This window comes from Micromonospora sp. CA-111912, from assembly GCF_050948415.1.
Lineage (GTDB): Bacteria > Actinomycetota > Actinomycetes > Mycobacteriales > Micromonosporaceae > Micromonospora.
The window spans coordinates 4,297,391-4,353,572 of sequence record NZ_CP192007.1; the positions used below are offsets into that span (position 1 = coordinate 4,297,391).

The 56,182-nt window shown below is 73.6% G+C and carries 52 protein-coding genes and 1 pseudogene (2 of these 53 cut by a window edge); 21 read left to right on the plus strand and 32 right to left on the minus strand.

The features are described 5' to 3' along the window. Both ACQPZO_RS17915 and ACQPZO_RS17920 read left to right on the plus strand, forming a co-directional pair. Positions 1–354 carry the 3' portion of an SUKH-4 family immunity protein gene (locus tag ACQPZO_RS17915; protein WP_433342425.1) on the plus strand. The gene continues 252 nt to the left of window position 1, outside the view, so the window shows 354 of its 606 coding nt (coding positions 253–606); its start codon lies off the left edge, out of view; its stop codon occupies positions 352–354. A gap of 316 nt (positions 355–670) precedes the next feature. Then, positions 671–925, plus strand: a complete 255-nt coding sequence (locus ACQPZO_RS17920; protein WP_433342427.1) for a hypothetical protein — start codon at positions 671–673, stop codon at positions 923–925. Positions 926–937: 12 nt separating this feature from the next. Here the strand turns inward: ACQPZO_RS17920 and ACQPZO_RS17925 are convergent, their stop codons facing one another. The 8 genes from ACQPZO_RS17925 to ACQPZO_RS17960 all read right to left on the minus strand — a co-directional run bounded on the left by ACQPZO_RS17925 (position 938) and on the right by ACQPZO_RS17960 (position 6,038). Further along, positions 938–1,807 (minus strand): DUF72 domain-containing protein, encoded by an 870-nt coding sequence (locus ACQPZO_RS17925; protein WP_433342429.1) that lies wholly within the window; start codon positions 1,805–1,807, stop codon positions 938–940. A 51-nt stretch (positions 1,808–1,858) separates the two neighbouring features. Continuing rightward, entirely contained in the window at positions 1,859–2,257 is a 399-nt protein-coding gene (locus ACQPZO_RS17930; RefSeq protein ID WP_433342431.1) for a TraR/DksA family transcriptional regulator, read from the minus strand. Positions 2,258–2,461: 204 nt separating this feature from the next. Continuing rightward, entirely contained in the window at positions 2,462–3,100 is a 639-nt protein-coding gene (locus ACQPZO_RS17935) for a uridine kinase (protein WP_433342433.1), read from the minus strand. Positions 3,101–3,145: 45 nt separating this feature from the next. After that, a complete protein-coding gene (locus tag ACQPZO_RS17940) occupies positions 3,146–3,751 on the minus strand; it encodes a winged helix-turn-helix domain-containing protein (protein ID WP_433342435.1) in 606 nt (201 codons plus the stop codon). A gap of 358 nt (positions 3,752–4,109) precedes the next feature. Beyond that, entirely contained in the window at positions 4,110–4,796 is a 687-nt protein-coding gene (locus ACQPZO_RS17945; RefSeq protein ID WP_433342437.1) for a winged helix-turn-helix domain-containing protein, read from the minus strand. Between the two features lie 52 nt (positions 4,797–4,848). Further along, complete coding sequence (locus ACQPZO_RS17950) at positions 4,849–5,340, minus strand: rhodanese-like domain-containing protein (protein WP_433342439.1); 492 nt, start codon at positions 5,338–5,340, stop codon at positions 4,849–4,851. Positions 5,341–5,399: 59 nt separating this feature from the next. Further along, a complete protein-coding gene (locus ACQPZO_RS17955; RefSeq protein WP_433342441.1) occupies positions 5,400–5,861 on the minus strand; it encodes a cysteine dioxygenase in 462 nt (153 codons plus the stop codon). Between the two features lie 9 nt (positions 5,862–5,870). Beyond that, positions 5,871–6,038: a hypothetical protein gene (locus tag ACQPZO_RS17960; protein ID WP_433342443.1), complete on the minus strand. Its 168-nt coding sequence runs from the start codon at positions 6,036–6,038 to the stop codon at positions 5,871–5,873. Positions 6,039–6,106: 68 nt separating this feature from the next. On the opposite strand from ACQPZO_RS17960, the gene ACQPZO_RS17965 reads away from it, so the two are divergent. Together ACQPZO_RS17965 and ACQPZO_RS17970 are read left to right on the plus strand one after the other, a co-directional pair. Next, complete coding sequence (locus ACQPZO_RS17965; RefSeq protein ID WP_433342445.1) at positions 6,107–6,499, plus strand: ankyrin repeat domain-containing protein; 393 nt, start codon at positions 6,107–6,109, stop codon at positions 6,497–6,499. Positions 6,500–6,558: 59 nt separating this feature from the next. Then, positions 6,559–7,482: a DUF3500 domain-containing protein gene (locus tag ACQPZO_RS17970; RefSeq protein WP_433351056.1), complete on the plus strand. Its 924-nt coding sequence runs from the start codon at positions 6,559–6,561 to the stop codon at positions 7,480–7,482. A gap of 687 nt (positions 7,483–8,169) precedes the next feature. Here the strand turns inward: ACQPZO_RS17970 and ACQPZO_RS17975 are convergent. The 6 genes from ACQPZO_RS17975 to ACQPZO_RS18000 all read right to left on the minus strand — a co-directional run bounded on the left by ACQPZO_RS17975 (position 8,170) and on the right by ACQPZO_RS18000 (position 15,153). Then, positions 8,170–8,931 (minus strand): class I SAM-dependent methyltransferase, encoded by a 762-nt coding sequence (locus ACQPZO_RS17975; protein ID WP_433342447.1) that lies wholly within the window; start codon positions 8,929–8,931, stop codon positions 8,170–8,172. A gap of 102 nt (positions 8,932–9,033) precedes the next feature. Then, positions 9,034–9,534 (minus strand): DUF2231 domain-containing protein, encoded by a 501-nt coding sequence (locus ACQPZO_RS17980; RefSeq protein WP_433342449.1) that lies wholly within the window; start codon positions 9,532–9,534, stop codon positions 9,034–9,036. Between the two features lie 159 nt (positions 9,535–9,693). After that, positions 9,694–10,434 carry a GAF domain-containing protein gene (locus tag ACQPZO_RS17985; protein WP_433342451.1) on the minus strand — a complete coding sequence of 247 codons (741 nt, stop codon included), beginning with the start codon at positions 10,432–10,434 and terminating at the stop codon, positions 9,694–9,696. A gap of 228 nt (positions 10,435–10,662) precedes the next feature. Next, the gene (secA2, locus tag ACQPZO_RS17990) at positions 10,663–12,957 is read right to left on the minus strand and encodes an accessory Sec system translocase SecA2 (protein WP_433342453.1); all 2,295 of its coding nucleotides are present in this window, start codon (positions 12,955–12,957) and stop codon (positions 10,663–10,665) included. A gap of 86 nt (positions 12,958–13,043) precedes the next feature. Then, on the minus strand, positions 13,044–14,132 hold the full coding sequence (locus ACQPZO_RS17995; RefSeq protein WP_396673007.1) for a zinc-binding dehydrogenase: 1,089 nt from the start codon (positions 14,130–14,132) through the stop codon (positions 13,044–13,046). Next, a complete protein-coding gene (locus ACQPZO_RS18000) occupies positions 14,125–15,153 on the minus strand; it encodes a Gfo/Idh/MocA family protein (RefSeq protein WP_433342455.1) in 1,029 nt (342 codons plus the stop codon). Before ACQPZO_RS18000 ends, ACQPZO_RS17995 begins: the two co-directional genes overlap by 8 nt. A gap of 231 nt (positions 15,154–15,384) precedes the next feature. On the opposite strand from ACQPZO_RS18000, the gene ACQPZO_RS18005 reads away from it, so the two are divergent. The 5 genes from ACQPZO_RS18005 to ctaD all read left to right on the plus strand — a co-directional run bounded on the left by ACQPZO_RS18005 (position 15,385) and on the right by ctaD (position 21,169). Further along, the gene (locus ACQPZO_RS18005) at positions 15,385–16,365 is read left to right on the plus strand and encodes a glucosyl-3-phosphoglycerate synthase (protein WP_433351058.1); all 981 of its coding nucleotides are present in this window, start codon (positions 15,385–15,387) and stop codon (positions 16,363–16,365) included. 123 nt (positions 16,366–16,488) lie between these two features. Next, entirely contained in the window at positions 16,489–17,646 is a 1,158-nt protein-coding gene (locus tag ACQPZO_RS18010; protein ID WP_433342457.1) for a glycosyltransferase, read from the plus strand. A gap of 146 nt (positions 17,647–17,792) precedes the next feature. Next, positions 17,793–18,245, plus strand: a complete 453-nt coding sequence (locus ACQPZO_RS18015) for a DUF4383 domain-containing protein (RefSeq protein WP_433351060.1) — start codon at positions 17,793–17,795, stop codon at positions 18,243–18,245. A 79-nt stretch (positions 18,246–18,324) separates the two neighbouring features. After that, a complete protein-coding gene (locus ACQPZO_RS18020) occupies positions 18,325–19,056 on the plus strand; it encodes an ATP-binding protein (RefSeq protein ID WP_433342459.1) in 732 nt (243 codons plus the stop codon). A 109-nt stretch (positions 19,057–19,165) separates the two neighbouring features. Then, on the plus strand, positions 19,166–21,169 hold the full coding sequence (gene ctaD, locus ACQPZO_RS18025) for an aa3-type cytochrome oxidase subunit I (RefSeq protein WP_433342461.1): 2,004 nt from the start codon (positions 19,166–19,168) through the stop codon (positions 21,167–21,169). 86 nt (positions 21,170–21,255) lie between these two features. On the opposite strand, the pseudogene ACQPZO_RS18030 reads toward ctaD, so the two are convergent. After that, positions 21,256–22,131 (minus strand): annotated as a pseudogene (locus tag ACQPZO_RS18030) (SigB/SigF/SigG family RNA polymerase sigma factor); the annotation flags it as partial. Between the two features lie 298 nt (positions 22,132–22,429). Continuing rightward, a complete protein-coding gene (locus ACQPZO_RS18035) occupies positions 22,430–23,833 on the minus strand; it encodes a hypothetical protein (protein WP_433342463.1) in 1,404 nt (467 codons plus the stop codon). Positions 23,834–24,068: 235 nt separating this feature from the next. On the opposite strand from ACQPZO_RS18035, the gene ACQPZO_RS18040 reads away from it, so the two are divergent. Next, a complete protein-coding gene (locus ACQPZO_RS18040; protein ID WP_350883003.1) occupies positions 24,069–24,293 on the plus strand; it encodes a CDGSH iron-sulfur domain-containing protein in 225 nt (74 codons plus the stop codon). Between the two features lie 66 nt (positions 24,294–24,359). Here ACQPZO_RS18040 and ACQPZO_RS18045 read toward each other — a convergent pair whose 3' ends face one another. From ACQPZO_RS18045 to ACQPZO_RS18055, 3 genes are read right to left on the minus strand one after another with little or no spacing between them, the layout of a single operon-like run. Beyond that, positions 24,360–25,424 carry an iron-containing redox enzyme family protein gene (locus tag ACQPZO_RS18045; protein WP_433342465.1) on the minus strand — a complete coding sequence of 355 codons (1,065 nt, stop codon included), beginning with the start codon at positions 25,422–25,424 and terminating at the stop codon, positions 24,360–24,362. Between the two features lie 51 nt (positions 25,425–25,475). Further along, entirely contained in the window at positions 25,476–27,248 is a 1,773-nt protein-coding gene (locus ACQPZO_RS18050) for a thiamine pyrophosphate-binding protein (protein ID WP_433342467.1), read from the minus strand. Continuing rightward, positions 27,241–28,365 carry a Vms1/Ankzf1 family peptidyl-tRNA hydrolase gene (locus tag ACQPZO_RS18055; protein WP_433342469.1) on the minus strand — a complete coding sequence of 375 codons (1,125 nt, stop codon included), beginning with the start codon at positions 28,363–28,365 and terminating at the stop codon, positions 27,241–27,243. The genes ACQPZO_RS18050 and ACQPZO_RS18055 overlap by 8 nt, the downstream gene beginning before the upstream one ends. A 160-nt stretch (positions 28,366–28,525) precedes the next feature. Between ACQPZO_RS18055 and ACQPZO_RS18060 the strand changes: the two genes are divergently transcribed. After that, positions 28,526–29,068: a hypothetical protein gene (locus ACQPZO_RS18060; RefSeq protein ID WP_433351061.1), complete on the plus strand. Its 543-nt coding sequence runs from the start codon at positions 28,526–28,528 to the stop codon at positions 29,066–29,068. A 72-nt stretch (positions 29,069–29,140) separates the two neighbouring features. Here the strand turns inward: ACQPZO_RS18060 and ACQPZO_RS18065 are convergent, their stop codons facing one another. Next, the gene (locus ACQPZO_RS18065; RefSeq protein ID WP_433342471.1) at positions 29,141–30,007 is read right to left on the minus strand and encodes an alpha/beta fold hydrolase; all 867 of its coding nucleotides are present in this window, start codon (positions 30,005–30,007) and stop codon (positions 29,141–29,143) included. Positions 30,008–30,313: 306 nt separating this feature from the next. Between ACQPZO_RS18065 and ACQPZO_RS18070 the strand changes: the two genes are divergently transcribed. After that, entirely contained in the window at positions 30,314–31,174 is an 861-nt protein-coding gene (locus ACQPZO_RS18070) for an alpha/beta fold hydrolase (protein WP_433342472.1), read from the plus strand. Between the two features lie 133 nt (positions 31,175–31,307). Here ACQPZO_RS18070 and ACQPZO_RS18075 read toward each other — a convergent pair whose 3' ends face one another. Further along, a complete protein-coding gene (locus ACQPZO_RS18075) occupies positions 31,308–31,646 on the minus strand; it encodes a DUF3817 domain-containing protein (protein WP_433342474.1) in 339 nt (112 codons plus the stop codon). Between the two features lie 182 nt (positions 31,647–31,828). On the opposite strand from ACQPZO_RS18075, the gene ACQPZO_RS18080 reads away from it, so the two are divergent. The 4 genes from ACQPZO_RS18080 (at position 31,829) to ACQPZO_RS18095 (ending at position 34,348) form a co-directional block, all read left to right on the plus strand. Next, positions 31,829–33,307, plus strand: coding sequence for a glutamate--cysteine ligase (locus ACQPZO_RS18080; RefSeq protein ID WP_433342475.1), 1,479 nt, complete (start codon positions 31,829–31,831; stop codon positions 33,305–33,307). A gap of 212 nt (positions 33,308–33,519) precedes the next feature. Beyond that, positions 33,520–33,978: a DUF2975 domain-containing protein gene (locus ACQPZO_RS18085; protein ID WP_433342478.1), complete on the plus strand. Its 459-nt coding sequence runs from the start codon at positions 33,520–33,522 to the stop codon at positions 33,976–33,978. Then, positions 33,978–34,184, plus strand: coding sequence for a helix-turn-helix domain-containing protein (locus ACQPZO_RS18090; RefSeq protein WP_184690149.1), 207 nt, complete (start codon positions 33,978–33,980; stop codon positions 34,182–34,184). The genes ACQPZO_RS18085 and ACQPZO_RS18090 overlap by 1 nt, the downstream gene beginning before the upstream one ends. Before the next feature lie 8 nt (positions 34,185–34,192). Then, positions 34,193–34,348: a hypothetical protein gene (locus ACQPZO_RS18095; RefSeq protein WP_433342479.1), complete on the plus strand. Its 156-nt coding sequence runs from the start codon at positions 34,193–34,195 to the stop codon at positions 34,346–34,348. 78 nt (positions 34,349–34,426) lie between these two features. On the opposite strand, the gene ACQPZO_RS18100 is transcribed toward ACQPZO_RS18095, so the two are convergent. After that, on the minus strand, positions 34,427–36,037 hold the full coding sequence (locus ACQPZO_RS18100) for a pentapeptide repeat-containing protein (protein ID WP_433342481.1): 1,611 nt from the start codon (positions 36,035–36,037) through the stop codon (positions 34,427–34,429). 339 nt (positions 36,038–36,376) lie between these two features. On the opposite strand from ACQPZO_RS18100, the gene ACQPZO_RS18105 reads away from it, so the two are divergent. After that, on the plus strand, positions 36,377–37,222 hold the full coding sequence (locus ACQPZO_RS18105; RefSeq protein WP_433342483.1) for a CHAP domain-containing protein: 846 nt from the start codon (positions 36,377–36,379) through the stop codon (positions 37,220–37,222). 125 nt (positions 37,223–37,347) lie between these two features. Then, entirely contained in the window at positions 37,348–38,112 is a 765-nt protein-coding gene (locus tag ACQPZO_RS18110; protein ID WP_433342485.1) for an SAM-dependent methyltransferase, read from the plus strand. Between the two features lie 264 nt (positions 38,113–38,376). On the opposite strand, the gene ACQPZO_RS18115 is transcribed toward ACQPZO_RS18110, so the two are convergent. Continuing rightward, positions 38,377–38,928 (minus strand): YciI family protein, encoded by a 552-nt coding sequence (locus tag ACQPZO_RS18115; RefSeq protein ID WP_433342487.1) that lies wholly within the window; start codon positions 38,926–38,928, stop codon positions 38,377–38,379. A 646-nt stretch (positions 38,929–39,574) separates the two neighbouring features. On the opposite strand from ACQPZO_RS18115, the gene ACQPZO_RS18120 reads away from it, so the two are divergent. Next, positions 39,575–40,450 carry an alpha/beta fold hydrolase gene (locus ACQPZO_RS18120; protein ID WP_433342489.1) on the plus strand — a complete coding sequence of 292 codons (876 nt, stop codon included), beginning with the start codon at positions 39,575–39,577 and terminating at the stop codon, positions 40,448–40,450. 120 nt (positions 40,451–40,570) lie between these two features. Here the strand turns inward: ACQPZO_RS18120 and treZ are convergent, their stop codons facing one another. From treZ to glgX, 3 genes are read right to left on the minus strand one after another with little or no spacing between them, the layout of a single operon-like run. Next, the gene (gene treZ / locus ACQPZO_RS18125) at positions 40,571–42,304 is read right to left on the minus strand and encodes a malto-oligosyltrehalose trehalohydrolase (RefSeq protein WP_433342491.1); all 1,734 of its coding nucleotides are present in this window, start codon (positions 42,302–42,304) and stop codon (positions 40,571–40,573) included. Then, a complete protein-coding gene (gene treY, locus ACQPZO_RS18130) occupies positions 42,301–44,607 on the minus strand; it encodes a malto-oligosyltrehalose synthase (protein ID WP_433342493.1) in 2,307 nt (768 codons plus the stop codon). Before treY ends, treZ begins: the two co-directional genes overlap by 4 nt. Before the next feature lie 2 nt (positions 44,608–44,609). Continuing rightward, positions 44,610–46,727 (minus strand): glycogen debranching protein GlgX, encoded by a 2,118-nt coding sequence (gene glgX / locus ACQPZO_RS18135; RefSeq protein WP_433342494.1) that lies wholly within the window; start codon positions 46,725–46,727, stop codon positions 44,610–44,612. Between the two features lie 319 nt (positions 46,728–47,046). On the opposite strand from glgX, the gene ACQPZO_RS18140 reads away from it, so the two are divergent. Continuing rightward, complete coding sequence (locus tag ACQPZO_RS18140; RefSeq protein ID WP_433342496.1) at positions 47,047–48,450, plus strand: glycosyltransferase family 4 protein; 1,404 nt, start codon at positions 47,047–47,049, stop codon at positions 48,448–48,450. 207 nt (positions 48,451–48,657) lie between these two features. On the opposite strand, the gene ACQPZO_RS18145 is transcribed toward ACQPZO_RS18140, so the two are convergent. The 4 genes from ACQPZO_RS18145 to ACQPZO_RS18160 form a co-directional block, all read right to left on the minus strand. Continuing rightward, positions 48,658–49,941, minus strand: a complete 1,284-nt coding sequence (locus ACQPZO_RS18145) for a citrate synthase (RefSeq protein WP_433342497.1) — start codon at positions 49,939–49,941, stop codon at positions 48,658–48,660. Between the two features lie 243 nt (positions 49,942–50,184). Beyond that, positions 50,185–52,230, minus strand: coding sequence for a sulfatase-like hydrolase/transferase (locus ACQPZO_RS18150; RefSeq protein WP_433342498.1), 2,046 nt, complete (start codon positions 52,228–52,230; stop codon positions 50,185–50,187). Further along, positions 52,223–53,653: a class I SAM-dependent methyltransferase gene (locus tag ACQPZO_RS18155; protein WP_433342501.1), complete on the minus strand. Its 1,431-nt coding sequence runs from the start codon at positions 53,651–53,653 to the stop codon at positions 52,223–52,225. Before ACQPZO_RS18155 ends, ACQPZO_RS18150 begins: the two co-directional genes overlap by 8 nt. 15 nt (positions 53,654–53,668) lie before the next feature. After that, a complete protein-coding gene (locus tag ACQPZO_RS18160; RefSeq protein WP_433351395.1) occupies positions 53,669–53,818 on the minus strand; it encodes a hypothetical protein in 150 nt (49 codons plus the stop codon). Between the two features lie 191 nt (positions 53,819–54,009). On the opposite strand from ACQPZO_RS18160, the gene ACQPZO_RS18165 reads away from it, so the two are divergent. Beyond that, positions 54,010–54,408 (plus strand): VOC family protein, encoded by a 399-nt coding sequence (locus ACQPZO_RS18165; protein ID WP_433342505.1) that lies wholly within the window; start codon positions 54,010–54,012, stop codon positions 54,406–54,408. 30 nt (positions 54,409–54,438) lie between these two features. Here the strand turns inward: ACQPZO_RS18165 and ACQPZO_RS18170 are convergent, their stop codons facing one another. Next, the gene (locus ACQPZO_RS18170; protein ID WP_433342507.1) at positions 54,439–55,125 is read right to left on the minus strand and encodes a helix-turn-helix domain-containing protein; all 687 of its coding nucleotides are present in this window, start codon (positions 55,123–55,125) and stop codon (positions 54,439–54,441) included. A 46-nt stretch (positions 55,126–55,171) separates the two neighbouring features. Beyond that, a protein-coding gene (locus tag ACQPZO_RS18175) for a HAMP domain-containing sensor histidine kinase (protein WP_433342509.1) crosses the window boundary here: on the minus strand, positions 55,172–56,182 show its 3' portion. It continues 495 nt past the right edge of the window; 1,011 of the gene's 1,506 nt are visible here — the last part of the coding sequence; its start codon lies beyond the right edge, outside the window; its stop codon occupies positions 55,172–55,174.

Below are 56,182 nucleotides of genomic sequence, written 5' to 3' on the forward strand. Positions count from 1 at the left end.
GTGCTGATCGGCGGGATCCAACAGTGGTACCTGTTCCTGCATCTCGGCGACGGCACCGTCTACTCGTACAGCGAGGACGACGCCGAGTTCTACCCCGTCAACGGCGACCTCTCGTCCCTGACGCGGGTGCTGTACCTGCTGCGGCGGGAGGCACCTCGCACCGTACGGGTGCCGGGACAGCCGTTCACAGGGCCGTCGAACGCCGAGTACGCGCGCGCGGCCGACGCCATCCGCGCCGAGGTGGAGACGCGCGACCCGATCTCGTTCGGGGACCGGAGCCTGTGGCTGCCGTACTTCGGATCGTTCATCGACGGCCTCTACCCGACGTACGCGACCTCTCTCAGCGAGAGTTGAGCGTGGACGCCCCGACGATCAGGGGCAGCCGCGACGGTTGCGCGGGCGGGAGCCGGGGTGGGGGCGGCGGGCGACTCGGGCGACTGCGGGGTCAGCGGGAGGCACGCCGAGCGATGCCGCCGCCGGGCGGTGCAGCCGTCCCGGTCGCACCAGCGGGGATGGGCGCCCACCTCACCACCGGATCTGGAACGGGCGCCCTTGATCGTCTGTCGATTTCGGAGACCACTGCCGGCGTGTCGACTCACTTCTCAGCAGACGATCAAGGAAGGGCATCGCCAGCCTGATTGCCCAAGACCCACCGTGGGACGATTGCGGTGTGGCGGACGACCTCGCGGCGGCGGCCCGGGCCTACCAGCAGGCGCGGGCGGCGATGTCCGGTGCGCAGGCCGAGGCGGAGCGCCTGGTGACCGAGGCGCGGGGTGAGATCGTCACGGCACGGTCCCGGCTGGCGGAGGCCATCGTCGAGGCCGCCCGAGGCGGCATGCGCCAGGTGGACATCGTCCGGGCCACCGGTTACACCCGCGAGCGGGTCAGGCAGATCCTCCGCGCCGGCGGCGTCGAGGCGGGCTGACGCCGCCCACCGTCAGGCGTCCAGCAGGGACTGGAGGCGCTGGCCGTTGCGCTGGGCGTTGTCCCGGTGGCAGTTGTTCATGAGCACGTGGGTCTCGCTCGCCTGGTCGGCCAGTTTCCGCAGCTTCGGGGCCCAGTCCCTCAGCTCCCGGTCGGAGTAGTCGTACCCGAACTTCTCGTGGATGTCCTTGCTCGTCCACTTGTCGCTGTGGCCGTGGAAGCGGACCACCGCCAGGTCGGCCGTCGCCTCCAACACCGGCGGCACCGACGAACGGTGCCCCTGCGGCATGTCCACGCACACGTACGCCAGGGCGTGCTCCCGCAGGAAACCGAGGGTCTCGTCCCGGTTGGCCCCGTCGAACCAGGACTCGTGCCGGAACTCGAACACGGGTCGCAGCGGCGCGCACCGGCGAGCCACCTCCAGCAGGTACTGCTTGTTGTCCCGCTTGATGGTGAACCAGGGCGGGAACTGGAACAGCAGCGCGCCCAGCCGGCCCGCCTCGACCAGGGGGTCGAGGGCGGACAGAAACCGGGTCCACACCTCCTCGTACGACTGCGCGGGCAGGTCGCCGGGGTAGACGTTGCGCTTGTCGGTGTCCGGCCGCAGGTCCTTGTAGAGCGCGGAGACCCGGGTCGGGTGGCCGGTGAGCAGACTGAACGCCTTGACGTTGAAGGTGAACCCGCCGGGCGTGCGCTCTGCCCACAGGCGGGCGGTGCGCTCGGCCGGCGGCGAGTAGTAGGTGGCGTCGACCTCGACCAGCGGGAACTTCTTCGCGTAGTACGCGAGCCGCTTCTCCGGGGTGTCCGCCGTCTGCGGGTACCACCCGGAGTCGAGCAGGGTCCGGTCGGTCCAGGACGCGGTGCCCACCTTGATCTCACCCACGGTCGGGGTTCACCACGTCCACACCCCGACCGGCGTCCGGCGGCCGCACGCTCAGGCGGCCCGCCGCTCCCGGTTCTGCTTGCACCCCACGCAGGAGGTGGCGGACGGGTAGATCTCGAGCCGCTCCACGGGGATCGGCACCGTGCAGCCCTCGCAGAACCCGTACGTGCCCTCGTCGAGCCGGGTCAGGGCGTGCTCGAACTGGGCCCGACGGTCGAGGATGGTGCGTAGCAGCGACTGCGCGGTGTCCCGCTCGGCCGTCTTGGTGCCGCTGTCGGCCTGGTCGTCGCCGGCGGTGTCACCGACCTCCACGAGCCGCAGCACCTGGCTCTGGAGCATCGCCTGCTCGTACTCCGCGGAGAGCTCGTCGTAGCGCGCCCGCAGGGACGCCCGGATCTGATCGGCGTCCGCCTCGGATCGGGCGGTGGCTACCGTGTCGTGGACGAGCATCGCTGCCTGCCTTTCGTGTGGCCTGGTGCTCCGGGAGGATGTCCCGAACCCCGCTTGCATGCGCGCGAGAGATCACCCGCGCCCTGTGAGCCGGGCGATTACCCCGTCCGCCGGGCCGTCAAACCGGCGATTTTCTCGGCCCTGGGCGCGCGTCCCGGCCTCCCGCACCGGCGTGGCTTCGACCACCGTGTCCGGTTCCCGCCGTCAGCCGGGGAACGCCGGCTCCACCAGGGCGGGATGGCGGGGGTCGTCGACGCGGACCACGACGTCGGCGAAGCCGGCCGGGGCGACCTCCTCGGCGTACCGGGCGAAGGCCGGCAGGGTCCAGCGCAGCGCGGGGTCGGTGCGCCGGGCCAGCGCGGCCGGGGAGATCTCCAGGTGCACGGCGAGGTCGACGGGCAGCCCGCCGCCGAGCAGCAGCGCGCCGCTGAGCAGCACGATCCCGTCGGGTGCCAGCGTGACGTACCCGGCTCGGCTGGCCCGGTCGGCGTGGGCGTCCCAGAGCGAGGGCAGCACCCGCCCGGAGCCGCCCGGCCCGGCCGGGTCGAGGACCTCCCGGCGCAGCCCCGGCTCGTCGACCCAGCTCTCGTAGTACGCGTCGGGGTTGGTCCGGCCGAACTCCAGCCGGACCGACGCGGGCCGCAGGAAGTCCTCGGCCCGCACGTGCAGCACCGGCCGGCCGAGCGCGCGCAGCGGGGCGATCAGCGCGTCGGCCAACGCGTCGGGAGCCGCCGCCTGGGCGCCGTCCACGGCGACCCGGAGCCGGCCGGGTGCCTCGGCGGCAACGAGCCGTTCGGTCAGCTCGGTGACGAGCCGCTCGGGGGAGATGGGTCGTACCCGCATCCGACCATGGTGCCCGGTCGCGTGACGCGCGGTTGAGCGGGCGGGTCAGGCGCTGCGGTCGATGGTGACCCGGGCGTCGTCGGCGAGCCGGTAGCCGACGCCGTAGACGGTGGTGACCAGCGGCACGTCGACCCCGACCTTGCCGCGCAGCCGGCGCACGTGCACGTCGACGGTGCGTACCCCGGCGTGCTCGTAGCCCCAGACGGCGTTGAGCAGTTGCAGCCGGGTGAACACGCGGCGCGGGTGGGCGACCAGGTGCAGCAGGAGGTCGAACTCCAGCCGGGTCAGGGGCAGTGGCTCGCCCTCGCGCAGCACCGACCGGGACGACGCCAGGATGTGCAGCGCCGGGACGATCGAGGCCAGCGGGCGGGACGGCGACCGCCCGCCGGGCGCCTGGTCCGGCCGGCGCTCCGGCGCGGGGCTGGCGCAGACGACGGCCTCGCCCAGTTCGAGCATCTCCCGGGCCGCGTCGAGCAGCTGCCGGGCCGCCGGGGTCAGCGTCTCCTCGGCGGCCAGCGGGATGTGCAGGGTCACGGTGAGCACGGGCGTCGTGGTGTTCGCGGGGCGGCGCTGACCGCCGGGGGGACGACCGGGGACCGCAGGCTGGGACGTATGCCATCCGGCGCGCGACGAGGCGGGGCTGACCGACATGGTCCTCCTTGGCTGGTCCGGGTGTATCCCACGGCCCGGGACGCCGCTGCATCGATGCTTCCCGGAGCCCGGGTGAGGGTCAAGGGGCGGCTGCGTTGCATGGATGTGACAATTGACGAACACATCGGAGCCGGATGCTCGCTCTGCGTACGAGGTTTGATGATTACAGCAGAGTCATCACGATGACGGGATACGGGGGTACCCGGCGGGTCCGCAGTGCCGTTCCGGCGGTGGGGACGCCCGGCAGCACGTCGTCGCCGTCCGACCCGCGGACGCGGCGAACCCCCGTGGCGGGGTACGCCGCAAGCGCCCGTCGCTGGACGGCGGGGACGGCGGACAGCAGGGCGGCGGGGGCGGTTCAGCGGTGGGGGTCGACGCTGATCCGGGCCTCGTCGGCGAGCCGGTAGCCGACGCCGTAGACGGTGGTGACCAGGGGCGTGGCGTCGCCGAGCTTGGCGCGCAGCCGGCGCACGTGCACGTCCACGGTGCGCGCCACGGCGTGCTCGTAGCCCCAGACGCTGCTGAGCAGTTGGAGGCGGGTGAAGACCCGGCGGGGGTGCGCGGCCAGGAAGTGCAGCAGGTCGAACTCGATGCGGGTCAGCGGGATCACCCGCGAGCCCTGCCGCACCACCCGGGACGCGGCCAGGATGCGTACCTCGTCCGGGTCCTCCGGCGGCGGGAAGACGGCGTGGGGTCGCGCCCCCGTCGGGACGCCGTCCGGTGCCGGCCCGGCCTGCGCGGGGCGACCGCGTTCCGCCGGAACCCCCGGCTCCACCACCACCCGACGGTGCTCCGACGGGCCCGCCAGCAGGGTCCCCTCCCCCGACTCGGCCAGCTCCCGCAGCAGCTCGACGAGCCGGGCGAGTCGGGGCGTCAACTGCCCGGGGGTGAGCTCGACGGTGACGGTCAGCGTCGGCGCGGACCGCAGGTGGGTCGGCGGGAGCCGGTCGGCCCGTCCCGTCGGGACGCGATCGGGTCGGCCCTGTGGGGCCCGGTCGGCGCGCCCCGGCGGATGGGGACGCGGTGAGATGGCGACGACGGACATGGTGCCTCCTGGGATGGCGATGCCGTCCGCCGCGCCCGGTGGGGCGCGGCGGTCAGAAGTGCGCTCGGCCGGCGGTAACCGGCGACGCGACGGACGGGGAACGGAGCGGGGGCGTGGGGCCGAGGGTGGGCAGACCGGCGATCCGCCAGGCGGCGAAGCCGCCGACCACGTCGGTGGCGCGGTGCAGCCCGATGTCCTGGAGCGCGGCGGCGGCGAGCGAGGAGGTGTAGCCCTCCTGGCAGAGGACCACCACCGGCAGGTCGTAGCCGACGGCCTGGGGCAGTCGCGCCGGACAGCGGGGGTCGAAGCGCCACTCCAGCACGTTGCGCTCGATCGCGAGGGAGCCGGGCACGGTGCCGTGCGCGGCGCGCTGCGCGGCCGGCCGGATGTCGACCAGCAGCGCGCCGCCGCGGTACGCCACGTGGGCCTGCTCCGGGTCGAGCCGGCGCAGCCGGGACCGGGCCTCGGCGAGGATCTCGTCGATGCCCCGGGAGCCGGGGGGCGGCACGGGGGCGGGACAGTCCTGGGCGTGGTCGTGCGACATTTCTCGGTCCTTCCAGCGACGGCGGGCGGTCGTCCGCCCGATCGGGGTCAATCGGGATCTCACCAGGCGACGCCGGCCTTGGCGACCTCCGCCACCCGCAGCCGCCCGTCGACGAGCCGGTAGCGGGTCATCCGGGTCAGCGCGGGCCGGTAGACGTGCACGCTGACCGCCGGCTGGTCGCCGCGGTTGGTCACCACGTGCACGTGCCGGGCGCCGAACCGTCGGCCGGATCCGACCGCGAGGCGGTGGGGGCGCAGCCGGCCGCCGCTGACCGTCTCCTCGGTGAGGACACCGTCGACGACCAGGAACGCCCCGGAGGACCCGCCGTGGTCGTGCAGGTCGGTGCCCTGGCCGGGCAGCCAGCTCAGCGCCCACACCTCGTGGTCGGCGGCGACGGCGAGTCGGGCGTACCACCGCTCGTCGGGGTCGAAGTGCAGCGGGACCGGCCAGCCGGCCGGGTCGGCGGCGTACCGGGCGGCGACGGCGAGCAGGTCGGGCTCGATACGACGACTGGTGACCATGGTGGGACCTCACGGGGAATCGGTGACGCGTGCCCCGACAGCATAGGCTGCAAACCCTATAGGTTTAGTAGGCAATACCGCATGCTGGGACACCGGCGGCATGAAGTGGCCGAGCAGCCAGCCGCCCTCGGCCGGACCGTCCACGCCCGCGTTGCCCACGTACACCGGGTCGTCCATCGCCCCTCCCCGCGCCGGCTCGGCAAGCTATGAGGCCGCCCACCGCCCCCGCCGACTAACCTGGACGGATGAGCGACGACCTGGACGCGGAGACCCTCGCCTTCGCCCACCGCATGTTCGACCTCGCCCGCGGTGGGGCCACCGAGGAGCTGAGCGCGAACGTCGACGCCGGGCTGCCGGTCAACCTGACCAACGACAAGGGCGACACACTGCTGATCCTGGCCGCGTACCACAACCACCCCGACACCGTGGCGGCCCTGCTGGCCCGCGGCGCCGACCACGCCCGGGTCAACGACCGGGGCCAGACCGCGCTGGCCGCCGCGGTGTTCCGGAAGAACCCCGACACGGTCCGCGCGCTGCTGGCCGTCGGCGCCGATCCCGAGCACGGCGGCCCGTCCGCGCTGGACACCGCACGTTTCTTCGACCTGCCGGAGATGCTCGACCTGCTCACCGCCCGCTGACCCCGGAACGGTCCCGGGCGGGGTATACAGGGTCGGTGGAAGATCCCGTACCCGAACAGATGCGCACGGCCGGCGTCGCGCTGCTCGGCGCGCTCGACGAGGCGGGGCGGGCCCGCGCCGCGTACCCCTTCGACGACGCAGCCCGGCGACAGCTGGAGTACCGGCCCCGGCCGCGACCGGGGGTCTGCCTGGCCGACCTGGACCGCGCCGGCCGCAAGGCCGCACACCGGCTGCTGGCCACCGGGCTCAGCCCGGCGGCGTACGCGCAGGCGATGGCCGTCGTCGCGCTGGAGGAGGTGCTGGACCGGGCCGAGGGCTGGCGGCGCGGGCGGCACAGCGGCGACTACTGGGTGACGGTCTTCGGCGATCCGGCCCGCGACGACCGGTGGGCGTGGCGGTTCGAGGGGCACCACCTGTCGGTGAGCATGACCGTGGTCGACGACCAGGTCTCCCCCGCCCCGGTGTTCCTGGGCGCGAACCCGGCCGCCGTCCGGCACGCCGGGCATCCGGTGTCCCGGCCCCTCGGTGTCGAGGAGGACCTGGCCCGCGACCTGCTCGACACCATCGGCCCGGCGGGCCGGGCCGCGGCGATCGTCGCCGACGAGGCGCCCGCCGACATCATCAGCGCCACCCGGCCGGACGCTCCGGGGTCGATCACTCCGCTCGGGGTGCCGGCCGACCGGCTCGGCCCCACCGGCCGGGCCATGCTCGACCAGCTCGTCGCCGTGTACCTCGACCGGCTGCCGCCGGAACTCGCCGTCCGGGAGGCCGGCCGGCTCGCCGGCGGCCCGCTGCACTTCGCCTGGGCCGGCCCGACCCGGCCGGGCCAGCGCCACTACTACCGCGTGCAGGGCGACGACCTGCTGATCGAGTACGACAACACGAGCGACGACGGCAACCACGCGCACACCGTGCTGCGCCGCCCGGCCAGCGATTTCGGCGCGGACGTGCTCGCCGCGCACCACGCGGAGGCACACCGCTGACCGGATGACCGGGCCCGGCCCGAGGCCGCCGACCCGCTCAGACGTTCAGCACAGTGACCCGACGGCCCGCATGCCCGACGCCGCGCTTGGGCAGGGGAGGCCGCAGTTGGTGGCGGCATTCGCGCGTCCGGTTGGGCGGGCGGCGGGCAGACGAGCAGGCCAGCGGGCGGACGGGGGACGGGCGGATGGGCAGCCTGCGGCCCGTGGCGGGCGGGCACCGTGGAGGGGGATGTCCGGCGCCCCCTATGGAGCTGCCCCGTCTGCGCTACCGGCTCGGCGGTAGCACGAACGGAGCAGCTCCGTACGTACCAACGGAGACGGCTGGGCGGTAGCACGAACGGGGCAGCTCCGTACGTACCAACGGAGACGGCTGGGCGGTAGCACGAACGGGGCAGCTCCATAGGGACCAACGGAGACGGCACGGCGGCACGGCGGCACGGCGGCACGGCGGCACGGCGGCACGGCGGCACGGCGGCACGGCGGCACGGCGGCACGATTGAGTATTGGCGGACAAGGGAACAGTGGCAGGGCCGGACCCTGACGGCACAACCGGGCGGTGGCCGGCGAACGGGCGGGTGGCCGGCGAAGGGGCGGGTGGCCGGCGAACGGGAAAAGGCGGCGGGGACCCGGACAGCGGGCGGGGCGGGGCGGGGAAAACGGGCGGGGGCGGGGAAACGGGCGGGGGCGTCAGGCGGGCCGGACCGCCTCGATCAGGAACCGCCGGGCGCGGGCGACGAACGGGCCCTCGCGCTCGATCCGGTCGTGCAGGCGGGCGAGCTGCGGGCGGTACCGCGCGACGGTGAACCCTGGCACCGTCCAGACCACCTTGCGCAGGAAGTAGGTCACCGCTGCGATGTCGTGGAACACCGTTCGCAGGGTCGCCTCGCGCAGGTCCACCACGGTCAGCCCGGCCGCCTCCGCGGCGGCCACGGCCTGCTGGGGCAACTGGCGCACGGGCGGGGGCAGGGGGCCGAGCAGGGCCTCGCTCAGCTCCCGTACGGTGCCGCCACGGATCTGCTGGGACAGGAACGCCCCGCCCGGCCGCAGCACCCGGGCGACCTCGTCCCAGTGGGTGCACACCGGGTGGCGGCTGACCACGAGGTCCAGCGTGGCGTCCCGCACCGGCAGGTCGCCGCCCCCGGCGACCCACAGGACCGTCGCGCCGAGCGGGCGCAGCGTGCGTCGGGCCACCTCGACGTTGGGCGGCCACGCCTCGGTGGCCAGCAGCACCCGGGGCGGGTGGGGCACCTCGGCGAGCACCTCGCCGCCGCCAGTGTCCACGTCCAGCGCCGCGCCGGCCCGCGCCATCCGGTCGGCGACCAGCCGGGCGTAGCCCCAGGGCGGCCGTTCCTCGCAGGCGCGGTCGTTCAGCCAGGAGAAGTCCCAGCCCCGTACGGGCACGGCCGCGCCCTCGGCCAGCAGTTGCTCGAAGGTCCCTCGCCCGCTCATCCGGCCAGCCTGGCCGCCCGCCGGCCGGTGGAGCAACCCGATTAGCCCCGGCCGGCGGAGCCACCCGACGACGGCGACAGCGACGGCGGCACCCGGCAGGGCTCAGACGCGGGGGCGGACGATCTCCACGGTCGGGCCGGCCACTCCGCCCAGCGCGTCGAGGGTGTCCGCCTCGGCGCGGGATGACTCGAACTGGCGCATCAGGCGGGCGCCGAGCCACACGCCGACCCCGCCCACGCCGAGCGCGACCAGTTCGGCGGCGAGCATCGCGCCGGTCGCGCCGCGCTGCGGCGAATGCGACCGGATCAGGCAGGTCAGCAGGAACAACGCGGCCATCGCGACGTTGACCAGGTTGAACGTGATCTTGGTGCGGTGGGTCCGGCCGCCGGTGGCGTCCCACAGGTCCACCATGCCGGCCACGGTGGACAGTCCGGCGGCGACCAGCGCGGCGACCGACGTCCAGTAGCCGACCTCCCCGAGGAACGCCGGGCCCCCGGCCACGTCGGCCAGGTCGAAGACCGTGGCGCTGACGAAGAGCCCGAACGGGAACGTCACCAGCATCGGTTGGATCGGGTGCCCGTGCACTCGCAGCCGGCTCTCCATCGTGGTCTCCCCTGGTCGTCTCAGCTCACCGTCGTCTCAGCTCACCGTTCCAGGGTGCTACCCCCGGACGGCGGGAGGGAAACGACGGGCCGACCGGGGCGGGACGCACATCGGACACTGCGGGGCCTGCTGACCGCCGTCGAGCGGACCGGTGGTGGGTCAGTTCTCCCGGGGGCGGGAGACCGTGGTCACGAGGCGCTCGGCGACCTCCCGCACCGGGATGCCCAGTGACAGCGCGGCGCTGCGCAGCACCTGGAGCGCCTCCGGGGCGGGGCAGCCCCGCTGGGTCATGATCACTCCGGTCGCCTGCCCGACCACCCCGTCGGCGAGTTGCGCGGCGTCCAGCGCGTGGGCCTGGGCGGCCCGCCGCTCCCGGTCCCGCACCGCCGCGAGCAGCAGCCCGGCGTGCTCGGCGAGCAGCATCGCGGTGAGCTGGTGGCGGGTGGTCAGCACCGCCGACGCCGAGGCGTACAGGTTGATCGCGCCGATGACCTGCTCGTCGACGTCAACGGGAGCGGAGATCACCCCGCGTACCCCGAGGTCGCGGGCCTGGGCCGTCCAGGCCGGCCAGCGGGACTCCCGGACCAGGTCCTCCGAGAGGATCATCTCGCGGCGGTGGATGGCGCTCATCGCCGGCGAGTCGGGGCCGGGGCGCAGGTCGTCCAGGCCGGCCAGGGCCGGGTCGGAGGCGGCCACCCCCGCCGGCTCCCCGGCCCGCAGGGCGGTGAAGCCACACCAGGTGACCCCGGCGACAGCGGTGCGGGCGATCCGGACCAGACGGGTCAGCGCCTCGTCGAAATCGGTCACGACGATGAGACCGGCGGTCAGCTCCCGCAGCAGCGCCGCGGTCTCCAGGACGCTCAGGGTCTCGGTGTCGGGTGCCTGCGTCTCCAGGTTCACCGGGCCCCCGCCCCCGTCGCGGGGCTGGCCGGTGACCGGCGCCGCGCGCCGATCTTCGGCTGTGTCATCGTCTGCTCTCTCCCGATTAGTCCGGCCCGGGCTACTACCCTCGCCGACCCGGGTCGAAACGGCCGAAAAGCGGCCTACTTTCCTGGTCAAAGCCGGAGGGAAGGCCGGATCACCGCAGCCGGGACGGCTCCCCCGCTCGGGGGAGCCGTCCGACGACGGTCAGCGCGGGGCGGAGCTGAGCCGCCGGCCCACCGAGGCGATGAGCCGGTCCAGCTCCGAGCCGAACGGGTTGTCGTGGACGAGGTACGTCCAGGTGGCGCTGGGGCGAACCAGGGTCGACTCGTCCGGCTCCCAGTCGTCGTCGAAATCGGTCTCGGTGAACGTGTCGATGGTGCGGGTCTCGATCTCCGGGACCAGCGCGTTGAACGCCGGCACCGCCGCCCGGTGGAACTCGTCGAGCGGATCGAGCCGGCCCAGGGCGCGCAGGTGCACGCCCTCGCGCACCTCCGACAGCTCGGCCAGGTGCTCGGCCCACAGCCGGTCGAGGTGGTAGAGGGCGATCGACCGGGCCACCCGGGCGAGCAGGTCCTCGTCCATCTCCTCGGCCTTCTCCGGCACCCGCTCCAGCAGCATCAGCGCGGCGATGTCGCTGGTCAGCAGGCGCTCCCGCCGCTCGGCGAGGGCCTTACGCTGCTGCTCGATGACCACGCTGTAGCGCCAGGTGTTGCGGTGGATCTCGTGGTTGACGCCCTCGGCCACCCGCTGGGCGTGCTCCACCGCGTAGTCGACCTGCGAGTCGGTGACCAGGCCGTCGGCGTTCATCCGGGGCGAGGCCGGCACGGCGTCGCCGGCGTGCCGGACCACCAGGTCGTCCTCGAGGCTGACGCAGAAGACCGAGCCGCCAGGGTCGCCCTGCCGGCCGGCCCGGCCGCGCAGCTGGTCGTCGACGCGGCGGCTGTCGTGCCGGCCGCCGCCGATCACGTAGAGGCCGCCCAGCTCGGCCACGCGGTCCCGGTCGGCTTGGTCGCTGCCGCCGAGCCGGATGTCGACGCCCCGGCCGGCCATCTGGGTGGAGACGGTGACCGCGCCGTACGCGCCGGCCTCGGCGATGATCGCCGCCTCCTCGTCGTCGTTCTTGGCGTTGAGCACCACGCAGGGCACCCCGGCGGCGTCCAGCCCGGCGGCGAGCTGCTCGGACTCCTTGACGTCGAGGGTGCCGACCAGCACGGGCCGGCCCTTGTCGTGGCAGCGCTTGATCTCGTCGACCAGCGCCTCTTCCTTCTCGGCCCGGGTGGCGTAGATCCGGTCCGGCTCGTCCTCGCGGATGCAGGGGGTGTTCGGCGGAATCACCGCCACCTCCAGGCCGAAGAACTCGCGCAGCTGGTCGCCGACCAGCACCGCCGTGGCGGTCATGCCGCACAGCTTCGGGTAGAGCGCGATGTACGCCTGCACGGCGATGGTGCCCAGCACCTCGCCCTCGGCGGTGGCGTCCAGGCCTTCCTTCGCCTCGACCGCCGCCTGGAGGCCGTCGGGCCAGCGGCGGCGCTGCGCCACCCGGCCGCGCATCTCGTCGATCAGCTCCACCGAGCCGTCCCGGACGATGTAGTCGACGTCGCGGTGCAGCAGGGCGTGTGCGTGCAGCGCCACGTTGACCGCGGAGAGCTGCCCGACGTGCTCGGAGTCGTACAGGTCGATGCCGCCCAGCTTGGCCTCGACGGCGGCCAGGCCGACGGAGGTGAAGGCGACGCTGCGGCCGTCCTCGGCCACCGTGTAGTGCCTGCCCTTGCGCAGGCCGCGGATCAACGCCGCGGCGGTGTGCACCGGGTCCTGCTCTCCGCCGACCGCGCCCGCGAGGACCATCGGCACCCGGGCCTCGTCGATCAGGATCGAGTCGGCCTCGTCGACGATGGCCGTGGCCAGCGGCGGCTGGACCCGGTCGTCGATGTCGGTGACGAGCTGGTCGCGCAGGTAGTCGAAGCCGGCCTCGCTGACCGAGACGTAGGTGACGTCGCAGGCGTACGCGTCGCGCCGCTCCTGCGGGGCGGACGCCTCGTTGACCCAGCCGACGGTCAGCCCGAGCAGGGCGTAGACCGGCTCCATCCACTGGGCGTCGCGGCGGGCCAGGTAGTCGTTGACGGTGAGCACGTGCACCGGGCCGTTGCCGAGCCGGACGTGCCCGTACGCGGCGATCGTGGCGGTGAGGGTCTTGCCCTCACCGGTGGCCATCTCGGCGACCTTGCCGGAGAGCAGGGCCATCGCGCCGAGCAGCTGCACGTCGTACGGCCGCTGGTCAAGCCCTCGCCGGGCGGCCTCCCGGCCGACGGCGCAGATCTCCTCGTACCCGGTGGCGACGCCGGCGGCCTCGGTGAGATCGGCGTCGGTCAGCGCCGACAGCTCCTCCTCACGGGCCTCGATGGCCGGCAGCAGCTTCTCCAGCGGGCCCAGATCGACCGTGGTGCCGGGTCGCTGGAGGAACCGCCGGAACCTGCTCTTGAACCGTTGAGACACGCCCATGAGCCGCAACGGTACGCGACCCGGGCCGGCTTTCGTGGCCCGGCCGGGCCGAGGCGGGGCCAGGCACCCGCCACGGCCCGCCACGATCAGCCGGCCAGCACCACCTGAAGCTCCTGGCGGCGGCGCTCGGCCAGGTCGGTGAGCAGCGAAGGTGCCTGCTCGAACGGCACCACCGCCGACACCAGGTGCTTGCGGATCGCGTCGCCGTACGCCCGCAGCAGCTCGATCGTCTCGGCCGAGAGCCGTTCCCGGTCCCAGGTCGGGGCGAGCCCGCGCGGCACCCGCCCGATCTGGGCGCAGCGCAGCGACAGCCCGTTGTGGTGGAACTCCTCGCCGAACCGGACGGCGTCGGCACCGGCCTGGTAGAAGGCCAGGTCGATCACGGTGCCCTGGGGGCGCAGCAGGCGCAACGCGAGCTGCAACGCCCACGCCTGGCCCCGGCACTGGAAGACCACGTCGGCGCCCCGGTCGCCGGCGGCGTGGTTCCACCGGGTCTTGAGCACCACCGCCGGGTCGTCGGCGTCCGGATCGAGGGTCTCCAGGCCGAGCGCCTCGGCGACCGCCCGGCGCTGCGGGGTCGGGTCGAGCACGACCACCGACGCCGCGCCGTGCCGCTTGGCGAACAGGGCGGTGAGCAGGGCCACCACCCCGCTGCCGACCACCGCGACCCGGCGCCCGCGCACCCCGTCGCCGAGCGACCGGACATCGGTGCCACAGAGGTCGGCGGCGGCGTGCAGCACCCCGTTGGCGCAGATCGGGCCCATGTGCGCGACGTACACGCCGAGCAGCGGGTCGAGGTCGTCGGGCAGCGGGACGAACCGCTCGGCGACCGGGTCGGCGACGTACCCGGTGCGGTGTCCGTAGGTCATCGCACCGACGGTGCCCACGGCGACCGCCGGGGTTCGGCTCTCCACCACCCGCCCCACCTGCATGTAGCCCAGCCGGTCGACCGGGTACGGGGTGCTGGCCTCCCCGGGCTGGAACAGCCCGAGGCCGGCGTTCCAGGTGACGTTGAGGTACGGGTTGGTGCCCTTGACGAAGCTCAGCTCGGTGCCGGCGGACACCCCGCTGTACAGCGTCTCCACCCGGAACGTGCCGTCGCGCAGCTCACCGGCGTCCTGCTCGACCAGCTCGACCTTTCCGGGGCCGCTGACCACCACCACCCGGTCACGCATCGACGCCCACCCCCACCGGGGCCGCCGCGGTGGCCGTCCGGGGCGTCGCGGCCGGGCCGGTGGGCAGCGCCACCGGCCGGCCGGTGGCCGCCGACTCGGCGACCGCGAGGGCCAGTCGCTGGGTGCCGAGCGCCTCGGCGTACGGGACCCGGATGTCGTCGCCGACGCCGCGCACCGCGTCGACGAAGGCCCGGTCGACGGCGGTCCGCGCGCCCTCGGGGTCGGCGGGCAGGTGCCGCTCGCCGTCGGCGTCGCGGATCGTCAGGCCGTCCTCGGCCAGCGACAGGGCCAGCCCGTCGGCGAGGATCTCCAGCCCGGCGCGGTGCTTCCAGCCGAGCACGCAGGCGGCGGCGAGGGTGCCCACCGCCCCGTCGGCGAAGCGCAGGGCGGCCGTGGTCACCGAGTCGATGTCGGCCCCGTCGACCGGCGGCGGGGTGCCGTCGCCGTACGCGGTGACCTCGGCGACCTCGCCGACCAGCGCGCGCATCAGGTCCAGCACGTGCGCGGCCTGCTCGACGACCGGGCCGCCGGAGCGGTCCCGGTGGGCCCACCAGGCCACCGGCGGCACCTTGTCCAGCCAGGCCCCGCTGACCATCCGCACCGGCCGGCCGGCGAGCAACTCGCGGGCCTCGTCCACCACGTGCAGGTACCGCCAGTGGTGGCCGACCCCGGTGAGCAGCCCGCGCCGGGCCACCATGTCGGCAATCCGCTCGGCGGTGTCCAGGTCCACCGAGACGGGCTTCTCCACGAACATCGGCACCCCGGCGGCGACGATCGCCTCCTCCACCGGGCCGTGCGCGAACGGCGGCACGCAGACGTACACCGCGTCCGGGCCGGCCGCGAGCAGCTCGTCCACGTCGGCGAACGTCGCGGCGCCGTGCGCGTCTGCCAACTCGGCCGCCGCGCTGCGCGTCACGTCGGTCACGCCGAGAATCTCCACGTCCTCGAAGCCACCCAACACCCGGGCGTGGCGCTGCGCCACCCCGCCGGCCCCGACCAGTCCCACCCGGCACACCCGCATCGACAAACCCTCTCACCACGGTTTCACGTATCCGCGTAGAGCACTCCCCCCGTGGCGGCGCAACCAAACGTTCATTCCTGTGAAACGGCCCGGTGCGCGGCCCGTGATCAAGCTGTTAGGGATGATTCGGTTAGTGCGTGGATGGTTTTGGGAAAACACCACATTGCGTTTTCCGCAGCGATCTTGGGGGGTGTGTCTGTGCGGGCTACTGAATCGAGCGTCTCACCGGTGGTGGAGGCGTGGGCGACATACCGGACCACCTCGGCGGCCGAGTGGACGCCGCGGCGCCTGATGCGCGCCAAGGGCGACAGCCGGGTCAGCGTGGTGCTGCCGGCGCACAACGAGGAGACGACGGTCGGCGCGATCGTGTCGACCATCCGGGAGCACCTGATGGACCGGGTGGCCCTGGTCGACGAGCTGATCGTGGTCGACTCCCGGTCGACCGACCGGACCGCGCAGGTGGCCCGGGCGGCCGGCGCGGAGGTGGTCGGCCAGGACGAGATGACCCGGGGCCTGCCCCGGCTGACCGGCAAGGGCGACGCGCTCTGGGCGGGCCTGGCCGCCGCCGAGGGGGACGTGGTCGCGTTCGTCGACGCCGACCTGCGCGAGTTTCGCCCGCACTTCGTCACGGGCCTGCTCGGCCCGCTGCTGACCGACCCGTCGGTGGATTTCGTCAAGGGCTTCTACCACCGGCCGCTGGTCGGCGCGACCAGCGTGGAGGCCGACGGTGGGGGCCGGGTCACCGAGCTGATGGCCCGACCGCTGCTCAACCTGTTCTGGCCGGAGCTGGCCGGCTTCGTCCAGCCCCTCGCCGGCGAGTACGCCGGCCGGCGCGACGTGCTGGAGCGGGTGCCGTTCGTCTCCGGGTACGGGGTCGAGACGGCGATGCTGATCGACCTGCTGGACCTCGTCGGGTTGGACGCGCTGGCCCAGGTTGACCTGGGCGAGCGCAAGCACCGCCACCAGGACACGGCGGCACTGGGCCGGATGTCGGCACAGATCATGCTGACCGCGTGGTCCCGGTTGCAGCGACGCGGCTGGGCGAGCCCGGACACCGCGCCGGTGGCCCTGCTCACCCAGTTCCGCCGGGGCGGTTCCGAGGCGCTGCCCAACCTGGAGCGGGAGATCGTGGTCAGCGACGTCTCGGTCGAGGAGCGGCCCCCGTTGGCGGAGTTGCGCCACCGGCTGCCGCGTCGACGGGTGGCGGCGTGACGGTGCGCCCTCGGGCTGGCCGTGCCGCTCGGGGCGGCATGGCGTGACCACGCCCGCTGCGGGGCACGTAGATGGCACACAGCGGTCGGCCGACGGGGGCCCCGCCGAGGGAAGGAACGCAGCATGAGCCTGACCGTCCTGATGAACGCCGGGCCGTGGCTGTCCGTGCCGCCGCCCGGCTACGGGGGCATCGAGAACATCATCGCCACCCTGGTGCCGGAGCTGCGCAGGCTCGGCGTGCGGGTGGTCCTCGCCTCCGTCGACAGCAGCACCCTGCCGGTGGACGAGAAGATCTCCGTCTTCCCCGACGGCCAGTTCGAGGCCCTCCAGCGGCCGTACAACCAGGTGTGCGGCATCGCCCAGGCGCACCTGGGCGGGGTGGTGCGGGCTCTGCACACCCGCGACGACATCGACCTGGTCCACGACCACGTGGAGGCGGTCGGCCTGGCGACCCTCGCCGCCATGGGCCCGGACGCCCCGCCGGCCCTGCACACCCTGCACTGGGACCTGGCCAAGCATCCGGCCCTCTACGGCAACCTCGACGGCGGCGACCGGATCCGGGTCAACGGGGTGTCCGCCTCACAGCTCGCCCGCGCCCCCCGGGCGCTGCGCGACCACTCGGTCGGCCATGTGCACCTGTCCACCCCGCTCGCGGTCGACGCGGACCGGCGCCCCCGGCCGGACAAGGGCGACTACCTGATCATCCTGGGCCGGATCAACCCCGGCAAGGGCCAGGACGTCGGCGCCCGACTCGCCCAGCGCGTCGGCGTGCCGCTGGTGCTCGCCGGCCCGGTCGGGCCGTACCACCGGCCGGAGGACCTGGCCGCGGCCGGTGACGAGGCCCGGCAGAACCCGGACGTGCGGTTCTTCTACGACGAGGTGGCCCCGCACGTCGACGGCGACCTGGTCCGTTGGGTCGGCACCGTCGCCGGGCAGGAGCGCGACGACCTGCTGGCCGGCGCCCGCGCCTCGCTGTTCCCGCTGCGCTGGGAGGAGCCCGGCGGCACGGCGGTGGTCGAGTCGCTGGCCCTGGGCACCCCGGTGGTGGCGACCACCCGCGGCTGCCTGCCGGAGCTGATCGAGCACGGCCGCACCGGCCTGCTCACCACCGACGAGGAGGAACTGGCCGACCTGGTCCTGGCCGCGGGCGCGCTGGACGCCGACGAGTGCCGGCGGGAGGCCGCAACGCGGTTCACCCCGACGGTCATGGCGCAGCGCTACGTCGGGCTGTACGAGCAGGTCCGCCGGGGCGCTACCGCGCGCCGGCTGCAACCCGCCTGACCTCGGTGGCAGGGCCCCTGCCGGGTACGCGGACGGCAGGGGCCCTGCGCATCTCCCGGCCCGACGGCCGGTTTGCGGACGACGGCAGCGGGAAGGCGCGCCGCGAGACTTCCCTACCCGGTGAGGAGATCGCGGTGACCGGTCCGATGGCCCACTCGAGGGCCCGACGAAACCCTGCTGACGGCCGCGCCCTCGTGCGTCGTGTCGCGGCCGCCGTCGGCGTGGTGTTCCTGGTGATCGGGGTGCTCGGATTCATCCCCGGGGTCACCACGTACTACAGCGACCTGCGTTTCGCGGGGCACGACTCGGAGGCGAAACTGTTCGGGCTGTTCCAGGTGTCGGTCCTGCACAACATCGTGCACCTGCTGTTCGGGGTCGCGGGCCTGGCACTGGCACGCACGGTCTCCGGGGCGCGCACGTTCCTCATCGGCGGCGGGGCCATCTACCTCGTGCTGTGGCTGTACGGCCTGGTGGTCGACCACTCCAGCGGCGCCAACTTCATCCCCCTCAACGGTGCCGACAACTGGCTGCACCTGTTCCTCGGCGTCGGGATGATCGCGCTGGGCGTGCTCACCACCCGCCGCCCGAGTCGCCACTGACGGGGGCCCGGCCCCGTTTCGCCCCGTCCCGTGCCGGGTATCTGCGGATCAACCCCAGACACGGAAGCGAGGGCCGCGCATGTCGAGCCGGATCACCTGCGAGGTCCGCGACGAGTCGCCGGTGACCGTCGTACGGCTCAGCGGCGCGCTCGACCTGGGCACCATGCGCCCGGTGCACCACGTCCTGGAACGGTGCCTCGCCGACCAGCCCGACGCGCTGGTCGTCGACCTCGGCTCCGTCGACGTACGCGACCGGTTGGCGCTGTCGGTGTTCGCCGCCGCCGCCCGGCGGGCCGCCGACTGGCCGGCCGTGCCGTTCGTGCTCTGTGCCGCGCCGCCCGACGCGGCGAGTTGGCTGGCGGAGTCGACCGTGGGCCGGGTGGTGCCGGTGCGGCGGGACTGCGCCGAGGCCACCCGGACGGCGGGGGCCGCCGCCGCGCCCCGACTGCGCGCCCGGCTCGAGCCGGTCGCGGGGGCCTGCCGGCGGGCCCGGGAGCTGGTCGCCGACGCCTGCGGGCGGTGGAACCTGCCGGAGCTGGTCGGCCCCGCCTCGGTGGTGCTCAGCGAACTGGTCGGCAACGTCGTGCGGCACGCCGGCACCCCGATGCAGGTGACGCTCACGCTGCGCCGGTCGTACCTGCAGGTCGCCGTGGCCGACGGCAGCAGCGGGGCGATCCGCCCGAGCATGGGCACCGACCTGCGCGCCGAGGGCGGCCGAGGGCTGCTGCTGGTGCGCGAGCTGGCCCAGCGGTGGGGCAGCTCGCCGGTCGGGGACGGCAAGGTCGTCTGGGCGATGCTGCCCGCCACCTGAGCCCCCTCACCCCGAATTGACCGAAATTACCGCTCTCACCTGGTTACATGATGGGTGGGCCGGGTAGGCACGCCCGTCCTTTTCTGTCGTGACGACGGGGTGAGGAACCATGCCCAAGCGGGTAACCACGGAACCCGGACGAGACCGAGGCCCCGCGATCCTCGCGCCGGCCCGCTTCGGTGGCTATCCCGGCCCGCTGCGGCCGGCGCTGCCCGGGGCCAAGCTGATCAAGCTGCTCGGCACGACGGACGCCAAGCAGATCGGCCTGTTGTACCTGGTCACCTCGTTCGTCTTCTTCCTCATCGGCGGGGTGCTGGCGCTGCTGATCCGGGCCGAACTGGCCCGGCCCGAGATGCAGTTCCTCTCCCCCGAGCAGTACAACCAGGCGTTCACCATGCACGGCACGATCATGCTGCTGCTGTTCGCGACGCCCCTGGTGTTCGCGTTCGGCAACTACATCGTCCCGTTGCAGATCGGCGCCCCGGACGTGGCCTTCCCCCGGCTCAACGCCTTCGCCTACTGGCTGTACCTGTTCGGCGGGACCATGGTGGTCGCCGGGTTCTTCACCCCGAACGGGGCTGCCGACTTCGGCTGGACCGCCTACACCCCGCTGAGCCAGCAGCAGCACTCCCCCGGCATCGGCGGGAACCTGTGGGTCGTCGGCCTGGTCATCTCCGGCCTCGGCACCATCCTCGGCGCGGTCAACCTGATCACCACCACGCTGACGCTGCGCGCCCCCGGCATGACCATGTTCCGGATGCCGATCTTCACCTGGAACCTGCTGCTCACCAGCGTGCTGGTGATCCTGGTCTTCCCGCTGCTGGCCGCCACGCTGCTGGCGCTCGCCGCCGACCGGCTGCTCGACGCGCACGTGTTCGACCCGGCCACCGCCGGGCCGATGCTGTGGCAGCACCTCTTCTGGTTCTTCGGCCATCCCGAGGTGTACATCATCGCGCTGCCGTTCTTCGGCATCATCACCGAGATCATCCCGGTGTTCGCCCGCAAGCCGATCTTCGGCTACACGGGACTGGTGCTGGCCACCATCGCGATCACGGTGCTGTCGATGACGGTCTGGGCGCACCACATGTTCGCCACCGGTCAGGTGCTGCTGCCGTTCTTCAGCATCCTGAGCTATCTGATCGCGGTGCCCACCGGGGTGAAGTTCTTCAACTGGATCGGCACCCTGTGGAAGGGCCAGCTCACCTTCGAGACGCCGATGTTGTTCGCCATCGGCTTCCTGGTCACCTTCCTGCTCGGCGGGCTCACCGGGGTGCTGCTGGCCAGCCCGCCCGCCGACTTCCAGGTCACCGACACGTACTTCGTGGTGGCGCACTTCCACTACGTGATGTTCGGGACCATCGTCTTCGCCGCGTTCGGCGGGGTGTACTTCTGGTTCCCGAAGATGACCGGCCGGCTGCTCGACGAGCGGCTCGGCAAGATCCACTTCTGGACCATGTTCATCGGCTTCCACGCCACCTTCCTGGTGCAGCACTGGCTGGGCGGCGAGGGCATGCCCCGCCGGTACGCCGACTACCTGCCCGGCGACGGCTTCACCATCCTGAACATGATCTCCACGGTGGGGGCGTTCGTCCTCGGCGCGTCCACGCTGTTCTTCATGTACAACGTGTGGAAGTCCTGGCGGTTCGGGGCGTTGGTGACGGTGGACGACCCCTGGGGCTTCGGCAACTCCCTCGAATGGGCGACCACCTGCCCACCCCCGCTGCGCAACTTCGACCGGATGCCGCGGATCCGCTCCGAGCGCCCCGCGTTCGACCTCAAGTACGGCCATCTCGTCGCCGACCTCGGCCGGGACCTGCCGCAACGCGCCACGAAGCCGCCGCAGAGCTTCGCCGAGGAGCTGCACCCCGCGCGGCACGTGCCGGAGTCCCCGTCGGGTGAGGGCGCGCACGGCGCCCGGAAGGCCGCCGAGTTCAGGCCGGCGCCGCAGTCGGGGGCGCGGCCGGTGGACGTGCCGGAGCCGGAGGAGATCCGCCGGCCCAGCTTCGAGCAGACCGACGCGCCGGAGACCGAGCCGCCGGACGCGGAGCGGGCCCCGCAGGAGAACGAGCGGTGGCGCCACCCGCACACCCGGGACGACACCCCGGAGCGCTGAGCCTGAGGCGACGCGCGGCGGGGGCGGGCCGGTCACCCGGTCCGCCCCCGCCCTGCGGCTCAGTCGCGGGGCGGCTGCGGGGCGGCCACCCGGTCGCCGTTGTGCCGCACCGGGATCCGCGCCTTGCCCGCCTCGGACTCCGCCGCGCCGTTCTGCCACGGCGACGCGGCGTCGGCGAGCATCGCCTGCCGCAGCCAGGTCAGCGCCCGCGACAGCAGGCGGGACACGTGCATCTGGGAGATGCCGAACCGGGCGGCGATCTCGGCCTGGGTCTGGTTGCCGTAGAAGCGCATCGCCAGGATGCGCCGCTCCCGCCAGGGCAGCCGGTGCAGCAGCCCGCTGACGGTGACCCGGTCGTCGACCGACTCCAGCGCGTTGTCGCTCTCGCCGACCAGGTCGCCGAACTCGGCCGAGCTCTCCCCGCCGACGGGCGCGTTGAGCGAGGCCGGGCTGTACCCGGCGGCGGACTCCAGGGCCGCGAGGATCTCCTGCTGCGGGGTCTCCAGCCGCTCGGCCAGCTCCGCCACCGACGGGGCCCGGGACAACTCGCTGGTCAGCGCCGCGGTGGCCTGGCCGACCTCCAGGATCAGGTCGCGCAGCCGGCGGGGCACGTGCACGCCCCAGGTCCGGTCCCGGAAGTGCCGCTTGATCTCGCCGACGATGGTGATCGCCGCGTACGCGGTGAACGAGCCGCGCTCCGGGTCGTACCGATCGACGGCGTTGACCAGTCCGAGCCGGGCCACCTGCTCCAGATCCTCCAACGGCTCACCCCGCCCCCGGTACCGGCGGGCGAGCCGGCCGGCGAACGGCAGCGCGAAGCGGACCAGATCGTCGCGCGCCTCCTGCCGCCGCTCGGGGGGCAGGCCCTCGATCCGCGCCGCGTACGCCAGTGCCGCCGCGTCGAGGTCCTCCAGACCCCGTTCGGTGGGTGGTGGTGTGGTCGTGGTGGTCTGTCCGAACATCCGCGCCTCCCTCAGGAAGGTCCCCGCCTGATCGGGAAAGCCGGTCGCGTACGTGGTCTGGCCACGCACCGAGCCGGAAGTGGGTCACCTGACGTGAATCGTCGAGGAGCGTCCACCCCAGGCTGCGCGGCGTGTCCGGGCCGTCGCAGCCAGCGGTGTTCCCGCTCCGTAGGTACTCAATCACGGCGGCCCGGGGTCGCGAGGATGTTTCGGCCGGCTGGTGCTGCCGGCCTCGGCGTGGCTGCGCGGCGGGCGGTTCGGCACCGGCCGGTTGGCGCTCCACGCGCGGCGGATCGGGTCAGCAGACCACCAGTCCCTGGTGGCCGGTCCCGTCGCTCAGCGCCTCGACGGCGGTCGCGATGGGCAGCGGCGGCGGCACCGGCAGGTCGTACGGCTGGGCCCGCAGCACCTCGGTGGCCCGGCGGGTGGGTACCGCCGTGACCGGGTAGCCCCGGGCCGCGGTGCGGTCCAGGGCCCGACGGCGGCGGCCGAAGGCGGCCACGGCCAGCCACTGCGGCAGCCCGGCCAGGGCCGGCGAGCGCATCCCCGGCGACTCCGGCAGCACGTCCACCGAGCTGAACGGCTCGCTGCCGGCCAACCACCACTCCACCGCGTCGACGGCGCGCCGGGTGGCGTTCTCGCACCAGTACGGCACCAGCCCGGCCCGCAGCACCTGCCACGGGTCGAGCAGACGCCCGCACTCGACGACCAGCCGGTCGCCGGTCTTGCCGGCCCGCCGCAGCCACGCCCGGTACAGGTCGGCGACTGCGGCGCTGAGCGCCTCCGCCCGGGGGAACAGCACCCGGTGCAGCCGGTGCCCGCGCCGCCCGGCCCACGCCCGCACGGCGAGCTCGAACCCGGGCTCCACGCCGTGCTCGGCGTAGCCCTGCGGGGAGTGGAACTCCGGCGGCTCCCAGTGGGAACCCTCGCCGCCGACGGAGCGGAGCACCTGGCGCAGCGCGTGCGAGTCCGGGTGGAAGTCCACCGGTTCCAGCCCGCTGGCCGGGGAACCGGCCTGGAAGCTGTGCCCCAGCCCGAGGTCGTGCACCGGCCAGGTCCGGGCGTCGCGCAGCAGCAGCAGCGGGGCTCCGGGCTCGACCCGGTCGGCCAGGAACCGGGCGTACGCCGCCGGCAGGCGCTGCCAGCGCACGGCGAGCGAGACGGTCGCCCCGGCGAGGGCGCCCCGGCTGGCCGGGCAGTGCACCTGCCGCACGTGCACGTCGGGGTTGCCGGCGACCAGCCGGGCGGCGAGCGCCGCGCCGTGGTCGAGGGCGGCTCCGGGGCGGTCCACCGCCCCCCGGGTCCAGTGCACCGTCGTCTCGAACGCGGCCGGCAGCCAGGGCACGCCCAGGGCCACCGCCAGGTGAGCCGCCGCGCCGTGCGGGGAGCCCAGCACCACGCCCGGGTAGCGGCGGCGCGGGTACTGGTCGACGATCCACCGCGCCACCCGTGCGGCGTCGACCTCGGCGGCCTGGTCGGGGGTGAGCGCGACCCGGCCGGCGGCCCGGGCGGCGGCGGCCCGGCGCACCGGCTCGGGCGCGCCGGTGAACCGGGACAGCGCGCCCGGCTGGCCCATGTCGGCGCAGTCCTGCCCGCGCAGGGCCCGGGCCGCGGCGGCGACCAGGACGCGTCCGGTGCTGCCGACCGCCACCACCCGGTCCCCGGCCAGTCCGGCCCCGTCCGCCGTGAGTCCCCCGCGCACCGGATGCGCAGGTCCCAGCCCGCTTCGCTCGTTTGCCACGCGGCCCGGCTTCCCGTCCCGATGGGGTCTAAACGGGGCCTCCGCCACCCGCCGGGGGCATTCTTCGATGGACGGACGCTTGCACCCTGCGGTCCCCGGCGTGCCGGCTGGGCGTGGCGTCCGACGCCGCGCCGGATGGGCCGAGCAGGCCGGGGCCGGGCGGGTTTCGACGCGCCCCCGACGGGCACGGTGCGACATGGCTACCGACGACGACGCCCCGGCGGCGACCATCACCCCGTACCAGGACGGCCCGTTGCTGGTCCGCGGCGACTTCGCCCTGGTCACCCCCGAGGGCCGGACCATCGATGCGCGCCGGGGCACGGTGGCGCTGTGCCGGTGCGGCAGGTCGGCGCTCAAGCCGTTCTGCGACGGCACACACAAGGCGGTACGGTTCCGCGCCGGCACCGACCGGGAGGGCTGACCGCCCGGCACGAGGCTGCTCCGCCGCCGGGGCGAGGCTGCTCCGGCCGCGCCGAGGCGCGAGCGGTCAGGCGACGGCGGTGACCGGCGCCGGGCGGGTTACCGGCCGCAGCGAGCTCTCCCCCCGGGCCCAGGCGTCCAGCACGTGCCCCGCGAAGAGGCCGTCGACCGCCAGCGCCGCCGCCGCGCCGAAGATCAGGTCGGGTACGAGCGCCGGTTCGGTGCGAGCCAGCCCGCCGCACAGGTCGTGCGCGGCGACCTGCTCGTGCACGGCGTCGGCCTCGACGTGCTCGTCGTAGAACCGGGTGGCAGCCTCGTCCAGGCCGAGCCGGCGCAGGCCGTTGCCGTAGCGGCGGTTCGGCAGCGAGGAGGTCATCTCGAACGCCGCCAGGTGGCCCAGCAGCGCGCCGCGCAGCCGGCGGTGCAACCCGAACAGGGAGATCAGGTTGTTCGCGGCCAGGGTGACCGCCGGGACCCGGTCCAGGTGGGCGGCGTAGCCGGTGTCCAGGCCGAGCCGGTCCATGGTGCGCCGGAACAGCTCGGCGTGCATCCGGTCCAGCCGGCCGTTGCCGTACTCGTCCATCTGGATCTCGACGAGCGCGGCCTTGGCCGGCCCACCGAGGCGGGGCAGTCCCCAGCTGTGCGGGTCCGCCTCCCGCAGGTGGTAGATCGAGCGGTGCACGACGAACTCGCGGAACTGCTCCAGGTTCGCCCGGTGCTGCACCGTCACGGCCAGCGCCGGGCCGTCGTCGGCGGCCACGAGCTCGGCCAGCTCCTGCGGCACGCCGGCGGGCGGCACCGCCCGCGACGGGCCGGCCAGCCGACGCAGCGCCGCCTCGAAGACCCGCTCGGCCCGGGCCCGCAGGGCCAGCAGGCCCGGCTGCCACTCCCAGTGCTCGGCCACCCCCGCCCAGCCCCGGTAGTGCAGCTCGTAGCAGAGGAAGAGGGTCAGCTGGAGGTCCTCGTCGACGAGCGGGCCATGCCCACCGTCGTCCGGGGCGAACCGCGCGCCGAGCCCCACCGGCGGGTCGTGCGGCGGCTGGCGCAGCGCCGCCACCAGCGCTGCGGAGACCGGGCCCCGGGCCCGGGGCAGGGGCGCGGGACCGTAGCGGCGGTCGGCGGGCTCGGGCATGGCTCTCCTCGCGGGTGACGGCGTACCCGCGGGTGCCCCGGCCCGGCGGGACTAAACGAGGTCGTCGGCCTCGACGACGACCCGGGTGTCGAGCATCCGCTCCCGGACCAGCCGGGCCGCGTCGCCGTCGGCGAACAGGCCCCGCAGGTCGGCCAGGGCCGGCTCCGGCGGGCGCAGCGACACGGTGGGGTCGACCACGGCCTCCAGCACGCTGGGCCGGTCCGCGGCGAGGGCCTCGTCCCACGCCGCGCCGACCAGTTCCGGGCGGTCCACCCGGACGCCGTGCAGGCCGAGCAGCCGGGCCCACCCGGCGTACGGCACGTCGGGCCGGCGGGCGGACGCGCCGGCGGGTGACCGGTCGCCGCCCGTGCCCGAGTGGTCGCGGTTGTTGAGCACCAGCACCACCAGCCGGGGATCGGGCCACTCCCGCCAGTGTCGGGCGACGGTGATCAGCTCGGCCAGGCCGTTGAGCTGCATCGCGTCGTCCCCGGCCAGCGCGATCACCGGCCGGTCCGGGCGGGCCAGCTTCGCCGCCACCGCGTACGGCAGGGCGCAGCCCGTCGAGCCGAGGGTTCCGCAGAGCTGGGCGGTCACCCCGGGCCGCAGCTCCAGGTGCCGGGCGTACCAGTAGATGACCGAACCGACGTCGACGGCGATCGCGGCCGGGCGGGGCAGCCGGGCGGAGAGCTGGTGCAGCACCAGCTGCGGGTTGACCGGCTCGCCGGGCTCACCGGCCCGGGCCGCCGCCTCCTCCCGCCACCGGTCCACCGAGCTCTCCACCGTCCGGCGCCAGTCCCGCCGGGCCCGGTCGGGCACCCGGTCGAGCACCCGGTCGAGCAGCGCGCGCAGCGTCTCACCGGCGTCGCCGACCAGCGGCACGTCCACCGGGTAGCGGGTGCCGATCCGGCGACCGTCGATGTCGATCTGGATCGTGCGGGCCTGCCCGGGCATCGGGTAGTAGTCGGTCCACGGGTCGGTGGTGCCGACCATCAGCAGGGTGTCGCAGCCGCCCATGAGCTGGGCGGCGGCGGTGCTGCCGACCTCGCCGAGCACCCCGGTGTGGAAGGGCAGCCGCTCGTCCAGCACCGGTTTGCCGAGCAGGCTGGTGGCCACCCCGGCGCCGAGCCGGTCGGCCAGCGTCACGATCTCGTCGGCCGCGCCGTGCGCGCCCTGACCGACCAGGATCGCCAGCCGGCCGCCGGCGCCGAGCAGGGACGCGGCGGCGGCCAGGTCGGCGTCGTGCGGGAGCACCCGGGCCAGCGGCTCCCCCGGGGTCGCCGACGTCACCCCGGCAGCCTGCGGCAGCAGGTCGGGCACCACGGCCGTCTGCACCTCCCGGGGCAACACCACGCAGGTGGGACTGCGGGTCGCGGCGGCGGTGCGGAACGCCTGGTCCAGCACGCAGGGGACCTGCTCGGGCGCGCGTCCGTACCGGACGAACTGGTTGCAGACGTCGCCGAAGAGCCGGCTCAGCCCGATCTCCTCGTGGGCGCCGCCGAGCGGGCCGGTGATGTCCTCCCCGACGATCGCCACCATCGGCTTGCTGTCCAGCTTGGCGTCGTACAGGCCGTTGAGCAGGTGGACGGCACTGGGCCCCTGGGTGGCCAGGCAGACGCCGATCTCGCCGGTGAACTTGGCGTGCCCGCTGGCCATGAAGGCGGCGGTCTCCTCGTGCCGGGCGGGGACGAACTCCGGGTCCCCGCCCGAGCGGTCCAGGGCCGCGACGACCGGGGCGATGGCCTCGCCCGGGCAGCCGAAGACGCGTGGCACCCGCCAGGCCCGCAGCCGCTCCACCACCAGGTCGGCCCCCGTACGCTCAGCCATTTCCTCGCCCGGGGGTGGCGGGGTCGACGTAGCGCAGCACCGCGCCCACCCCGTCGGTCAGCTCGGGCGCCTCGTCGGGTGCCAGCACGGTCAGCTCCGCGGCGGTGCCGACCAGCGCCCGGACCAGGGCCGCGTCGGCGCGCACCCGCTGCGGGTCGGGCACCGACAGGGCGCTGAGCTGCCCCGGGTCGGTGGAGATGTCGGTCGGCCCCGGGCCGATCCACAGCTCCTCCGTGGAGGACGGGTCGTCCACGATCAGCATGGTGTCGACCTGGTTGCGTTGCAGCGCCGACACGACCGCGTCGAGGCCCGCCCCGACATCCTCCTGCATGCCGAAGCGGTCCAGTGTGGCGGTGATCCGCTGGTCGGCCACCTCGGCGATGGTCTGCACGGTGAGGTCGTCCATCAGCGTCGGGTCCGCCCCGGCGTGCCGCGACCCGGCGTCGGTGCGCACCATCACGTCCTGCCAGCGCTCGGGAAGCTGGGCAGCGATCATGCCGGTGGCCCGCACGTCACCGGCGACCACCAGCACGTCAGCGCCGACCTTCTCGGCCAGCTCCACGGTGGCCGCCGCCGCGTCGCCGGCGTTGTGGTGCCACGCCTCCATGGCGGCCCGTTGGTAGCGGGACTGCGACCAGCCGCCCGGATTGACCCGGCGCAGCTGGAATTCCTCCCGGCCGGTGACGTGGGCGCGACGGGGCACCCCGCCCGCGCTGACCGCCACGGCATCGGCACCGGTCCGGTCGGCCAACACCCGTACCCAGGCGATCTGTTCGCCGCGCTGGGCGAGCAGCGGCATGGTGTGCGGCAGCTCCGAGACCGCCGCCAGGTCCCGCAGCGGCGGCGCGGACAGGTACTCGCTGAGCACGGCCCGGCCCCGGGTCGCGAACACGGCGATGCCGTAGTCCCCGGGCATCGGGGTGTGGCCACGGACCACCCGCTCGACGGCGTCCACGGTAGGCGCGTCGGCGCCCTGCTCAAGCAGTTCGCCCTTGAGGGCCCGCCAGCGCAGGTCGAGCGCCGGACGGGCGTCCTCGGTGTCCCGGGAGGCGTCCAGATATACCGAACACCACGGCCCGGGACGATCGTAGAGCGGGCGCAGGAAGGACAGCTGCATGCTCGACCCCTTTCCAGCTCGGCCCCCCGCTTACCCGCGCCGGTGGCCTTGTCACCTGACCGCGCCACGAACGTGACTCGCGTTCATTCACGTCGTTCACCCGAGCGTGCGGATACGATCGGTGCAGGGAACCGGACTCTCGGTGGTGAACGACTCTTCGGTGGTGCACATGGACAGCGACCTGGAATACCGGCGGATCGCTCGCCCCACGCAGCGGATCGTCACCGGCCGGGTCGTCCGGCTGCTCGACGGCTATCCCCGCGAGCTGAGGATCGGCCAGCCGGTGCTGGTCGCCGTGGTCACAGCGGCCAGCGTGATGGGCCTGCTGCTGCTGGCGTTGCGTTCCCTGCTGCCCAACGGCGGCGGGGCCCGGCGCAGCTGGAAGGAACTGCGCAAGGGCCCGGAGTTCCTGGTCACCCCGCTGCGGCTGCGCGACTCCGCCGACCAGCTCTGCGAGGTGGAGCTGCACGGGCACCTGCCGCAGAGCGCCCTGCACCCGGCCGACTGGGTGCAGATCACCCTCCGGCCGCAGGACCCGGACCTGCCGCCCCGGGTGGAGCGGATCGTCAACCTCACCACCGGGCAACTGCTGCGCCCGCGCACCGCCACCCTGTGGAGCCATCTCGGCCCGCCGCTGCTGATCCAGGCCGTGCTGGGGGCGGTGCTGATCGCCGCGATCGCCGTCGCCGTCGTGCTCACCTGACGGGCCCCTGCCCGACTGGCGGGCCCTGCTCACCTGAGGGACCCCCGGGCGGAATTCCGCGCGGCGCGGGCGCTACCGGCCGGCGCGGCGCGCCGTTTGGCTACGGGCGAGGAATCGCTCCACCATGGCCGCGAATGCCGACGGGTCGTCCACCCAGGGAAAGTGCCCCGCCCGGGGCTGCACCACCAGCTCGGCGTCGCCGAACAGCGCGGCCAGCTCACGTACCGCCGTGCAGGTCGGCCAGATGTCGTACTCACCGACCACCAGCAGCACCGGCGTCGGTAGCGCCGCGAGCCGCCCCGGCAGCGCCGGATCGGGGTCGAAGCCGGCGTAGAAACCGTCCGTCGCGGGCTGGGCGAACTGGTCCGGCTCGGCGGACGCCTGCGCCCGCGCCGCGGCGTTCCACTCGCCGTACAGCAGCGGCGCGGACAGCCAGCGGTACCGCGCCAACTCCTGCGGCGTGCCGGCCTCGGCATGCAGCGCGGCGACGGCCTCCGCGTGCCAGGGTTCGTGCGCCCGCAGGGCGAGCACCTCCGCAACGCCGAGGTCCGACTGCAGGTCGACCACCCGCAGCGACGGGTCGACCAGGACGAGGCTGTCAAGCCGGCGTGGGTACGCGGCAGCGTAGAGCAGGCAGACCCCGCCACTGGCCGAGTGCCCGAACAGGTCCATCCGGTCCAGCCCGAGGTGACGGCGCAGCGCCTCGACATCCTCGACGATCCGGTCGACGCGATAGGTCGCCGGATCGGCCGGCACGCCGGACCCGCCCGTGCCCCGGTTGTCGAGCAGGACCAGGGTCCGGTGCGCGCTGAGCCCACCCAGCTCACCCAGATACTCGACGGCCTGCCCGGGGCCACCGGGGATGCAGACCAGGGGCGGACCTGAACCAACGAGCCGGTAGCCGAGGTCGGTGCCGTCCCAGGAGCGAAAGCGCTGCACGACGCCGGATTCTGCCACGCACCGGGCAAGCCCGGCCCCGCCGCCTCGCGCGCCCGCTCGCGCTTCGTGTTTGAACGTTGGTTGGGTGACCCCTTGTTTCTTCGGGTCCGCGGTCACCTCAGGATCCGCTCGGGTAGCGGCGGAGGACCCACCCGCGAGACGCTTTGCAGCTGATGTCCTAAACGGATCAGTGGCCGGCTGACGCCACCGTTCACGGGATCAGTAGCCCTGGGTCCAGCGGGACGTGGGGCGAGGGTGGGGAGGAGCTGCGGTTTCCGGCGGGCCGGGGGCGGGCACCGGGGTGCCATGTTTGAGGGATTCGCGCTGGATGAGATCGACGTCGGAGAAGTGCGGCTGCGGGTGCGTCACGGCGGGTCGGGACCGCCGGTGGTGCTGCTGCACGGCCACCCGCGCACCCACGCCACGTGGCACCGGGTCGCGCCGCTGCTGGCCCGGGAGCACACCGTGATCTGCCCGGACCTGCGGGGCTACGGAGGCTCGTCGAAGCCGCCGAGCGACCCCGGGCACACCACGTACGCCAAGCGGGCGATGGCCCGCGACGTGGTCGGCCTGCTCGACGCGCTCGGCCACGACCGCGCGGCGGTGGTCGGACACGACCGGGGCTGCTACGTGGCGATGCGTACGGCGCTGGACCACCCCGACCGGGTGAGCCGGCTGGGGGTGCTCGACGGGGTGCCGATCGGCGAGGCGCTGGCCCGCGCCGACGCCCGGTTCGCGGCCCGCTGGTGGCACTGGTTCTTCCTCGGCCAGTCGGACAAGCCGGCGGAGCGGGTGATCAACGCCGACCCGGACGCCTGGTACGGCGGCTCGCCGGCCGTCATGGGCGCGGAGGCGTACGCCGACTACCGCCGGGCGATCCACGACCCGGCGACGGTGCACGCGATGTGCGAGGACTACCGGGCCGGGCTCGGCCCGGACCGGGCGGCCGACGACGCCGACCGGGCCGCCGGGCGGCGGATCGCCTGCCCGGTGCTGTTCTGCTGGTCGGAGCGGGACGACATGGTCGACCTGTACGGCGACCCGGCGGCGATCTGGCGGGACTGGGCCGACGACGTACGGGGCGCCTCGATCGACTCGGGCCACCACATGGCCGAGGAGGCCCCGGAGCAGCTCGCCGCCACGTTGGCCACCTTCCTCGCCGGCTGACAGGCGCCCCCGGGTGGCCGTGAGCCGTGGGGGCAACGCCCCGCCGGGCAGCAGGTAAGCCGGGTAGCAGATCAGCCGTGGGGCGGCGCGCCGCAGGGGGACGCCCGGTGGTCCCGGTGGGTGTCGGCGGCGGTCAGCCGACCGGGGCCAGCGGGCGGTCCTGCTCGGGTGCGGTGCGCAGCATGCCCCGCCGGGCTGCCCAGCGCTCGAAGAACAGGGTCGCGAACGGCGGGACGGCGCAGGCCAGCGCCACGACGGTGGGCCACAGCCGCCACCGCTGCAGCCGGGCCACGGCCAGCACCAGCAGGCCGTACACGACGAACAGCCCGCCGTGGATCGGCCCGAAGATCTTCACCCCGATCTCGTTGTCCGGCGGCCCGTACTTGACGGCCATGCCGATCAGCAGGGCCAGCCAGGAGCAGGCCTCGGCGATCGCCGCCGCCACGAACAACTTGGTGATCTTCTCGCGCATCGTCACTCCCCCACCGGTTGCCGGCCATGCTAACCAGACCGGCCGGCCGATCCGGGCAACGACGGGCGGACGCGACGGGAATCACGCGGCCCCCGGCGGGGTACGTGTAGGGACCTTCGGGTCTTCCCCGGCCCGCGCCGCCGTGCGAGGTTAGGGGGACCAACGGTGACAAGGTGGTGACGATGGGCGAGGACGTCGGCGTACGGACATTCACCCGCGAGGACCGGGCCCGCTATCGCGAGAAGGTACGGCGGTGCCTGGACGTCTTCGCCGAGATGCTTCGGGAGTCCCGGTTCGACGTCGAGCGGCCGATGACCGGGGTGGAGATCGAGCTGAACCTGGTCGACGACGACTCGATGCCGGCGATGCGCAATTCGGAGGTGCTGACCGCCATCGAAGACCCGAGCTTCCAGACCGAGCTGGGGCAGTTCAACATCGAGATCAACGTCGCGCCGCGCCGGCTGGCCGGCACCGGCACCGCCGCGTTCGAGGAACACGTCCGGGCCAGCCTGAACGCCGCCGAGACGAAGGCCCGTGGCGTCGGCGCGCACATGGTGATGATCGGCATCCTGCCGACGCTGCGCCCGGAGCACCTGACCGCCGAGACGCTGTCGGCCAACCCGCGCTACAAGCTGCTCAACGAGCAGATCTTCGCCGCCCGCGGCGAGGACCTGCGGATCTCGATCAGCGGGGTCGAGCGGCTCGCGGTCACCGCCGACACCATCACCCCCGAGGCGGCCTGCACCAGCACCCAGTTCCACCTCCAGGTCAGCCCGGCCCAGTTCGCCGACTACTGGAACGCCGCCCAGGCGATCGCCGGCATCCAGGTCGCCCTCGGCGCGAACTCGCCGCTGTTCTTCGGCCGGGAGCTGTGGCGCGAGACCCGCATCCCGCTGTTCCAGCAGGCCACCGACACGCGGGCGGAGGAGATCAAGGCCCAGGGGGTACGCCCGCGGGTGTGGTTCGGCGAGCGGTGGATCACCACGGTGTTCGACCTGTTCGAGGAGAACGTCCGCTACTTCCCCGCGCTGCTGCCGGTGTGCGACCCGGAGGACCCGGCCGAGGCCCTCGCCCGGGGTGACGTGCCGAAGCTCGCCGAGCTGCGGCTACACAACGGCACCGTCTACCGCTGGAACCGCCCGGTGTACGACGTGTACAAGGGCCGCCCGCACCTGCGGGTGGAGAACCGGGTGCTGCCCGCCGGCCCGACGGTGCTGGACACCGTGGCCAACGGCGCGTTCTACTTCGGGCTGGTACGGGCCCTCGCCGAGTCGGACCGGCCAGTGTGGTCGCAGATGTCGTTCAGCGCCGCCGAGGAGAACTTCACCAGCGGCGCCCGGCACGGCATCGACGCCCAGGTGTTCTGGCCCGGCCTGGGGTACCTGCCCGTCACCGAGCTGGTGCTGCGCCGGCTGCTGCCGCTGGCCCACCACGGCCTGGACCGGTGGGGCCTGGACCCGGACGAGCGGGACCGGTTGCTCGGCATCATCGAGCAGCGCTGCCTGACCGGCCGCAACGGGGCCACCTGGCAGGTGGAGACGCTGCACCGGCTGGAGTCCACCGACCACCTGGACCGGCCGGCGGCGCTGCGCGAGGTGGTCCGGTACTACGTGGACCTGATGCACAGCAACCGACCGGTCCACGAGTGGCCGATCCCCTGACCGCTTGGGCCCCGCCACGGGCGCGGCGACCGGCGGCTCGGTACCGGTCGCCCGCGTCCGCTGACCGCCCCGCCCTCGGACCGCGCCGCCGCGCTCGGACCGCCGCCCCGACAGCCCCGCCCCCGCGTCCAGCCGACTGAGAGTCAGCCAAGCCTATTGACAGTCGATAGTTTACGAGTGATAGTCGATGCATGTTGACAGAGCATCGAGCGGTGGGCCCGCTCAGAATCTTCCTGGTGCTGCTGTTCGGGATCCTGGTCATGTTCCAGACCCTCTCGCTGCCCGGGATGTTCGCGCACATGGCCAAGGAGTCCCCCAACGATGCCCACCTCAGGTGGCCGATGACCGCCGTCTCGGTGTTCTGGGTGTTGTGCATCCAGGTCGTGATCGTGTCCACCTGGAAGTTGCTCACCCTGGTCAAGCGCGACCGCATCTTCAGCGACGCCGCCCTGGCGTGGGTGGACGCGATCGTGTGGGCGATCGTCGCCGCCTGGGTGGTGCTGCTGGGGGTGTTCCTCTACATCGGCTTCAACGCGTCGGACCCCGGGCTGCCGGTCCTGCTGTTCCTGATGCTGGTGGGTGTCACCGTGCTGGGGCTTTTGATGGTGGTGATGCGGGCACTGCTGCGGCAGGCCACCACACTGCGTACCGACATGGAAGCGGTGATCTGATGCCCATCGTCGTCCGCATCGACGTCGAGCTGGCGAAACGCAAGATGAGCGTCGGTGAGTTCGCCGAACGCGTCGGGCTCACCCCGGCGAACGTGGCGGTGCTGAAGAACGGTCGCGCGAAGGCCGTTCGCTTCAGCACCCTGGAGGCCATGTGCCGGGTGCTCGAATGCCAGCCCGGTGACCTGCTCGAGTGGGTCGAGGAATGAGGAGACCGTTGAAGTACCTCCTCGCCGTCCTCGCCGTCGCGATCGGCGTCGTCGGCATCGTGCTCGGGGAGGCCGACGACTCGCCGGGCCTCCAACTCCTGGGCGTCGTGCTCATCGTCGGCGCGGTCGCGTTCGGCGTACGGACGGCCCGGCGCGGCAGGTAGCGGCGCTACGGCCGGCACTGGTCGTCCCGCACGCCCTGGGTCACGGTCGTGCGGGACGACGTCTGCGGGGAGCCGCGCTCAGCCCTTCCCCGCAGACGGGGCCTCGGGGTCGTCGATCACGGCACCGGCGTGGAACACGACGCCACCGAGAACGTCCCGGACGTCGCGCCGGCGGCCGAGCCGCGCCCCGGCGAAGGTGACGTCGCCGTGGAACGAGGCGCGCCCCTCGGCGCCGCCGAGCCGGAAGGCGGCCCCGGCGAACGTGCTCGCGTCGAAGCGGGTGGCACCGTGGAACTGGGTGCCAGTGAAGTCCGCGTGACCGACCTGGCACCCGCTGAGGTCGAGGTCGACCAGTGTCGCGCCGCACAGCGGCAGGTCCGTCTCCGGCCAGTGCCGTTCTACCGCCCCGCCCGCCCCGACGGGTGCCGGGCGCAGGCGCTCGGCGAGCAGCCGCTGGGCGTCGCGCCGCAGCTGGACCTCGCCGGCCTGGGCCGGGGTCAGCTCGCCGGTCACGTCGAACGGCAGTGGCACCCGCAGGTACGCGCACACGGCGTCGACCACGCGCTGGCGCAGCTCCGGCCTCCCGTCACCGAGCTCGCCGAGGGCCTGCAGCCCCGCGCGGCGGACGTCGGGATCGCGGTCGGCGAGCTGACGGGAGTAGGGCACGACGGAACCGTCGGCGACGAGCACGCTCGTGCCGTCCGGCCCCGGCGCCGACGCCCAGCCGAGGGGCCAGCGCGACGGCTCGTCGCCAGTTGCGCCGGCCCACCGGGCGCCGTCTAGGTCGACGGCCGGCTGGTCGAGGCGCACCGGCCCGCCGAACCAGGCGTCCCGGAACGTCGAGTCCGCGCCGAACCGCGCCTTGCCGAACCAGGCGGGGCCGTCGAAGCGCACGCCCCGGAACGACACGGCCCCGACGAATCGGGCCCCGTCGCCGCCCTCCTCCCAGCCCTGGTAGTCGCCCATCAGGACCGCGACGGGCCAGCCCGGGTCGTCCTCGTTCGGCTCGTCCCAGGGCGCGGGTCGGACGTCCTCGACGGCGTCCCAGGCCGGATCGTCCTCCCACAGTTCCTCCTCGCCCCGCCCGAACCAGGCCATCGCGGCGAAGCCGACCCGTTCGAAGCTGGCCGGCCCCCGGAACCGGGCACGCCCGAACACGGCGTCGGCGGCGAACCGGGCCCCGTCGAACCGGGCCGGTCCGTAAAAGACGGCCCGGGCGAAGATCGCGTCGCCGATGAACCGGGCGTCGGCGAACGAGGTCGTCCCGAGGAACCGGGTGTCGGCGAACCGGGCCCCAGCCAGCTCACACCCACCGAGATCGGCCTCCACGAGGGTCGCACCGGACAGGTCCACCACGACACCCGGCCACGCCCCGCCCACTCCCGCGTCCTCGCCTGCTCCGACATCCTCGCCCGCCCCGGGGGCGGGGCGCAGCAACCCGACGAGCACCCGCAGGGCCTCCCGCCGCAGTTCGCCGTCCGCCGCGCCCGCTCCAGCCACCGCAGTCGCGGCACAGGGTGTACGCAGGTAGGCGCAGATCGCGTCCGCCGCCTCCTGGCGCAGCGCCGGGTCGGCCGCGCCGGCCTCCGCCAGCCGCCGCAGGGCAACTTCCCGCTCCGCGACCGTCGCCTGCGTCACCTGCCGGACAGCGATCCGGAACGCCTCGACGTCTACCGCCCCGACCGGCACGTGCCCTCCAGACCCGGTGCGGCAGCCCGTACACCGGCGTTCGCCGCCAGGACCGTCCCCGACGTGCCGGCGAAGGATAGCGGCGGACGGTGACACCGTCCCGGCGCCGTGACGATCTATCAGGACGCGCTGCCTCTCGTGCCGTCAACGGCGAACACCTGGAGCAGACCGCCGCCGACATCGCCGCGCGCCTGGCGGGCGTCCCCTGATCAGCTGGCCCCGCTGCCGATCAGGCACCCACCCCCGTCGCGGTCGGGATCTTCGCGCGAGGTGTATGCCGATCTATCGATGGCTTGTAGTGTGAGCCCGTCGTCACATACCCCCGGAAGGGAAGTGGACATGCCCAGGATCACCGTTCGCGTCCTCGGCGCGCTCAGCGCGAGCGTGCTCGGCGCAGCTCTCGGCGTCCTGGCGGTCGCCATGCCTGCCCAGGCGGCGTCCCGCGATGGAATCTGCGACGCCGGCGAGTTCTGTTACTACTACAACAGCGACCACGCGGGATCGATCTCGGATCACGCCGGATCACTGGCCGACTACGGCTCGACCCAGCCCGGCTGCTACGAGTTCAAGGGTGCCGGCAGCGGCCAGGGCCTGTGCGTCAAGAACAACGCCGCTTCCGTGTGGAACCGCACCAGCAACACGGTGCGGGTCTACTACAACAGCGACTACGACGGCTCCTACGCCTACCAGAACTTCGCGTCCGGCGCGAAGGCGAACCTGAACGCCACGCTGAAGAACAACAACGCCTCCCACCAGCTGATCTCCGCCGGAACGACCTATCCGGCCAAGGACGACTACCCGTACAAGGGCGCGACCTCGGGCATCGACCCGTGGAACTTCTACAAGGGGCAGTGCACCAGCTTCGCCGCCTGGGCGGTGCGGAGCCGCGTCGGCGTGCCCTTCCACAACCAGTACGGGGGCCAGGCGCGGTGGGGTAACGCCAAGGAGTGGGTCGCCGCTGCCGGTCGCGCCGGTGTGCCGGTCTACAACAGCCCGAAGGCCGGTGACGTCGCGGTCCGCCTGGGCGGCACCTACGGTCACGTCGCCTTCGTCACCAGCGTGAACGCCAACGGCACCTTCGAGATCGACGAGTACAACTACGTCAACGCGGACAAGTACAGCCACCGGACGGTGTCGGTGGGAACCGCCAACAACCAGTTCTCCAAGTTCATCCGCTTCAAGTGACCTTCCGCCTCAACTGAGGGTTGCGGGCACGCCGGCCCCACGGGGTGGGCGTGCCCGCGTCGCAGGTGACCGCCGTCGCGAAAAGAGGTTGCACGAGCGCCTGGAATTCACTTGGGTCAGTCCTCGTGACCGCCCTGGATCAGCTCATACGCCCGGATCGCTATCCCCGATCGTCGCGCTACGACCCGGCGTGGTTGCTCCGGCTCGACATGGGGCCGAACCCCCTGTGGCTGCTGGAGGACCTCGCTCGGGACCTTGATCTGCGCCCGGGGATGCGGGTGCTCGACCTTGGTTCCGGCAGGGGTGCCACGTCGGTGTTCCTCGCCCGCGAGTACGGCGTTCACGTCGTCGCGGCCGACTGGTGGGTCGGCGCGGACGAGGCGGCGGCCGTCTTCGCCGAGGCCGGCGTCAGCGACCGGGTGGATGCGGTGCGGGCAGAGGCACACGTCCTACCCTTCGAACAGGAAAGCTTCGATGCCATCGTGAGCGTCGACGCGTTCGAGTACTTCGGCACGGCCGACAGCTACCTGCCGTACCTGGTGCGGTTCCTGCGCCCCGGTGGTCAGCTGGGCATGGCAACGCCCGCGATGACCCGTGAGGTCCGCGAGCTCGGGGCTGTCCCCGCCCACATCAAGGAGGTGGTCGGCTGGGAGGCGATCGCCTGGCACACGGCGCAGTGGTGGCGCTTCCAATGGGAGATCACCGAACTGGTGACGGTCACGTCAGCGCGACTGCAACCAGACGGCTGGCGCGATTGGCTGCTGTGGACCCAGGCAGGTGCCGAGGCGCAGCCGGATGGCCAGGCGTCGAACCAGCCCGTGATCGACATGCTCACGGCGGACAACGGCGAACTGCTCACGTTCGCATTGGTGACCGCGCGCAAGAACTGAAGCCCGTTCGGAGTCGGGTGGGCCGGGCAGGGCCCTGACGACCGCGCCGTAGGGCACGGGCCACGCCCCGCCGGGGCAGCGCGGTCAGCGGGTGAGGCCGACGAGCGTCGCTAGGCGCGCCACGCCGGCCGGTGCCGGGTACGCCCGCGCGACCTCGGCGATCACCGTACGCGCCACCGGCCGGCACAGGGCGCGGCACCTACGTTGTCGATCACCAGCTGACGCATACTGCCCTCATGCCGAGCAGGGCCGGCATCTATGGGGTCATGACGGCCGTCCGCCGAACGCCCAGTTGTGGACCTCGATGTCGGCGTACCGGTCCGAGGTCAGCACGGCACGCGCCTCGTCCGCATCCTCCGCCCGGAGCAGCGCCGCCGTGCCCAGCCAGGCGGCACCGTCGTCGGACAGCAACGGCCCGTACGCGATCAGGTCGTCCCGGTCGCGCTGCGGAGGGAGATCGAGGGCCTCCCCCGCGCCGAGGCCCAGCACCAGATACCGATTGCCACCCTCCCGGCCGCCGGGAAAGTCCCACATGGTGCGCCCCAGCGTGTTGCGCCACCGGCGCAACAGCACATCGCGGTACGCGCCGGCCTGGTAATTGGGCTCGTCGAAGGCGAAGGCCCGAGCGGCGGCGGAATCGGGCAGGTCCAGGATGTGCACACTGCCCGTGGGCGTGGCACCGTCGGCTGCGAAGGTCGGGCCGCGAGCAATCATCTGCGTCGCGTACCCGTCCATGTACGACCAGTGCTCCTGTAGCAACTCGCTCCGGATCGCCGCAGAGCCGCGCCGATCACGGTGGTAGCAGAAGAACTCCATGCCCCAGATCATGCCCTCCGCGCGCCGAACACCGACGCGGATGGGTGCCGCCCCGGGTCACGTGCGGCAGCCGTCGCCCCGCAGATGACGTGGCCGCCCTCCGCTGCTGGCTGCCGGCCGGTTGCTGGCTGCTGGCTGCTGGCTGCTGGGACAGGCGGCCGGGATGCGCCAGACCCACAGCGGACGGTCCTGCCCACTCGCCCCTTTGCTCTGCTGCCGTCACCGCAACACGAGCACGAAGCCGCTTCATGGCACGGGCCAGCACGAACGAACGACAGGAAACGCGGCGCACCGCGCGCGTTGCGCAGGGGGCAGCAGAGCAAAGGAGCCGATACAGGTATCACCAAGCAGACCGGCGACGGCGCCAGCGCCCACCCTGTCTGTCACACCGGTCAACGTCGTCGCGGCGGCGGGTCCTGAGGCCATGGCGGCGATCACTGCGCGGGCTCCCCGGTCCGGGTCCCCGGGCTGCTTACCGTCTTGGTCGATCATGGCAGCGCGAACATCTTCGAGTTTCGGCCCGCCTCGGTGACGGCTTCGAGCGCGTACTCGGTGGCGCTGCAGGAGCCGCCTTCGCCCGCGAAACCGGCGCGACTCTCGCAGCGCCACGGCCCATGACGTCGTACGTCGGCCGTACGCTCCCGGCATGACAAAGAGTGAGACGCGCACCCTTGCCGCGCCCGGCGCCGACCTGGTCTACGACGTCCGCGAACCGCTCTCCGCAGCCGCCGGGCATCGCACGCTGCTCATGATCGGCCAGCCGATGACCGCCGAGGGCTTCGGCTCGCTCGCCGAGCACTTCACCGACCGCACGGTTATCACCTACGACCCCCGCGGCCTGGGCCGCAGCGTCCGCACCGACGGCCGGTCGGACCACACGCCGCAGACCCAGGCGGGCGACCTGCATCTGCTGATCGAAGCGCTCGGCACCAGCCCGGTCGACGTCTTCGCCAGCAGCGGCGGCGCGGTGACCGCGCTCGAACTGGTCGCGTCCAACCCCGGCGACGTCGTCACGCTGGTCGCACACGAGCCGCCGATCAACGCCGTGCTCCCTGACGCCGACGCCGCCGATCGCGCCCGGGCCGCCTTCCACGAGGCGTACCAGGCGAAGGGCAACGGCGCCGGGATGGCCGCGTTCATCGCGATGACGTCCTGGCAGGGCGAGTTCACCGACGCCTACTTCGCCCAGCCCACGCCCGACCCGGCGACGTTCGGCCTGCCGACCGACGACGACGGCACCCGCGACGACCCGCTGCTGTCGAAGGCCTCCTGGGCGATCATCGACTACCGACCCGACGCGCAGGCGCTCACCGCAGCACCGACCCGGATCGTGATCGCCGTCGGCGAGGAGACGGCGGGGACGTACACCGCACGTACGGCCGTCGCCACCGCAGCGCTGCTCGGCCAGGAGGCCACCGTGTTCCCCAGCCACCACGGCGGCTTCCTCGGCGGCGACTTCGGCTACGCGGGCAAGCCCGCCGAGTTCGCGGCGCGACTGCGCGAGGTGCTCGACGCCGGCTGACGGGCGCGGACCTTCGCGGTGTCCGGGTTGGGGCTCCATGAACGTGTGTTGTTTCTGGAGAACTCGCCCGGCGTGTCGTCTCACAAATCAGCAAACGATCACGGTGACGGCCGGAAGACCCTAGAGCGCCACGATTGCCGCCGCCTCCGCCGGCAGGTCGATGCGGTCCCTCGTCACCGTGATCCCCTCCCCCGTGGCCAGCAGCACCCGACGCGCCATCCCCGGCAACGTGATCCGCTGCGGCTTGGCCGCCAGGTTCGCCACCACCAGCGTCTCGCCCCGCCGCATCACCAGGAACTGGTCCCCGTGCCGGAAGTCGACCCGGTCCAGCCGAGGATCGGACAGGTCGGCCCGGCTCTTGCGCAACGCGATGAGCCGCCGGTGGAAGTCGTACATCTCACGGTGCTCGGGCTTGTCCAGCTCGGCCCAGTCGAGCCGGGAGCGGGCGAAGGTCTGCGGGGCCTGCGGGTCCGGCACGTCACCGGGCGGCCAGCCGTGCGCGGCGAACTCCCGCCTGCGGCCCGCCGCGACGGCGGTCGCCAGCTCCGGTTCCGGGTGGCTGGTGAAGAACTGCCACGGGGTGCTGGCCGCCCACTCCTCCCCCATGAACAACATCGGGGTGAACGGCGCGGTGAACAGCAGCGTGGCCCCCACCCGGAGCAACGCAGGAGACAGCGACGCCGAGATGCGGTCGCCGGTGGCCCGGTTGCCGATCTGGTCGTGGTTCTGCAGGTACGCCACGAACCGGTGCCCCGGCACCCGCTGCCGGTCCACCGGCCGGCCGTGGCTGCGGCTGCGGAAGCTGGACCAGGTACCGGCGTGGAAGAACGCCCCGGTCAGCACCTCCGACAGGCACTCCAGGGAGCCGAAGTCGCCGTAGTAGCCCTGCCGCTCCCCGGTGAGCATGCTGTGCAGGGCGTGGTGGGCGTCGTCGTTCCACTGGGCGTGCAGGCCGTACCCGCCGGCCTCCCGGGGCGTGACGAGCGTCGGGTCGTTGAGGTCGGACTCGGCGATCAGCGACAGCGGCCGGCCCAGGTGGGTGGAGAGGGTCTCCACCTCCGCCGCGATCTGCTCCAACAGGTGGGTGGCCCGGGAGTCGGGCATGGCGTGCACGGCGTCGAGCCGCAACCCGTCGACGTGGTAGTCGCGCAGCCACATCAGCACGCTGTCGAGGATGTAGCGGCGCACGCCGTCAGAGTGCGGACCGTCGAGGTTGACGGTCCGGCCCCAGGTGTTGTCCTGCTCGGTGAGGTACGGCGCGAACATCGGCGCGTAGGCCCCGGAGGGCCCGAAATGGTTGTAGACGACGTCGAGGATCACCCCCAGACCCTTGGCGTGGGCGGCGTCGACGAACCGTTTCAGTCCGTCCGGGCCGCCGTAGGGCTCGTGCGGGGCGTACCAGCAGACCCCGTCGTACCCCCAGTTGTGCTCGCCGTTGAAGGCGTTGACCGGCAGCAGCTCGATCATGTCGACGCCGAGGTCGACCAGGTGGTCGAGGCGGCCGATGGCCGCGTCGAAGGTGCCATGCGGGGTGAACGTGCCGACGTGCAGCTCGTACAGGACGCTGCCGGGCAGCTGCCGGCCGGTCCAGCCGGTGTCGGTCCACTCGAAGGCCGCGTGGTCGTAGCGCCGGCTCGGGCCGTGCACCCCCGCCGGCTGCCAGGTCGAGCGGGGGTCGGGCAGGGCCCGGTCGTCGTCGTCGATCAGGTAGGCGTAGTCGGTGCCGGGGCCGGCGGCGGGCACCTCGACGCGCCACCAGCCGTCGGGGCCGGCGCGCATCTCGTGGTCGGCGTCGCCGGGCAGGCGCAGTCGGAGGCGGGCGGCCTCCGGCGCCCACACGGTGAACTCGGTCATGACGCAGCCTCCACGAACTCGGTGGTGGGAGCCAGCAGCGCGACAGGGTAGGCGGCCAGCAGGTCGGCCAGCGGGGTCTCCCCGCCACCGTAGACCCGGCCGGTGAACAGGTCGGTCACCTCGTGAACGGGAAGTGACAGGGTGGTGTCGCCCCAACCGCCGGCGCGGGCCAGCCCGAGCGGCAGCCGGGTGGCGACGGCGACCGCGCCGCCCCGGTCGAAGGCGACGGCGTGGGCGTCGGCGGGGCCCCGGGCAGGCAGCGGGTGGTAGCCGGTGAACAGCTCCGGGCGGTCGCGGCGCAGCCGCAGGGTCCGCGACACCACGAGCAGCTTCGCCGCCCCTTCGGCGTCCACCGCCGGCTGCCGGCCGGCGTCGAGGCGGGCCAGCAGCTCTCGGCGTACGGCGAAGTCGACCGGGCGGCGGTTGTCCGGGTCGACCAGCGAGTTCTCCCACAGCTCGGTGCCCTGGTAGGTGTCGGGCACACCGGGCATGGCGAGCTGGACGAGCTTCTGCCCGAGCGAGTTGGACCAGCCGGCCGGGGTGATCTCGGCGGCGAACGCGGTCAGCTCGGCGTGCAGCTCCTGGTCGTCGTACATCCGGTCGACCAGGGCGTGCATGGCGTGCTCGAAGCCGGGGTCGGGGTCGGCCCAGCTCGTGGCGACCGACGCCTCCCGGGCGGCTTTCTCGGCGTACGCGTGCAGCCGCTCCCGCTCGATCGGCCACGCCCCGACGGCGGTCTGCCAGAGCAGGTGGGCGAACGCCGGGTCGGGCAGCGGCGCGGCGGCGGTCCACCGGGTGATCCGCTCGGCCCAGCGCTCGGGCAGCTCGGACAGCACCGCGAGCCGGGCCCGGACGTCCTCGCCGCGCTTGGTGTCGTGGGTGGACAGGGTGGTCATGGCCGCCGGCCAGCGGGCCTGTCGGGCGGCGGCGAAGCGGTGGAACTCGGCCGGCGGGGTGCCGAAGTGGGCGGGGCTGCCGCCGACCTCGTTGAGGGCGACGAAGCGGCTCCACCGGTAGTAGGCGGTGTCCTCGACGCCCTTGGCCATCACCGCGCCGGACAGCTGCGGGAACCGCTGCCCCAGCTCGTCGTCGGGGTCGCGCAGCCGGCGGGTGACCGCGTCGAGGGCGGCGGTCAGGTCGGGGCGGCGTCGGCCGGCCTCGGCGCGGGCGTCGGCCAGGTGCCGGGCGCCGTGCGGCGGGTACCCCCGGTAGACCGGGAAGCACGCGGCCAGCTCGGCGAGGGCCGCCCGCGCCTCGGCCGGCTCCAGCTCGGGGGCGAGCGCGGCGAGCCGGGTCAGCTCGGCGGCGAGCAGCCGGGTGGCCGCCTCCAGCTTGGTGTCGTGGATCAGGTCCGACCAGGAGGTGCGGTGTCCGGTCAGCCGGGTGTCCAGGGCGGTGAAGTCGCCCTCGGCGGACCCGTCGACGAAGAGGCCGCCGACGGGCGCGAGGGCGTCGTAGCCGGTGGTGCCGTCCACCGGCCAGTCGGGCAGCTCCTCGCCGTACTCGAGGATCTTCTCCACCAGCAGCCACGCGTCGGGGGCGGCGGCGCGCAGCCGGGCCAGGTAGCCGGCCGGGTCGCGCAGCCCGTCGGGGTGGTCGACCCGGATGCCGTCGACCTCGCCGGCCGCCGCCCAGCGCAGCACCTCCGCATGGGTGGCGGCGAACACCTCCGGGTCCTCCACCCGCAGGCCGGCCAGGTCGGAGACGGCGAAGAACCGGCGGTACGTCAGCTCGCGGTCCCCGCGCCGCCAGGAGACCAGCTCGTAGTGTTGCCGGTCGTGCACCTCGCCCGGGGTCCCATCGGCGGTGCCGTCGGCGATCGGGAAGCGGTGTTCGTGGTAGCGCAGCTCCCCGTCGACGATCTTGAGGTCGTCGAGGGCGTCCGGGGCGTCGGCGAGGATCGGCAGCAGCAGCCGGCCCCGGTCCCAGTCGATGTCGAACCAGCGCGCGTACGCCGAGGCGCGGCCCTGGCGCAGCACGTCCCACCAGGCGGGGTTGGCCGCCGGCTGGGCCACCCCGGCGTGGTTGGGCACGATGTCGACGACCAGGCCGAGCCCGGCCGCGCGCAGCGCCCGGACCAGCCGGACCCGGCCGGCCTCGCCGCCCAGCTCGGGGTTGACCGCCCGGTGGTCGACCACGTCGTAGCCGTGCGCCGAGCCGGGGGTGGCGGTGAGCAGGGGCGCGCTGTAGAGGTGGGTGGCGCCGAGGTCGGCCAGGTAGCCGGCGAGGCCGGCGGTGGCGTCGAGGTCGAAGCCGGGGCGGACCTGCACCCGGTACGTCGCGCCGAGGCGGGTGTCGGGCACGGTCAGACCGCCCTCTCCAGGACCACCAGGGAGCGGTCCGGTACGCAGATGGTGCCGCCCGCCTCGACGAGGGTCGGCTTCTCCGGTTCCGGTTCCGCGGTGCTGATCACCAGCTCCCACCGCTGGCCGAACTCCTCCCCGGGCAGGGTGAAGTCCAGCGCGGCGTCGTGGGCGTTGAAGCAGAGCAGGAACGAGGTGTCCCGGTGGCGCTGGCCGTACTGGCCGCGCTCGGGAATTCCGTCGCCGTTGACGAACAGGGCCACCGAGCGGCCGAAGTCGTTGCCCCAGTCCTCGCCGGTCATCTCCCGACCGTCGGGGGTGTACCAGGCCAGGTCGGGCAGGCCCGAGCCGGCGGCCCGGCCGCCCACCGGCAGGCCGGTGAAGAACCGGCGGCGGCGGAACACCTGGTGGCTGCGGCGGAACTCGACGAGCCGCCGGACGAAGCCCAGCAGCGCCTCGTCGGCGTCGTCCCAGTCGACCCAGGCCAGCTCGCTGTCCTGGCAGTACGCGTTGTTGTTGCCGCGCTGGGTGCGGCCCAGCTCGTCGCCGTGGCCGATCATCGGCACGCCCTGGGAGAGGATCAGGGTGGCCAGGAAGTTGCGCCGCTGCCGCTGCCGCAGGGCCAGCACGCCCGGGTCGTCGGTCTCGCCCTCGACGCCGCAGTTCCAGGACCGGTTGTGGCCCTCGCCGTCCCGGTTGTCCTCGCCGTTGGCCTCGTTGTGCTTGTCGTTGTACGACACCAGGTCGTTGAGGGTGAACCCGTCGTGGCAGGTGACGAAGTTGATGCTGTGGAACGGGCGGCGACCGTCGTCCTGGTACAGGTCGGCGGAGCCGGAGATCCGGGAGGCGAACTCGGCGAGGGTGGCCGGCTCGCCGCGCCAGAAGTCCCGCACCGTGTCGCGGTACTTGCCGTTCCACTCGGTCCACACCGGCGGAAAGTTGCCCACCTGGTAGCCGCCGGGGCCGACGTCCCACGGCTCGGCGATCAGCTTGACCTGGCTGACCACCGGGTCCTGCTGGACCACCTCGAAGAAGGTGGACAGGCGGTCGACCTCGTAGAACTCGCGGGCCAGGGTGGCGGCGAGGTCGAATCGGAACCCGTCGACGTGCATCTCGGTCACCCAGTAGCGCAGCGAGTCCATGATCAGTTGGAGGGAGTGGGGGCTGCGCACGTTCAGGCTGTTGCCGGTGCCGGTGTAGTCGACGAAGTACCGGCGGTCCTCCTCCGAGAGCCGGTAGTAGCTGGGGTTGTCGACGCCCTTGAAGCTCAGCGTCGGGCCCAGGTGGTTGCCCTCGGCGGTGTGGTTGTAGACCACGTCGAGGATGACCTCGATGCCGGCGGCGTGCAGCGCCCTGACCATGCCCCTGAACTCCTGCACCTGCTGGCCGAGGTGGCCCAGCGCGGAGTAGCCGTGGTGCGGGGCGAAGAAGCCGATGGTGTTGTAGCCCCAGTAGTTGCGCATTCCCAGGTCGGCCAGCCGGTGGTCGTGGACGAACTGGTGCACCGGCATCAGCTCGACGGCGGTGATCCCGAGCTGCTGGAAGTACTCGATCATGACCGGGGAGGCGATCGCCGCGTACGTGCCGCGCAGTTCCTCCGGGATGCCGGGGTGGCGCATGGTCAGCCCGCGCACGTGGGCCTCGTAGATCACCGAGTGGTGGTACGGGGTGCGCGGCGGCCGGTCGTTGCCCCAGTCGAAGTACGGGTTCACCACCACCGACTTGGGCATGAACGGCGCCGAGTCGGTCTCGGACATCCGGTCCGGGTCGCCCAGCTCGTAGTCGTAGACGGCCGCGTTCCACTGCACGTCCCCGTCCACCGCCTTGGCGTACGGGTCGAGCAGGAGCTTGTGCGGGTTGCAGCGCGGCCCGTCGGCCGGGTTCCACGGGCCGTGGACGCGGTAGCCGTACCGCTGCCCCGGCTCGATGCCGGGGATGTACGCGTGCCAGACGTACGCGTCGACCTCGCGCAGCTCGACGCGGCGCTCCGCCCCGGTGTCCCACTCGTCGAACAGGCAGAGCTCGACCCGCTCGGCCACCTCCGAGAAGATCGCGAAGTTGGTGCCCATCCCGTCGTAGGTCGCCCCCAGGGGGTACCGCTCGCCCGGCCAGACCTGCATGTCGCTCCTCAGCCCATGATGATGAACGCCCCTACCGGGCGGCCCGGCGAGCGCACGCCGCTAATGCCCCGCGACAGGTCCGCCCAATCCACCGTTTCGTGCCGTAACCAAAATCCACCCTCCTGATACCGACCGCCCGTTTGGGTGGCGTCCGTCACCTTGGGCCCTCTCAGGTCGCGGTTCGGCCCCGGATGCCCTTTCCTTGATGCGGGGGCGTGCGCCCGCGCACGCCGCCACTCGGCCCTCGGCCACCCCCACCACTTCCCTTTTCGCCGCCACCGTTGCCGGCGCGTTCCACCATGCATGGACGGAGTTTGATGTGACGACCCTGCGGGCCGGCGAGCAGACCGCCACCGCCACGGACCGGACCTGCCGGCCCGTCCCCACCTCCCGGCCTTTGATCCCACAGTCCGCCGGGGTCGGGGTGCCCCCGCAGACCCGCCGCATCCTGATGCTGTCGTGGGAGTACCCGCCGGTACTGGTCGGCGGCCTCGGCCGCCACGTCCACGCCCTCTCCGTCGCCCTCGCCACCGCCGGCCACGAAGTCACCGTCATCACCCGCCACACCGACGGCGCACCCCACGAGGAATACGCCGACGGCGTCCGCATCCTCCGCGCCGCCGAAGACCCCGTCACCTTCCCCCTCGCCACCAGCAGCCTCCTCGCCTGGACCATGGCCTTCAACCACACCCTCACCCGCGCCGCCCTACGCGCCACCGAATCCGCCACCTACGACATCGTCCACGCCCACGACTGGCTCGTCGCACACACCGCAATCACCCTCCGAGACCACCTCGACATCCCACTCATCACCACCATCCACGCCACCGAAGCCGGCCGACACCAAGGCTGGCTCCCCGAAGAGATGAACCGCACCATCCACGGCATCGAACACTGGATCAGCGGCGAATCCAACCGGGTGATCGCCTGCTCCGGATACATGCGTGACGAGGTCAACGCGCTGTTCGGCGTGCCGACCAGCCGGGTCGACGTGGTGCCCAACGGGGTGGAGCCGCACCGCTGGAAGGTGCCGGCCTCGGCGGTCGCCTCGGCCCGGACCCGGTTCGCCGGGGACGGCCCGCTGGTCACCTTCGCCGGCCGGCTGGTGTACGAGAAGGGCGTGCAACACCTGCTCGCCGGGCTGCCCCGGCTGCGCGAGCGGCACCCCGGGCTGCGCGCGGTCATCGTCGGCGACGGGCCGTACAAGTCGGCCCTCGAGGCCGAGGTGCACCGGCTCGGTCTCGGCGGCATGGTGAGCATGCCGGGCTTCCTCGGCGGCACCGACCTGCCCGCCGTGATGGCAGCCTCGGACTGCTTCGCGGTGCCGAGCATCTACGAGCCGTTCGGCATGGTGGCCCTGGAGGGGGCCGCGGCCGGGGCGCCCCTGGCCGTCGCCGCGACCGGCGGGCTCGCCGAAATCGTCGAGCCCGGCGTCACCGGGATGACCTTCGCCCCGCAGGACCCGGCCGGGCTGACCGAGGCGGTGCACGCCCTGCTGTCCGACCGGGAGCACGCCCGGCGGCTGGCCCGCCGGGCCCGCGCCATGGTGAACGAGCAGTACGGCTGGGCGGCCATCGCGCACCGCACCGCCGCCGCGTACGCGGCGGCGATCGCCAAGGCCCCGGCGTTCACCGCAGAGCGCGCCGAGCGCCGGATGACCGAGGGCCGCTCCCCGGCCCACATCGCCGACGGCAACCTCCTAACCGCCGCCGGCCTCCGCTAACCCAACCCCGCCCCGCCCCGCCCCGCCCCGCCCCGTCGATCTTGCACTTTCGGCCCTGGGTTTGTGCGGAATGTCGAATATGCCGGGGCCGCTAGTGCAAGATCGGCGGGAGGGTGGGGTGGGGTGGGGTGGGGTGGGGGCACGGGGACGGGCCGCCGACCCCCGTGGGGGTGGGCGGCCCGTCGTCGTCCTGGTGCCGGTGGCGGGTCAGCGCTCCGTGAGCGGGGCGTACGCCCGCTCGGGGGCCCCGGTGTAGAGCTGCCGGGGACGGCCGATCTTGGTCTCCGGGTCGTTGATCATCTCGCGCCACTGGGCGATCCAGCCGGGGAGCCGGCCGAGGGCGAAGAGCACGGTGAACATCTTCGTCGGGAAGCCCATGGCCTTGTAGATCAGGCCGGTGTAGAAGTCCACATTCGGGTAGAGCCGGCGGGACACGAAGAAGTCGTCGGCGAGCGCGATCTCCTCCAGCTTCATCGCGATGTCCAGCAGCGGGTCCGGCTTGGCCATCCGGCCGAGCACGTCCTGGGCGGCCTTCTTCACGATGGCGGCGCGCGGGTCGTAGTTCTTGTAGACCCGGTGGCCGAAGCCCATCAGCTTCACGCCGTCCTGCTTGTCCTTCACCTTGCGGACGAAGGACTGCACGTCGCCGCCGTCGGCCTCGATCTTCTTCAGCATCTCCAGAACGGCCTGGTTGGCCCCGCCGTGCAGCGGCCCGAAGAGCGCGTTCACCCCGGCCGAGACCGAGGCGAAGAGGTTGGCGTTGCTGGAGCCGACCAGCCGCACGGTCGACGTGGAGCAGTTCTGCTCGTGGTCGGCGTGCAGGATGAACAGCATGTCCAGGACCTTCGACATGACCGGGTCGACCTCGTACGGCTCCGCCGGCACGCCGAACGTCATCCGCAGCAAGTTGTCCACGTAGCCGAGCGAGTTGTCCGGGTACAGCAGCGGCTGGCCGATGGACTTCTTGTACGCGTACGAGGCGATGGTGGGGACCTTGGCCATCAGCCGGACCGTGGACATCTCGACGTGGTCGGAGTCGAACGGGTCCAGGCTGTCCTGGTAGAAGGTCGAGATGGCGCTGACGGCCGAGGAGAGCACGGCCATCGGGTGCGCGTCGCGCGGGAAGCCGTCGAAGAACCGGCGCATCTCCTCGTGCAGCAGCGAGTGCCGCCGGATCCGCTCGCTGAACTCGGTCAGCTCCTGCTGGCCGGGCAGCTCGCCGTAGATCAACAGGTAGGAGACCTCCAGGAAGGAGGACTTCTCGGCCAGCTGCTCGATCGGGTAGCCCCGGTACCGCAGGATGCCCGCGTCGCCGTCGATGTAGGTGATCGCGGAGGAGCAGGCCGCGGTGTTGACGAAACCGGGATCGTACGTGGTCATCCCGGTTTCCTTGAGAAGCTTGCTCACGCCGATGCCGGCGGGGCCCTCGACCGCCGAGTGCACCGGCATCGACAGCTGCCCACCGGAGTGATCGAGCTTGACTTCCGTCATGTGGTTCCTCGCTTCGCCGGCAGATCTACTTTGAAATTGCCTTCGCATTCACCGTAAACACGGTTGCGGGAACCCCGCTCGCCGTGGTTCGGCGGTGAGGTATGCGTCACCCGATTCCCGGCCCGCAGGCGGGGAAACCCGGCGGGCGTGGACCGGGCAACGAAACGGGACTAAGCCTCACAAAAGGTCCGGTCGGGCGCGTCACGCGGAGGCAGGGGCCCTTGCACCGGGCGGGCGAAACTCTCAGGAAATACTCAGCTGGCGCAGCTCGTCGCCGGGTCCGACCCGGTAGACGTCCAGCCGGTTGACGCCGGCCCGGAACAGCCGGTCGTCGGAAAGGAGCGCGGCGAACCGCCGCCCGCCGGCATCGGCCGGGACGACCGGGACGACCGCCCCGATCCGGCCGTTGACCGCGACGGCGAGCAGCGTGCCGTCGCGCACCGACGCCCCGACGGTGCCCCAGACCAGGGCCGGCAGTTCGCCGGCGTCCGGGTCGACGGCGCGGAACGCGGCGAGGTCGGCGACCCGGGCGGTACCGCCGACCGGCCGCTCCCCCACGGTTGCGCCGACCAGCGGGTGGGGCGACGGCTGGGGCGGCGGCTCCGGCACCCCGCCGGGGAGGCTGACTGGTTCGCCCGGCCGGTCGTAGAAGCGTTTGCCGGCGCGCTCGCGCGGGGCCCGCAGGGCGGAGACCCCGTCGACCTGCCACGGGATCCGCACGTGCGCGTGGTCGGCGACCGTGGGCAGCAGGTCGACGTGTTCCCAGTTGCGGTCGTCGACCCGCCCGGCCCGCTGGCCGGGCTCCTTGACGAACGTCGGGACCCAGGCCACCTGCCCGGCCGCCGCGCGGACGGCGGACATCCCACGCCCCTGGAAGCCGTTGTCGAAGCTGACCCCGTGGTCGGCGGTGACCACCACGAGGGCCTTGTCGTACAGGCCGGTGGCGCGCAGGGTGCGCAGCGTCTCGCCGATCAGCCGGTCGGTGTACCCCAACTGGGCGAGGTGCCGCTGCCGGGCCAGCTCGACCCAGCCCGCGCCGTCGTTGGGCAGGTCCTGTGGGGCGGCGTAGCGGGCCCCCGACGGCAGGAACACCCAGGGGGCGTGCGGCATCAGCAGGTGCAGGAAGTGCAGGGTGGGCCGGTCGCTCGGGCGCAGCCCGGCCAGGAACGTGGTGAACCGGGCCGGCTGGTTGTCGTCGAGGCTGTCCCAGCGGAACCTCGGGTCGGCCGGGACCGGCTCGGCGGCGTCCAGCCCCGCCTCGGCGGCGGTCAGCTCGCGGTACGACTCCTCGGGGGCGACGCGGCTGTCGACCGGGGCGGTCACCTGGCGCAGCAGCCGGCCGCTCTCCCGGACCAGGGTGCCGAGGCCCTGCTTGGGACCGGCCGGCTGGTCGCAGCGGCTGGGCGGGCAGAGCCGGGTGATGCTCTCCTGCGCCCGGATGTCGTACAGGCCGCCGAGGGCGGTGAACAGGTTGTCCGGGTACTGCGAGTAGTGCGGGGCGACCGGCCGCGCCGGATACCGGCCGGTGAGCATGGCCGGCAGCGCGTACGGCGTCCAGCCGCTGACCCCGGTGGCGTTGCGGTACCAGGTGGAGCCGGCCGCCAGCTCGGCGAGGTGCGGGTAGCGGGCGGCGTCGACCCGGGCGTCGGGGCCGAGCAGGGAGACCAGCGGCAGCTCGTCGAGGACCAGCATGACCACCGGCGGGTGCTCCCCCGCCCCGGCCGCACCGGCCGCGCCGTCGTGACCACCCGGCAGCACCACCGGCGACGCCGGCGAGGCGAGCAGGAACAGCGCCACGAAGGCCGGCGGCCCGGCCGCGGCCACCCGCAGCGCCCACCCCGGGCCGCGCCACCGCCGGTGCGCGGCGGCCCCGGCCACGCCCACCACCGCCGCGACCAGCAGCAGCGGTACGCCCCGCAGCGGCGTGCCGTGCCGGCCCACCTGGACGGCGAGGGCGGCGAGCAGCAGGCCGACGGTCCCGGTGTGCACGCCGGCCCGGACGCCCCGCCCAGCCAGCCGGCTCGCCGCGCCGAGCAGGGCCACCGGCAGCGTGGGAACCATTGCGATCAGCGCCACCAGGGTCAGGACCTCGCCCCGGGTGGCCCGGTGGAACAGGAAGAAGTCGGGGCTGCGGCCCAGCACGTCCAGCATCGGCTGGGTGACCACCAGCCCGACCAGCGCCACCACCTCCAGCAGCAGGCCCCGCTCCGCCCGCCACCCGGCCCGCCTGGCGGGGCGGCCCGGAGCCGGATCGACGGCCCGGCGGGTCGCCGGCGCCGAGTCAGCCACCCACCACCGCCTGGTAGAGCGTCCGGGTGCCCGAGGGCAGCTCGACGTGCCGCTCGATCCGGCACCGGGCGGCCAGCAACCGGGCGAACTCGTCGGCCCGGTAGGCCGGGAAGAGGCCGGGCGGCCGGTTGGCCAGCAGCCGCCGGGCCATCGGGTCGTCCGGGTGGACGAACTCGACCACCAGCCGGCCGCCGGGGGCGCAGGCGTCGGCGAGCTGGTCGACGAGCTGGTCCAGTGGCACGTTGCGCCCGATCGCGAGGTGGTGCACGACGGCGAGGGCCAGCACCAGGTCGGCACGGGCCCGGGTGGCGAAGGCCGCCCGCTCCACGCCCCGCCAGCCGCCGCCGGGCGACGGGTCGGCCAGGTCCATCACCAGCGGCAGCACCCGCCGCTGGCCCTCGGCGCGCAGCGCCGCGTACAGGTCGTCCACCACGGCCGGGTCCTGCTCGACGGCGACGACGTAGCGGGCGTGCCGGGCGGCGATCCGGGCGTACCGGCCGTCGTTGGCGCCCAGGTCCAGCACCAGGCCGGGTGGCGGGCCGGCGGTCAGCGCCGCGGCGACGAAGCGTTCCTTGGCCGCCCGGTCCTCCGCCGAGTACGTGCAGGTGCGCTGGTAGTCGCCCCAGTGGCTGCGGGCGTGGTGCGGGGCCAGCCGGCGGACCAGCTTCTCGATCCGGCGCACGGCGGCCAGGGCCAGTTCCCGGGAGTACCCGGCGGTGCGCAGTTGCGCCCGCACGTCGCTGGTGGTCGCGGCGGCGTGCCGCTGCTGCATCGCGGAGTGCAGGTGCACGTGGGTGGGGACGCCGGGCAGCAGCCGGCGGGTGCCGGTGAACAGCCGGCGCATCTGCTCCGGCGGGATGCCGTCGACCTGGGCGCGCAGCCAGGGCTGGAAGTCCACGCCGAGGTGGGAGGTGAGCAGCAGCGGGTAGAGCAGGGTCTGGCAGAACTGCCGGTAGCCGGCCCAGGGCTCGCCGTCCCGGGCCGGCTCGAACGAGCCGACGTCGATGAAGACCGGTCGGACGCCGTGCCACTGGAGGTTGTAGGCCGATCCGTCCTTTGTGGTGAAGCCGGCGGCCAGCGCCGCGCGCAGGACCTCCAGGTGCAGCAACGCGGCGTCGCGCAGCATGCCGAACGACCACTCGTACGGGTGGGAGACGAACGGGATGCGCTCGTGGCGCAGGACCGCGGCCCGCGGCACTCCGTCGGGGGCGCGGAACCGGTCCGGCGCGACGGGCTCGGTGCCGCAGACCTTGCCGGCGGCGAGCAGCGGCGGGAAGAACTCGCTGGCGGCCAGGGCCCGCCAGTCCTCGGCCGCCCGCGCGTCGAGCCCGCGCAGCACCTCGCCGTCGGCGTAGAAGACACGGTTGGCCGGGTCGCGGAAGGAGCCCGGCTCGACCCGGACGCCGGTGTCGGGGGTGGTCATGCCGGCGGGCCCGGCTCAGGAAGGGTCGGTGGGCCGGCGGCGGAACCGGGCCGTCAGCCGGCGCCAGTAGAGCTTCGTGGCCACCGCCGCTCCGGCCACCCCGCCGACCACCGCCTGCACGATCAGGCTGCCGGAACCCGCGTCCAGGTAGGCCAGGTGCATCACGGGTCGCTCCTTCCCCTCGCCGTCCCGGAGTCAGCTTTCGGCTCCGCCACTAGGGGTTTTTCTGCCGAAAAGCCGGACTTGTCTCATTGCCACCGTACGCGACGACGGGCCGCGTCGAGGCCACACCGCCCAGTCCGACCGCGTCCGTTCCGTTCAAGACGCGACGCCCGGCGCCGCCGTACGGTCGGCGCATGACACCTCACTTCGACCTCGTCGGCCTGACGGTCACCGACATGGCCCGGACCCTCGACTTCTACCGCCGCCTGGGCCTCGACGTCCCGGCCGGCGCGGAGACCGAGCCGCACGTGGAGTTCACGTTGGCCGGCGGCCTGCGGCTGGCCTGGGACACGGTGGAGACGATCCGCGGCTTCGACCCCGACTGGGCGCCGCCGACCGGTGGCTCCCGGGTCAGCCTCGCGTTCCGCTGCGCCGACCCGGCCGAGGTCGACAGGTGTTGGGCCGAGCTCACCGGGGCCGGCTTCCACGGCCACCTGGCGCCGTGGGACGCCGTCTGGGGCCAGCGGTACGCGATCCTGCACGACCCCGACGGCACCGCCGTCGACCTGTTCGCCCCACTGCCGGTCGACTGACCGGGGGGCCCGGACGGCCGGGCCGTCGACTCAGCCGCGCAGCAGGGCGGCGGGCGGCACCCCGGCCAGCTCGCGGACGTCGCGGGTCAGGTGGGCCTGGTCGGCGTACCCGGCGCGGACGGCCACCTCGGCCAGCGGCGTCCCGGACCGGGCCAGGGCGAGCGCCCGGCGCATCCGCAGAATGCGGGCGAGGGTCTTCGGGCCGTACCCGAACAGGTGCCGGCAGCGGCGGTGCAGCGCCCGCGCGCCGAGGCCGACCTCGGCGGCGACCGTGCCGACCGGCGCCCCGGCGGCCAGCCGACCCACCAGGCGCGCGCCGAGCGGGTCGGGGCCGCCGGCCGCGCGCAGCCGCTCCCGGGCAACCGCCTCCAGCACGGCGGCGACGCCCCGCCCGTCGGCCGTCCGGTCGGCGACGGAGGCCGCGCCCGGTCCCCACAGGTCGGACAGCGGCACCTGCCGGTCCCGCAGCTCGTCGGCGGGCACGCCGAACACGGCCGGCCCGGCGCCGGGTGGCAGCCGCAGCCCCACCCAACGCTCACCGGCCGCGCTCTCCGACAGGTGCGCCGTGCGGTCCGGCCCGGCGACCAGCAGTCCCCGCCGCGAGGACCACAGCAGGTCCAGGCACCCGTCGGGCAGCACCCGGGCGGGCCCATCGCCGGTGGCGACGCTCTCCCAGAGCACCGCCCCGGCCACCCTGGCACCACGCTCCCGGTACACGCCCCCGAGTCTGTCACCCACGGTGCGGTCGCCGGCCCGGGCCTGGTCAGTCCGTGACCGTGACCGTGACCGCCGGTAGAGAAACCGTGAACACGGTTCGCCCCGGGCGGCTGGACACCTCGACCCGGCCGTGGTGGGCGTCCACCACGGCCGCCACGATGGCCAGCCCGAGGCCCGTGCTGCCGTGGGCGCGCGACCGGGAGCTGTCCCCCCGGGCGAAGCGCTCGAAGACCTCGTTCTGCAGGTCGGCCGGGACACCGGGGCCGTCGTCGGTGACGCTGAGCACGACTCCCGCCGGGGTGGGGGCGAGCCGGGTGGTGACGGTGGTGCCCGGCGGGGTGTGCACCCGGGCGTTGGCCAGCAGGTTCGCCACCACCTGGTGCAGCCGGGCGGCGTCGCCGGGCACCACCTGCTCCGCCTCGGGCAGGTCGAGCTGCCAGCGGTGCTCCGGGCCGGCGACGTGCGCGTCGCTGACCGCGTCGACGACCAGCGCCGTCAGGTCCACCGGCTCGACCGCCAGCGGGCGACCGGAGTCGAGCCGGGCCAGCAGCAGCAGGTCGTCGACGAGGCTGGTCATCCGGGTGCTCTCCGACTCGACCCGGCGCAGCGCGTGCGCCACGTCCGGCGGGACGCGGTCGTGGCCCCGGCGGGCCACCTCGGCGTACCCGCGGATGGCCGCGAGGGGGGTGCGCAGCTCGTGGCTGGCGTCGGCGACGAACTGGCGTACCCGGGTCTCGCTGGCCTGCCGAGCGGCGAGCGCGGCGGCGACGTGCCCGAGCATCCGGTTGAGCGCGCCGCCGACCTGGCCGATCTCGGTGCGGGGGTCGGTGTCCGCGGCGGGGACCCGCACGGACAGCGCCACCTCGCCCCGGTCCAGCGGCAGCTCGGTGACCCGGGCGGCGGTGGCGGCGACCCGGCGCAGCGGGCGCAGGGTGGCCTGGACGATCAGCGTGCCGAGGGCGCCGGCGACGAGCAGTCCGGCGGTGGCGACCCCGGCCTGGGCCAGCACCATCCACCAGACGGTGTCCTGGACGAGAGTCAGCGGCAGCGCGAAGAC

Coding starts and splice junctions, on each gene's coding strand:
- ACQPZO_RS17930 (WP_433342431.1), bottom strand. CDS start 2,257: ATGCTCGTCCACGACACGGTAGCCACCGCCCGATCCGAGGCGGACGCC.
- ACQPZO_RS17935 (WP_433342433.1), bottom strand. CDS start 3,100: ATGCGGGTACGACCCATCTCCCCCGAGCGGCTCGTCACCGAGCTGACC.
- ACQPZO_RS17940 (WP_433342435.1), bottom strand. CDS start 3,751: ATGTCGGTCAGCCCCGCCTCGTCGCGCGCCGGATGGCATACGTCCCAG.
- ACQPZO_RS17945 (WP_433342437.1), bottom strand. CDS start 4,796: ATGTCCGTCGTCGCCATCTCACCGCGTCCCCATCCGCCGGGGCGCGCC.
- ACQPZO_RS17950 (WP_433342439.1), bottom strand. CDS start 5,340: ATGTCGCACGACCACGCCCAGGACTGTCCCGCCCCCGTGCCGCCCCCC.
- ACQPZO_RS17955 (WP_433342441.1), bottom strand. CDS start 5,861: ATGGTCACCAGTCGTCGTATCGAGCCCGACCTGCTCGCCGTCGCCGCC.
- ACQPZO_RS17960 (WP_433342443.1), bottom strand. CDS start 6,038: ATGGACGACCCGGTGTACGTGGGCAACGCGGGCGTGGACGGTCCGGCC.
- ACQPZO_RS17965 (WP_433342445.1), top strand. CDS start 6,107: ATGAGCGACGACCTGGACGCGGAGACCCTCGCCTTCGCCCACCGCATG.
- ACQPZO_RS17970 (WP_433351056.1), top strand. CDS start 6,559: ATGCGCACGGCCGGCGTCGCGCTGCTCGGCGCGCTCGACGAGGCGGGG.
- ACQPZO_RS17975 (WP_433342447.1), bottom strand. CDS start 8,931: ATGAGCGGGCGAGGGACCTTCGAGCAACTGCTGGCCGAGGGCGCGGCC.
- ACQPZO_RS17980 (WP_433342449.1), bottom strand. CDS start 9,534: ATGGAGAGCCGGCTGCGAGTGCACGGGCACCCGATCCAACCGATGCTG.
- secA2 (WP_433342453.1), bottom strand. CDS start 12,957: ATGGGCGTGTCTCAACGGTTCAAGAGCAGGTTCCGGCGGTTCCTCCAG.
- ACQPZO_RS17995 (WP_396673007.1), bottom strand. CDS start 14,132: ATGCGTGACCGGGTGGTGGTGGTCAGCGGCCCCGGAAAGGTCGAGCTG.
- ACQPZO_RS18000 (WP_433342455.1), bottom strand. CDS start 15,153: ATGCGGGTGTGCCGGGTGGGACTGGTCGGGGCCGGCGGGGTGGCGCAG.
- ACQPZO_RS18010 (WP_433342457.1), top strand. CDS start 16,489: ATGAGCCTGACCGTCCTGATGAACGCCGGGCCGTGGCTGTCCGTGCCG.
- ACQPZO_RS18015 (WP_433351060.1), top strand. CDS start 17,793: ATGGCCCACTCGAGGGCCCGACGAAACCCTGCTGACGGCCGCGCCCTC.
- ACQPZO_RS18020 (WP_433342459.1), top strand. CDS start 18,325: ATGTCGAGCCGGATCACCTGCGAGGTCCGCGACGAGTCGCCGGTGACC.
- ctaD (WP_433342461.1), top strand. CDS start 19,166: ATGCCCAAGCGGGTAACCACGGAACCCGGACGAGACCGAGGCCCCGCG.
- ACQPZO_RS18040 (WP_350883003.1), top strand. CDS start 24,069: ATGGCTACCGACGACGACGCCCCGGCGGCGACCATCACCCCGTACCAG.
- ACQPZO_RS18045 (WP_433342465.1), bottom strand. CDS start 25,424: ATGCCCGAGCCCGCCGACCGCCGCTACGGTCCCGCGCCCCTGCCCCGG.
- ACQPZO_RS18050 (WP_433342467.1), bottom strand. CDS start 27,248: ATGGCTGAGCGTACGGGGGCCGACCTGGTGGTGGAGCGGCTGCGGGCC.
- ACQPZO_RS18055 (WP_433342469.1), bottom strand. CDS start 28,365: ATGCAGCTGTCCTTCCTGCGCCCGCTCTACGATCGTCCCGGGCCGTGG.
- ACQPZO_RS18070 (WP_433342472.1), top strand. CDS start 30,314: ATGTTTGAGGGATTCGCGCTGGATGAGATCGACGTCGGAGAAGTGCGG.
- ACQPZO_RS18075 (WP_433342474.1), bottom strand. CDS start 31,646: ATGCGCGAGAAGATCACCAAGTTGTTCGTGGCGGCGGCGATCGCCGAG.
- ACQPZO_RS18080 (WP_433342475.1), top strand. CDS start 31,829: ATGGGCGAGGACGTCGGCGTACGGACATTCACCCGCGAGGACCGGGCC.
- ACQPZO_RS18090 (WP_184690149.1), top strand. CDS start 33,978: ATGCCCATCGTCGTCCGCATCGACGTCGAGCTGGCGAAACGCAAGATG.
- ACQPZO_RS18105 (WP_433342483.1), top strand. CDS start 36,377: ATGCCCAGGATCACCGTTCGCGTCCTCGGCGCGCTCAGCGCGAGCGTG.
- ACQPZO_RS18115 (WP_433342487.1), bottom strand. CDS start 38,928: ATGGAGTTCTTCTGCTACCACCGTGATCGGCGCGGCTCTGCGGCGATC.
- ACQPZO_RS18120 (WP_433342489.1), top strand. CDS start 39,575: ATGACAAAGAGTGAGACGCGCACCCTTGCCGCGCCCGGCGCCGACCTG.
- treZ (WP_433342491.1), bottom strand. CDS start 42,304: ATGACCGAGTTCACCGTGTGGGCGCCGGAGGCCGCCCGCCTCCGACTG.
- glgX (WP_433342494.1), bottom strand. CDS start 46,727: ATGCAGGTCTGGCCGGGCGAGCGGTACCCCCTGGGGGCGACCTACGAC.
- ACQPZO_RS18145 (WP_433342497.1), bottom strand. CDS start 49,941: ATGACGGAAGTCAAGCTCGATCACTCCGGTGGGCAGCTGTCGATGCCG.
- ACQPZO_RS18155 (WP_433342501.1), bottom strand. CDS start 53,653: ATGACCACCCCCGACACCGGCGTCCGGGTCGAGCCGGGCTCCTTCCGC.
- ACQPZO_RS18165 (WP_433342505.1), top strand. CDS start 54,010: ATGACACCTCACTTCGACCTCGTCGGCCTGACGGTCACCGACATGGCC.